Annotated in this window: 37 protein-coding genes (1 of these 37 cut by a window edge); 22 read left to right on the forward strand and 15 right to left on the reverse strand. The window is 46.3% G+C overall.

Going from position 1 to position 42,441, the window contains the following annotated elements:
- Together glpD and glpK are read right to left on the reverse strand one after the other, a co-directional pair.
- Window positions 1-406 carry the start of a glycerol-3-phosphate dehydrogenase gene (gene glpD / locus AK965_RS14275; RefSeq protein ID WP_099080236.1) on the reverse strand. Its footprint begins 1,139 nt before the window's first position, so 406 of the gene's 1,545 nt are visible here — the first part of the coding sequence; it begins with the start codon at window positions 404-406; its stop codon lies off the left edge, out of view.
- A 141-nt stretch (window positions 407-547) separates the two neighbouring features.
- Window positions 548-2,068 (reverse strand): glycerol kinase GlpK, encoded by a 1,521-nt coding sequence (glpK, locus tag AK965_RS14280; RefSeq protein ID WP_099080237.1) that lies wholly within the window; start codon window positions 2,066-2,068, stop codon window positions 548-550.
- Window positions 2,069-2,417: 349 nt separating this feature from the next.
- Between glpK and AK965_RS14285 the strand changes: the two genes are divergently transcribed.
- On the forward strand, window positions 2,418-3,551 hold the full coding sequence (locus tag AK965_RS14285) for a glycerate kinase (protein ID WP_099080270.1): 1,134 nt from the start codon (window positions 2,418-2,420) through the stop codon (window positions 3,549-3,551).
- Window positions 3,552-3,677: 126 nt separating this feature from the next.
- On the opposite strand, the gene dapD is transcribed toward AK965_RS14285, so the two are convergent.
- From dapD to AK965_RS14300, 3 genes are all read right to left on the reverse strand, one after another.
- Complete coding sequence (gene dapD / locus AK965_RS14290) at window positions 3,678-4,709, reverse strand: 2,3,4,5-tetrahydropyridine-2,6-dicarboxylate N-succinyltransferase (RefSeq protein ID WP_099080238.1); 1,032 nt, start codon at window positions 4,707-4,709, stop codon at window positions 3,678-3,680.
- A gap of 253 nt (window positions 4,710-4,962) precedes the next feature.
- Window positions 4,963-5,259 carry a YebG family protein gene (locus AK965_RS14295; protein WP_099080239.1) on the reverse strand — a complete coding sequence of 99 codons (297 nt, stop codon included), beginning with the start codon at window positions 5,257-5,259 and terminating at the stop codon, window positions 4,963-4,965.
- Window positions 5,260-5,376: 117 nt separating this feature from the next.
- Window positions 5,377-6,294, reverse strand: coding sequence for a LysR substrate-binding domain-containing protein (locus AK965_RS14300; RefSeq protein WP_099080271.1), 918 nt, complete (start codon window positions 6,292-6,294; stop codon window positions 5,377-5,379).
- A 110-nt stretch (window positions 6,295-6,404) separates the two neighbouring features.
- Here AK965_RS14300 and AK965_RS14305 point away from each other — a divergent pair, with 110 nt between their 5' ends.
- The 4 genes from AK965_RS14305 to recD all read left to right on the forward strand — a co-directional run bounded on the left by AK965_RS14305 (window position 6,405) and on the right by recD (window position 17,181).
- A complete protein-coding gene (locus AK965_RS14305) occupies window positions 6,405-7,364 on the forward strand; it encodes a TDT family transporter (RefSeq protein ID WP_099080240.1) in 960 nt (319 codons plus the stop codon).
- 204 nt (window positions 7,365-7,568) lie between these two features.
- The gene (gene recC / locus AK965_RS14310; RefSeq protein WP_099080272.1) at window positions 7,569-11,057 is read left to right on the forward strand and encodes an exodeoxyribonuclease V subunit gamma; all 3,489 of its coding nucleotides are present in this window, start codon (window positions 7,569-7,571) and stop codon (window positions 11,055-11,057) included.
- A gap of 338 nt (window positions 11,058-11,395) precedes the next feature.
- On the forward strand, window positions 11,396-15,034 hold the full coding sequence (gene recB / locus AK965_RS14315) for an exodeoxyribonuclease V subunit beta (RefSeq protein ID WP_099080241.1): 3,639 nt from the start codon (window positions 11,396-11,398) through the stop codon (window positions 15,032-15,034).
- Entirely contained in the window at window positions 15,034-17,181 is a 2,148-nt protein-coding gene (gene recD, locus AK965_RS14320; RefSeq protein WP_099080242.1) for an exodeoxyribonuclease V subunit alpha, read from the forward strand. The genes recB and recD overlap by 1 nt, the downstream gene beginning before the upstream one ends.
- A gap of 33 nt (window positions 17,182-17,214) precedes the next feature.
- Here recD and AK965_RS14325 read toward each other — a convergent pair whose 3' ends face one another.
- Complete coding sequence (locus AK965_RS14325) at window positions 17,215-17,403, reverse strand: hypothetical protein (protein WP_099080273.1); 189 nt, start codon at window positions 17,401-17,403, stop codon at window positions 17,215-17,217.
- A gap of 253 nt (window positions 17,404-17,656) precedes the next feature.
- The gene (argA, locus tag AK965_RS14330) at window positions 17,657-18,994 is read right to left on the reverse strand and encodes an amino-acid N-acetyltransferase (RefSeq protein ID WP_099080243.1); all 1,338 of its coding nucleotides are present in this window, start codon (window positions 18,992-18,994) and stop codon (window positions 17,657-17,659) included.
- A gap of 167 nt (window positions 18,995-19,161) precedes the next feature.
- Between argA and AK965_RS14335 the strand changes: the two genes are divergently transcribed.
- The 4 genes from AK965_RS14335 to csdE all read left to right on the forward strand — a co-directional run bounded on the left by AK965_RS14335 (window position 19,162) and on the right by csdE (window position 22,442).
- On the forward strand, window positions 19,162-19,608 hold the full coding sequence (locus AK965_RS14335; protein WP_253252701.1) for a DUF2850 domain-containing protein: 447 nt from the start codon (window positions 19,162-19,164) through the stop codon (window positions 19,606-19,608).
- Window positions 19,609-19,976: 368 nt separating this feature from the next.
- Window positions 19,977-21,080, forward strand: coding sequence for a murein transglycosylase A (gene mltA / locus AK965_RS14340; protein ID WP_099080244.1), 1,104 nt, complete (start codon window positions 19,977-19,979; stop codon window positions 21,078-21,080).
- A gap of 102 nt (window positions 21,081-21,182) precedes the next feature.
- On the forward strand, window positions 21,183-21,992 hold the full coding sequence (tcdA, locus tag AK965_RS14345; protein ID WP_099080245.1) for a tRNA cyclic N6-threonylcarbamoyladenosine(37) synthase TcdA: 810 nt from the start codon (window positions 21,183-21,185) through the stop codon (window positions 21,990-21,992).
- A gap of 21 nt (window positions 21,993-22,013) precedes the next feature.
- Window positions 22,014-22,442: a cysteine desulfurase sulfur acceptor subunit CsdE gene (csdE, locus tag AK965_RS14350; protein WP_099080246.1), complete on the forward strand. Its 429-nt coding sequence runs from the start codon at window positions 22,014-22,016 to the stop codon at window positions 22,440-22,442.
- A gap of 369 nt (window positions 22,443-22,811) precedes the next feature.
- On the opposite strand, the gene csdA is transcribed toward csdE, so the two are convergent.
- From csdA to AK965_RS14370, 4 genes are all read right to left on the reverse strand, one after another.
- Entirely contained in the window at window positions 22,812-24,023 is a 1,212-nt protein-coding gene (gene csdA, locus AK965_RS14355; protein ID WP_099080247.1) for a cysteine desulfurase CsdA, read from the reverse strand.
- Window positions 24,023-24,622, reverse strand: a complete 600-nt coding sequence (locus AK965_RS14360) for a DJ-1 family glyoxalase III (RefSeq protein ID WP_099080248.1) — start codon at window positions 24,620-24,622, stop codon at window positions 24,023-24,025. Before AK965_RS14360 ends, csdA begins: the two co-directional genes overlap by 1 nt.
- Complete coding sequence (gene panE / locus AK965_RS14365; RefSeq protein WP_099080249.1) at window positions 24,622-25,509, reverse strand: 2-dehydropantoate 2-reductase; 888 nt, start codon at window positions 25,507-25,509, stop codon at window positions 24,622-24,624. The genes AK965_RS14360 and panE overlap by 1 nt, the downstream gene beginning before the upstream one ends.
- A 108-nt stretch (window positions 25,510-25,617) precedes the next feature.
- Window positions 25,618-26,490 (reverse strand): outer membrane protein OmpK, encoded by an 873-nt coding sequence (locus AK965_RS14370; RefSeq protein WP_099080250.1) that lies wholly within the window; start codon window positions 26,488-26,490, stop codon window positions 25,618-25,620.
- 323 nt (window positions 26,491-26,813) lie between these two features.
- On the opposite strand from AK965_RS14370, the gene AK965_RS14380 reads away from it, so the two are divergent.
- From AK965_RS14380 to AK965_RS14395, 4 genes are read left to right on the forward strand one after another with little or no spacing between them, the layout of a single operon-like run.
- A complete protein-coding gene (locus tag AK965_RS14380) occupies window positions 26,814-27,410 on the forward strand; it encodes an LON peptidase substrate-binding domain-containing protein (RefSeq protein ID WP_099080252.1) in 597 nt (198 codons plus the stop codon).
- A complete protein-coding gene (locus AK965_RS14385) occupies window positions 27,407-28,768 on the forward strand; it encodes a DUF4397 domain-containing protein (RefSeq protein ID WP_099080253.1) in 1,362 nt (453 codons plus the stop codon). Before AK965_RS14380 ends, AK965_RS14385 begins: the two co-directional genes overlap by 4 nt.
- Window positions 28,769-28,813: 45 nt before the next feature.
- The gene (locus AK965_RS14390) at window positions 28,814-29,398 is read left to right on the forward strand and encodes an RNA polymerase sigma factor (RefSeq protein WP_099080254.1); all 585 of its coding nucleotides are present in this window, start codon (window positions 28,814-28,816) and stop codon (window positions 29,396-29,398) included.
- Window positions 29,395-30,057 carry a ChrR family anti-sigma-E factor gene (locus tag AK965_RS14395; RefSeq protein WP_099080255.1) on the forward strand — a complete coding sequence of 221 codons (663 nt, stop codon included), beginning with the start codon at window positions 29,395-29,397 and terminating at the stop codon, window positions 30,055-30,057. The genes AK965_RS14390 and AK965_RS14395 overlap by 4 nt, the downstream gene beginning before the upstream one ends.
- 62 nt (window positions 30,058-30,119) lie before the next feature.
- Here the strand turns inward: AK965_RS14395 and AK965_RS14400 are convergent, their stop codons facing one another.
- The 4 genes from AK965_RS14400 to AK965_RS14415 all read right to left on the reverse strand — a co-directional run bounded on the left by AK965_RS14400 (window position 30,120) and on the right by AK965_RS14415 (window position 33,850).
- Window positions 30,120-31,472 carry an MFS transporter gene (locus AK965_RS14400; RefSeq protein WP_099080256.1) on the reverse strand — a complete coding sequence of 451 codons (1,353 nt, stop codon included), beginning with the start codon at window positions 31,470-31,472 and terminating at the stop codon, window positions 30,120-30,122.
- Between the two features lie 70 nt (window positions 31,473-31,542).
- Window positions 31,543-32,088, reverse strand: a complete 546-nt coding sequence (locus AK965_RS14405) for a peptidylprolyl isomerase (RefSeq protein ID WP_099080257.1) — start codon at window positions 32,086-32,088, stop codon at window positions 31,543-31,545.
- Window positions 32,088-32,657 carry a YajG family lipoprotein gene (locus AK965_RS14410; RefSeq protein WP_099080258.1) on the reverse strand — a complete coding sequence of 190 codons (570 nt, stop codon included), beginning with the start codon at window positions 32,655-32,657 and terminating at the stop codon, window positions 32,088-32,090. The genes AK965_RS14405 and AK965_RS14410 overlap by 1 nt, the downstream gene beginning before the upstream one ends.
- 38 nt (window positions 32,658-32,695) lie before the next feature.
- The gene (locus AK965_RS14415) at window positions 32,696-33,850 is read right to left on the reverse strand and encodes a methyltransferase (protein ID WP_099080259.1); all 1,155 of its coding nucleotides are present in this window, start codon (window positions 33,848-33,850) and stop codon (window positions 32,696-32,698) included.
- Window positions 33,851-34,055: 205 nt separating this feature from the next.
- Here AK965_RS14415 and AK965_RS14420 point away from each other — a divergent pair, with 205 nt between their 5' ends.
- The 9 genes from AK965_RS14420 (at window position 34,056) to nqrM (ending at window position 42,274) form a co-directional block, all read left to right on the forward strand.
- Complete coding sequence (locus AK965_RS14420) at window positions 34,056-34,364, forward strand: BolA/IbaG family iron-sulfur metabolism protein (protein WP_099080260.1); 309 nt, start codon at window positions 34,056-34,058, stop codon at window positions 34,362-34,364.
- Window positions 34,365-34,835: 471 nt separating this feature from the next.
- Window positions 34,836-36,176, forward strand: a complete 1,341-nt coding sequence (locus tag AK965_RS14425; protein WP_099080261.1) for a Na(+)-translocating NADH-quinone reductase subunit A — start codon at window positions 34,836-34,838, stop codon at window positions 36,174-36,176.
- Window positions 36,177-36,181: 5 nt separating this feature from the next.
- Complete coding sequence (locus AK965_RS14430) at window positions 36,182-37,426, forward strand: NADH:ubiquinone reductase (Na(+)-transporting) subunit B (protein ID WP_099080262.1); 1,245 nt, start codon at window positions 36,182-36,184, stop codon at window positions 37,424-37,426.
- Window positions 37,416-38,189, forward strand: a complete 774-nt coding sequence (locus AK965_RS14435) for a Na(+)-translocating NADH-quinone reductase subunit C (RefSeq protein ID WP_099080263.1) — start codon at window positions 37,416-37,418, stop codon at window positions 38,187-38,189. The genes AK965_RS14430 and AK965_RS14435 overlap by 11 nt, the downstream gene beginning before the upstream one ends.
- A complete protein-coding gene (locus AK965_RS14440; protein WP_099080264.1) occupies window positions 38,189-38,821 on the forward strand; it encodes an NADH:ubiquinone reductase (Na(+)-transporting) subunit D in 633 nt (210 codons plus the stop codon). The genes AK965_RS14435 and AK965_RS14440 overlap by 1 nt, the downstream gene beginning before the upstream one ends.
- 7 nt (window positions 38,822-38,828) lie before the next feature.
- A complete protein-coding gene (gene nqrE, locus AK965_RS14445) occupies window positions 38,829-39,425 on the forward strand; it encodes an NADH:ubiquinone reductase (Na(+)-transporting) subunit E (protein WP_005427385.1) in 597 nt (198 codons plus the stop codon).
- A 33-nt stretch (window positions 39,426-39,458) separates the two neighbouring features.
- Window positions 39,459-40,682 carry an NADH:ubiquinone reductase (Na(+)-transporting) subunit F gene (gene nqrF / locus AK965_RS14450; RefSeq protein WP_099080265.1) on the forward strand — a complete coding sequence of 408 codons (1,224 nt, stop codon included), beginning with the start codon at window positions 39,459-39,461 and terminating at the stop codon, window positions 40,680-40,682.
- 331 nt (window positions 40,683-41,013) lie between these two features.
- Entirely contained in the window at window positions 41,014-42,018 is a 1,005-nt protein-coding gene (locus AK965_RS14455) for an FAD:protein FMN transferase (RefSeq protein WP_099080266.1), read from the forward strand.
- Window positions 42,019-42,040: 22 nt separating this feature from the next.
- Entirely contained in the window at window positions 42,041-42,274 is a 234-nt protein-coding gene (nqrM, locus tag AK965_RS14460; protein WP_005436655.1) for a (Na+)-NQR maturation NqrM, read from the forward strand.
- The last annotated feature ends 167 nt before the right edge of the window (window positions 42,275-42,441 follow it).

A 42,441-nucleotide genomic window follows, 5' to 3' on the forward strand; every position in this document is an offset into this window, starting at 1 on the left:
CTGATTTAGCCAAATTAATGGTCTTGCAGCCAGGCAATGTGGTACGTTTTCCTAAGTGGTCGTAAAGAAATAAGCCACAGCGGATCATCCAAGCCGGACGTAAGAAGGGCCGATGAGGTAAACGGAATCGCATTGGTAGTGTAAGGTGTGGGGCTTTATGTAAGATCACTTCACGCTCAGCAAGCGCTTCCGATACCAAGCGAAATTCGTAGTGTTCAAGGTAACGTAATCCGCCGTGAATGAGTTTAGAGCTGGCAGAAGAGGTGGCAGAGGCAAAGTCGTTGGCCTCATACAAACCGACGCTTAAACCGCGCCCTGCCGCGTCAGAAGCAATCCCTGCACCGTTGATGCCCCCTCCAACTACAATGAGGTCAAACACACTGTCTTTAGAATGTAATGCCATCATATGCCGCTACCTTTCCGTGGTTTATTGTGCTTAACCTTATCAAGCTTATACTAACTTTAAATGATAGGTGGTCACGAAATCGACGGATTTTTAAGACCACGGCCTTGTTACGGGAGAAGTGGTCTTTGCTATTTATGCTTTTTATAAGTCTTCGTCGTCGTGCATTTCTGCCCACACTTGAACGCATTTCACCGCACGTTTCCAACCTTTGTAGCGACGCTGACGTTTTGCATCGTCCTGATTCGGCTCAAATTGACGATCGAGTTCCGCTTTGTTTTTGACTTCGTCAATGCTTCCCCAATAACCAACAGCGAGGCCGGCAAGATAAGCCGCGCCTAGTGCGGTAACTTCCGTGACTTTTGGACGCAGTACATCAGTGTCCAATACATCTGCCTGAAATTGCATCAAGAAGTTGTTTGCCACCGCGCCACCATCGACTCGTAAGCTCGCTAGCTTAATACCGGAGTCGGCTTGCATGGCATCCAGTACATCGCGAGTTTGGTAGGCGATGCTTTCTAAGGTGGCACGCACAATATGATTTGAGTTAACGCCACGAGTCAGGCCCACAATGGTGCCACGTGCATACGCATCCCAATAGGGAGCCCCAAGACCGGTAAATGCAGGCACGACGTACACACCGTGTGACGATTCAACCTGTGTCGCGACGTGCTCAGACTCTTTTGCGCTGTGGATCAGTTTTAATTCATCGCGTAGCCATTGTATCGAGGCCCCGCCCATAAACACTGCACCCTCAAGTGCGTATGTCGGTTCTCCTTGAGGGCCACAAGCAAGTGTGGTTAACAACCCATTATGAGAGGTAACTTTCTCCTGCCCGGTGTTCATGAGTAAGAAACAACCTGTACCGTATGTGTTTTTTGCTTGGCCTGCTTCGACACACATTTGACCAAATAGAGCCGCTTGTTGATCACCCGCAATGCCCGCTATTGGTATGTGAATGCCGTTTTGGCCGCCAATTTTCGTGTCGGCGTAAATTTCAGAGGAGCGTTTCACCTCTGGCATCATTGAGCGAGGAATGTCGAGTTCATGCAGTAGCTTTTCGTCCCAATCAAGCGTATTGATATTGAACAGCATCGTGCGAGACGCATTAGTGTAATCCGTGACGTGGGCCTGGCCTTGGGTCATTTTCCATACCAACCAAGTATCTACAGTGCCGAACAAGAGGTTACCTGCTTCTGCTTCTTCTTTGGCTCCTGGTACATTGTCTAGAATCCATTTTACTTTGGTTCCTGAGAAGTAAGGGTCAAGCACTAAACCCGTATTGTCTTGGATATAGCCCTCTAAACCTTTTGCTTTGAGCTCTTCACAGATAGATGCGGTTCGACGGCATTGCCATACAATGGCGTTGTAAACAGGTATGCCGGTTTCTTTGTTCCAGACAATAGTGGTTTCACGTTGGTTCGTGATGCCGATTGCGGCGACTTGATCACTACGGATACCCGTTTTCCCTAACGCCTCAATCAACGTGGCGCTTTGAGTCGCAAATATCTCCATTGGGTCATGCTCTACCCAACCAGCTTGCGGATAAATTTGTGCGAACTCGCGTTGGGAGATATTCACGATGTTTGCATCATGATCAAGAATGACAGCGCGAGAACTGGTGGTGCCTTGATCGAGAGCAATGATGTATTTTTGCTCAGTCATAGTTGTACCTAGTTGTTTTTGTTGTTTCTCCTTAGTTTATATCGCGAACTCTTTCACTGCATGTTTCATATTGAATCATGGGATAAAAATGAAAATTTCTTCACAAACAAGAGCTGGAGGGGCGCAGTCAGTCGCTTGGAAACAGAAGAAATACAGGACTATAGATCGTTTACTCCCAGAAGTGATGCTCGATGAATGGTTTCATGTTGTTCCAAAATGAAAAACAATAATGCATGCTGTGGGAGCGTATGGCGAATCACTCGATCCGTGGTTAGTGGCGGTACCGTCAGCTTTGTTGATATTGGATGATAATGGGTCAGAGGTGTCTGACCCTTTTGAAGGTGAAACTATGAAAGTGATAATCGCCCCAGACTCTTTTAAAGAGTGTTTGTCTGCGAAAGAAGTCGCCAACGTGATTGCTGAAGGGATCATGGCCGAAATACCAGATGCGGAGTGCGTTTGTGTGCCGGTAGCCGATGGCGGTGAGGGGACGATGGAGGCATTGGTTGATGCAACCCATGGTCGAGTGATCCCCGTTACGGTGACAGGTCCGCTTGGTGAGCAAGTTAATGCGCAGTTTGGTCTCTTGGGCGATCAGCAAACCGCAGTGGTAGAAATGGCGTCAGCGTCAGGGATCGAGCTTGTTTCTCCTCAAGAGCGAGACCCATTGAAAGCAACAAGCTATGGAACGGGTGAGCTGATCAAGCGCGCGCTCGAAGAAAACATCAGCAAAATCATCGTTGCCATCGGTGGAAGTGCGACAAACGATGGTGGTGCCGGCATGCTTCAGGCGCTTGGTGTAAGGTTTACCCGAGAGGATGGTAGTGAGATTGGTTTCGGTGGCGGGGAACTTGGTGATATTGCACGCATCGATATTTCAAATCTCGATCCTCGATTGCAACACGTTGAAGTATTAACCGCTTGTGATGTTGATAATCCCTTGACTGGGGAGCGTGGCGCCTCGGTCGTATTTGGTCCGCAAAAAGGGGCGACGCCAGAAATGGTCAAGAGGCTAGATGCAAACCTGCACCACTATGCGAATTGTGTCAAAGCCGCGACGGATTGCGATATTGAGTTTGAAAAAGGCGCAGGTGCGGCAGGGGGAATGGGGGCGGCTTTGCTGGCGTTTCTTGATGCGACGCTGATGCCTGGGATTGATATTGTCTTGAATACCGTGGAGTTTGAGAAAACGCTAGTGGGTGCCGATCTTGTTATTACAGGGGAGGGGCGTATTGATAGTCAAACCATTCATGGTAAAACCCCAGTTGGCGTTTCTCGAGTAGCGCAAAAGTACGATATCAAAACGATTGCATTGGCAGGCAGCGTTGGCGATGGCGTTGAAGTTCTAAAGAGTGCCGGTATTATCGCTTGTTTTTCGGTGGTGTCTTCACCGTGTGAGTTGAAAGATGCGATCGCACAGGGACGAGAGAATCTATTGAAAACAGCCAAACAACTTGCGAGTGTGATTGCTCACTTTAACTGATCCCAGCGATAGTCGTGCGTACTTGTCGACTTTCTGGCTCATTGCGTGGTTGAGTGATATTGGAAAAACAAAAATCCCCTCGACTCATTGAGCCGAGGCGATTTTTAAAGAGAGATTAATTAGCGCTTAGTTGTTTTTGTGTAGCTCTGCATTCAGTTCAACCGCGCTCTTGTTTGCAAGACACTCGATTTGGCCAGTCACAGAGTTACGACGGAACAGTAGGTCAGAAACACCAGCAAGATCACGCGCCTTCGCGATTTCGACTTCTTTACCTTCAGAGTCTAGCATGCGTACTTTAGAGCCAGCGGTTACGTACAGTCCTGATTCGATGGTACAACGATCGCCCATTGGGAAGCCTAGACCTGCGTTTGCGCCTAGTAGTGAGTTTTCACCGATAGAAACCACCACTTTACCGCCGCCAGATAGCGTACCCATGATAGATGCGCCGCCACCGATGTCAGAACCGTTACCAACCACTACACCAGCAGAGATACGGCCTTCAACCATGCTCACGCCAGTGGTACCTGCGTTGAAGTTGATGAAACCTTCGTGCATTACCGTTGTGCCTTCGCCAACGTGTGCGCCAAGACGTACGCGAGAAGTGTCAGCGATACGAACGCCCGTTGGTACCACGTAGTCGACCATTTTAGGGAACTTGTCGACACAATCGACGCTTAGTGCACGACCCGCTAAGCGAGCTTCAATTTGACGCTCTGCCAGTTCAGGTAGGTCGATTGGGCCTTCGTTTGTCCATGCGATGTTGTGCAGTAGACCGAAGATGCCGTCTAGTACCGTGCCGTGTGGTTTAACGAGACGGTTAGAGATAAGTTGCAGTTTTAGGAAGCCTTCAGCAACGCTTTGTGGCTGCTCGTCAGTTGCAAGGATAACCAGTACAAGTGGTTGTGCTGATTCTGCTGCTTTTGCTGCGAAAGATGCGTTTGCAGTATCGCCGTTTGCTTCAAATGCTACTGCCAGTTCTGCGCTTTGTGCTGCAGAGATCTCGATAGCTTGGTTGCCTTGCTCGTAACCTGCAACTGTCGCTAGTGCGTTCACTAGCTCTTCGCTTGGGTTAAGAACTGGGTTTGGGAAAAACGCTTCGATAATTTTGCCGTCGCGGTTTTTAGTTGCCGTACCAAAGGCTAAAGAAAAGAAAGCCATAGTTGATCTCCATGTGTTGAGTCTTGTATCTCGTCTGTTCACTGACAAGAAATAATTAAGTTGTCACTCATCATAAAGAGAGTCCTGGAGAGTTTAAAGAGGGGAAATGGAGAAAGTCTGTAGATGAATACGTTTTGTCTTTTTGAAGATATATTTGTCTGATGAGAAATGTGTCGCAAAAGCCTATCGACTCAGCTTGTCCATACAAAAAACGCCACATTATGCGGCGTTTTTTTAAACAAGAGGAAAGTATTTATGCTGCGTCTTCTTGCTTCTCTTCTTCAACAGCAGCAAGCTTCTTCGCTTTTTTAGGGGCAGGTCTACGTTTTGCCCCTAGTGCATAAAGCACTTCTTCTTTGTTTTGCGCAAGGAACATCGCAAGATCTTCTTGCTTACCTTCGTCTTCTAGAAGGTCACTTTTACCGAGCAGTCCGAACAGTTCGTCTGCCATATCCAGCATTTTGTCATATGCATCAGCGTCCGCTTTAGAGGTAAAAGTCATTTTCTCTTCTCCATTGCGTTCTACCACGTACTTGACGATTACAGCCATGGTTGGTCCTCTAATTTAATGAGTTTATACTGGCTTTTTATACAGTTTTTAACCAATTAAGTCTAGCGGCAGGCCTAAGAATGAGAGCCGTGTACAACTAAGTGACCAGCATTTGAACTATTCACCTTTAAGGTGCGGATTCTCTCGGCGCTCCCAATCTTGGCAAAACTCAATAAACGAGCGTAGAAGTGGGTTTTGATACTTCTCTTTGTGGATCAAAAGCCAGAAACGGCGCTGCATATCCAATGGGATTTCCACCTGTTTCACTCGACCGTCTCGAATAGCTGGCTCAGCCGATAAGCGTGATAAACAGCCTAACCCTAGCCCTGCAGAAACTGAGTTGATCAGCGCTTCGGTTGTATTAAGCTGGAAAGCCTCATGCCAGTGCTCTATGCGTGGTGCAATCACGCGTGTGAAAAATTCACGAGAACCAGACCCCTCTTCACGCAAAATCCACTCGCTATTTTCTAGCTCACTCAGACGTGTTAATCCTTCGTGACCAAAAGAAGAATCGGGTGCACATATCACGCACATTTCATCTTGGCTGAATGACGTTGATTGGAGATCTGGATGCCGTGTTTTACCTTCAATTAGCGCGATGTCGAGTTCGTAGTCAATTAACATGTCACAGATTTGCGCAGAATTTGAAATGAATAGACTTTGTGATACATGCCCTGTGTGGCGACGGAAATCACTCAGCAGATAAGGGGCGACTTGATTGCCGAGGGTGTCACTGGCCCCGATGCGTAGTTGTCCAGATAACGTTGGGTCACCGTCAAAGATACTTTCGATATCATTGGCGCGGTTGAGCAACTCATCCGCCAGTGGTAGAAGCTTGAGCCCTTCTTGGTTGAGAATTAAGCGGTTGTTTACGCGATCAAAGAGATGATGACCAATCTGTTTTTCTAGTTCAGATAACGCCATACTTACTGCTGCTTTCGAAAGAAATAAGCTTTCGGACGCGGCGGTTAACGTTTTGTGTTGCGTGATGCTGGTGAAAACTTTTAACTGTTTAAGAGAAATATGATTAGCCATATTCGCGCGTTTAGTAAAATTGAACATCTGTTCTAAATAATTAGATATATTGGAACGAAGTGCAAGTGTAAGATGCGTTTCAGAGAAAGCTAGCCTGATTTGAGGTTGTCATGATTAAAAGAACAAAAGCAAAAGTAATGGGCGCACCAACCCCAATGGCGGGATTAGCGCTTGGCATTGCAAGCTTAGGCTGGAGTTGGGAAAACTTCGCTGAATTATATGGCTATGGACAGTGGATTAGCGCAGGCATTGCGAGTGTGCTTTTAATTATCTTAGCGGTTAAGTTTTTTTTCCATAATCATTTGCTAAGACAAGATCTTGCACACCCAGTGGTGGGCAGCGTCGTGCCAACCTTCGCGATGGCTACTATGGTGGTATCGAATTCACTTGGGCACTTTTTTCCTGTCGCAGGGAATGCCTTATGGTTATTCGCGGTTGGATTGCACGTTGTGTTCTTAGTGACATTTATTTATCACCGAGCGAAAGACTTTGAACTTCACCATATGGTGCCAAGTTGGTTTGTGCCACCTGTCGGTATTATCGTGGCAGATGTCTCGTTTTCTGGTAACCCAACGTTGGCGCCAATTGCCTATGGTGCCTTGATGTTCGGTATGGTGGCTTACGCGGTCATGCTCCCTATTATGATTTACCGTTTCATGTTTACCCATGAAATCCCAGATGCAGCAAAACCAACCATGGCGATTTTAGCCGCGCCAGCAAGCCTTTCGTTGGCTGGGTATCTCAACGTAACGAGCGATCCATCGCCGGTAATTATTGCTTTGCTTTTTGGTATTGCAGTATTAATGACATCCATCATCTATTTAGCATTCTTTAAATTACTAAGACTGCCATTTAGTCCAGGTTATGCTGCGTTTACTTTCCCAATGGTGATTGGCGCAACAGCACTATTTAAAGTCGCGCATTGGATGGAAGCGCAAGGTCTTGCGACACACTATGTCAATCAGGTACGTGGTTTAGCCACGGTTGAGTTAATTGTCGCTACCGTCGTAGTGGTGTATGTATCGATTCAGTATGCGCGTAACTTACTAATGCAACCAAAAGCAAATTAGTTTGTTGTCACATTGACATGAATGTTTCGGCCTCTTGATCCTTTGATCAAGAGGCTTTTTTATTTAGCTTAAAAGAGGAGACGAATATGGAGAGTTTGAGCGACTTCTAACCTTTTGTTATTTGGGCTATCGAGATCGCTGCGGTATAAAACGAGGCTGTGCTAAGCTAGCGGTTAGTTTCCATTGGCGTTCGGTGCTTCCATTTTGTTTACTGTTTATCATTCCAATCAGGTCGATGTTCTCAAATCACTTCTTGTTGAACTGATTCGCATCAATCCATTAGAAAATCCATTCGAAAAAGAGCAGATCTTGGTACAGAGCCCAGGTATGTCTCAATGGTTGAAAATGGCATTAGCGAAAGAGTTCGGTGTTGCCGCCAATTTGGAGTTTCCGCTGCCAGCGACCTTCATTTGGGAGATGTTTACTCAAGTTTTGCCAGACGTGCCGAAACGAAGTGCGTTTAACAAAGAGGCAATGACGTGGAAGTTGATGCATCTATTACCGGGTTTGCTAGGGGAGGAACCTTTTGCTCCGCTGGCGAGCTACTTACGAGACGACAGTGACCACTCCAAGTTGTATCAATTGGCAGAGAAAATCGCCGATATTTTCGATGGCTACTTGGTGTACCGACCAGAATGGATAGCGAGTTGGGAAGCTGGGCAAACGGTACCTGAATTAGAAAACGAACACCCGTGGCAGCCGATTTTATGGCAAGCGCTGTACGATCACACCGTCACTCTGGGGCAATCGCCTTATCATCGTGCTAACTTGTATGAACACTTCATTGATACGTTAGAAAACTTCAACGGTAGTTTTGACCACCTGCCGAAGCGTCTGTTTGTGTTTGGTATTTCTTCACTGCCACCGCGTTATATGGATGCGCTTAAAGCCATCGGCGAACATATTGATGTCCATTTGATGTTCACCAACCCATGCCGTTACTACTGGGGGGAAGTGCGTGACCGTAAATTCCTTGCACGTTTGGCGGCGAAGCACCGTCAGCACGTGGTGTGGCAGGAAGATCATTCTGAAGTGCAAGGTGAAAGTGAGCAACTCAAAGGTTCGCTTGAAGATAACGTGATAGATGAACTGCACACTGATGTGGTGGGGAACAGTTTATTAGCTTCGATGGGGAAACTGGGACGTGACAACATGTATCTGTTGTCGCAACTCGAATCCCATGAAATTGAGGCTTTTGTTGAGATCGAACGCGACAGTCTGCTCCATCAACTGCAAGCGGATATTCTTAATCTAGAAGAGCATCAAGACGACCAAAAAATCGATAGTAGCAGCCACAAACAAGTGGTGAGCTTGGGTGACAAGTCTCTGAGCTTGCACTCTTGCCACAGTCCGATGCGAGAAGTCGAAGTGCTACACGACCAGTTATTGGCGATGTTTGACGCTGATCCAAACCTAAAGCCGCGTGATATCATCGTGATGGTGGCGGACATCAATGCTTACAGCCCTGCGATTCAAGCCGTATTTGGCAATGCGCCGGGTGAGCGATTTATTCCGTATTCGATTTCTGACCGAACCGCTGACCAAGAGAGCCCAATCTTGGCGGCCTTCATGCAACTGGTTAATTTACCCAATACGCGCTGCTTGGCTTCCGAACTATTAGAGTTGCTAGAAACGCCGGCCATTTTGACGCGTTTTGGCTTAAGTGAAGACGACTTTCTACAAGCGAAGCAATGGGTGGAAGAATCGGGTATTCGCTGGGGACTCGATGCCAACACGGGCAGCGAATTTGAACTGCCTGAAACGCGTCAAAACACGTGGCAGTTTGGTATTCAACGCATGCTACTGGGTTATGCGATGCCGGAATCGGCGGGCTTATTTAAAGCGCAAGAAGGCAGTTTATCGCCATACAATGAAGTGCAAGGTATGGGGGCTGAACTCGCTGGCAAACTGGCGCACTTTATCCAACAAATCAGTCAATATCGCCGCAAACTGTCGCATGTTCAGTCGATTGATGCTTGGCGTGAAACCTTGATCGCAATGCTGGATGACTTCTTCTCAGTGGAGTTAGAAGGCGAAATGGCATTGAAGTCGATTCGCGATACCTTAAGCCAGCTAAAAGAACAGCTTGCTGATGCCGCCTTTAATGACGCTTTGTCACCATCCATCATTAACCAATACCTGAAAAATAAACTGTCTGGCACCCGTGTTAGCCAGCGTTTCCTCGCTGGCCAAGTGAACTTCTGTACCCTGATGCCAATGCGCTCGATTCCATTTCGAGCGGTGTGTTTATTAGGCATGAATGATGGCGTATACCCGCGTTCTATGCCGCCAGAAGGTTTTGACTTAATGACGGGGCGAACCAAGCCAGGCGATCGTTCACGCCGAGACGATGACCGTTATCTGTTCCTCGAAGCAATGCTTTCTGCTCAGCAAACACTGTACATCAGTTACGTAGGGCGTTCGATTCAAGACAACACGGAACGAGTGCCATCGGTACTGGTTTCTGAGTTAATGGAGTACTGTCAGCAGAATTACTGTTTGGCAGGCGATGAAAATCAGCCCGTTGATGAGTCCGGCGATAAGCTGTTAAAAGAGTTAGTGAATGTGCATGCCATGGTGCCATTCAGCCCAAGCGCATTTCAAGGTTCTCACTCAAGCTATGCCAAAGAGTGGATTCCTGCGGCATTGACCCAAAGCAGTCAATCGCAAGGTCATGCGCGCCGTGAGTTTAACCGTGCATTGGATGATTACTTGTTGGGCGCGACATTTCCCATCGAATTGGATTTGGTCGAGCTTCAACGTTTCTGGCGTTTGCCGGTTCAGTATTTCTTTAATCGTCGTTTGAAAGTGATGTTTGAGCCGCCTTTACCAGTGATGGAAGACGATGAGCCGTTTGTATTAGGCGGGTTAGAAAGTTATCAGATGCGCGGTGAACTGCTGACAACCCTGCTCGAAACCGCGCTTACTCAACCAGCGGCCAAAGCGGATGTGCTGAAGCATTTTATGAGTGAGCAACGTGCTCAGGGCAAATTGCCAGTAGGAGCGTTTGGTGATATCGAGTTTGAAACCAACCGCGTGCAAGCGGAAGAGCTGGTGGATAAGTTGGCGTTTCTCTCTGGCGCGCCACAAGACGATTTAGAGATCGACCTTATCTTTGATGCGCTTTTTGATGAAAGTAGGGGGGAGGGTAAGAATATCCGCCTAACAGGTTGGCTCACTCAATGCTATCAGTCCGGTTTGATTCGTTATCGAAGCGGGAAAATTCGTGCGCAAGATTACCTTGCGGCGTGGATTGATCACCTCGCGATGTCGGCTTCTGGCCATGTGAAGAAGACTCATATTATTGGTTACGACCGCAAGGAAGGTGCAGTTCATCTGATCTTCCCTGAAATGGCGGACGCTGCGCAAGCGAAACAACGTCTTGCCGAATTGGTGCGTTTGTTTTTTGAAGGCATGACCAAGCCATTACCATACTTCCCGAAAACAGCACTGGCGTGTGTTGAAGCGGGCTTTAGTCGTGGCCATTGGGCGGACGATGAAGAGAAGTCACTCAAGAAAATGGCGGACGCTTTCAATGACAGCTACCTGAGCCCAGGTGAAGGCAATAACGCGTACATCTCGCGTATTTGGCCTGCTTGGAACGATGAACTCGCAGCCGAAGTTCGCATGTTGACGGCGTTGGTTTTGCAAGGTGCAAGATTGGCGACAAAAGATGCTTCAGATGATAACTAAGTTGGAATGCTTGGGGATGGGAAAGAGTAGAGTGGCCGCCAGAAAATCATTATTTTGTGTAGGGCGTTCGCTGTACGGCCACAAGGTCAGAGGGACCATGATTCTTTTGAGTATCACCGCCAGAAAGGCTTGGCTTATCTCGTGAGGCGAATATTAACGGTACTCCATCATGATAACCGTGAGTGAGATCGCACAAAAGTCTAAATATTCCAAACTGTTAGACATATAAATAGAAAAATTAACGATAGATCACAATATAGGACGAGTTGATCTTTAGAGATGACTTAACCTCTGAAGCTCAAGACGTCCTTGTCAAAAATCCGGAGAGATTCAGCGTTATGGCGCAAATGTCAGTAGCAGCACCACTGCAAACCATGACTTTTCCATTGCATGGGGCAAGGTTAATCGAAGCATCCGCAGGTACAGGGAAAACCTTTACTATTGCGGGTTTGTACCTGCGTCTCTTATTGGGACATGGCAGTATAGAAACCAAGCACCGCGTTCCATTAACGGTGGACCAAATTCTGGTGGTGACCTTTACCGAAGCGGCGACAGCCGAGCTACGCGATCGTATTCGTGCTCGAATTCACGATGCGAGGATCGCATTCGCTCGAGGTCAAAGCAGTGATCCGGTGATCAAACCACTGCTAGAAGCCATTGATGATCACAAGCAAGCGACAGCGATCTTGTTGCAAGCGGAGCGTCAAATGGATGAAGCCGCGGTCTACACCATCCACGGTTTCTGCCAACGCATGCTAACGCAAAACGCTTTTGAATCGGGCAGCCGCTTTGAGAATGAATTTGTGACGGACGAGAGCCACCTAAAAGCTCAAGTGGTGGCGGACTACTGGCGTCGTAATTTTTACCCATTACCATTTGCTTTGGCTGGCGAAGTGCGTCAACTATGGGGTTCGCCATCGGAGTTGCTTTATGACATCGGTAACTACTTAACAGGCGCACCATTGAGCTTGTCTGTGCCTGCAATGCAGGGCAGTCTCGCAGATTTGCACGAGCAAAACTTAAAACAAATAGATGCATTGAAAACCCAATGGCGTGATAGCCAAGAGGATTTCTTAGCGTTGATCTCAGGTTCAGATGTCAATAAACGCAGTTACACCAAGAAATCGCTGCCAACTTGGTTAGAGGCCGTTAACGTTTGGGCGGCAACAGAAACGACGGGGTATGACTATCCAGACAAACTGGAAAAATTTGCGCAGAATGTGCTGCTTGAGAAAACCCCGAAAGGCACCGCGCCGCAGCATCCGGTGTTTGAGGACATTGAAGCCTTTCTAGCTACCCCAATTAGCCTTAAAGCACCACTATTAGCGCATGCGATTGAGCATTGTCGTGAGATGCTGGCGAAGGCAAAAAATCAGAAGCAATGGCTGTCGTTTGATGACTTGCTGACCCAGTTATCGGCGTCGATTGATACCGATGAAACCGCACTGCTGAAAGAGCGCATTCGTACGCTTTACCCTGTTGCGATGATCGATGAATTCCAAGATACCGACCCACTGCAATACAGTATTTTTAGCCGTATTTACCTAGATAACCCAGAGTGCGGTCTGTTTATGATCGGTGACCCGAAACAGGCGATTTATGGTTTCCGTGGTGCAGACATCTTTACCTACATCAAGGCGCGCAATCAAGTTAGTGCTCACTACACGTTAGGCACTAACTGGCGCTCGAGTGCGGAGATGGTGTCGGCGGTAAACCAGATTTTTGAGTTGCCAGATAGCCCGTTTATTTACGATTCGGACATTCCATTTCTACCAGTGAGTTACAGCCCTAGTGCGGATAAACGCATTTGGACCATGGGTGGGCAAAAGCAACCTGCGCTGACGTATTGGCTGCAAGAAGCCGAAGATAAACCACTGGCAAAAGGTGAATACCTGACTGCGATGGCAGAGGCGACAGCAAGCCAAATTCAAACCATTTTGACCTCGGCGCAACAAGGCCAAGCGTGTCTTGTTAATGGCGAGAAGCAAAAGCCTGTTAAAGCGGGTGACATTGCGGTTTTGGTGCGAACCGGTAGCGAAGGTCGCATGGTCAAACAAGCGTTGGCAGACCAAGGCATTGCCAGCGTTTACTTATCTAACCGAGATAGCGTATTTACCAGTACAGTCGCGCAAGATTTACAACGCTTGTTGCAAGCAGTGCTGGCGGCAGAAAACGATAGAGCATTGCGTGCCAGCTTAGCGTCAGAGTTGTTTGCGCTGGATGCAGCAAGTTTAGATGCCCTCAACAACGATGAAACCGTGTGGGAAAACGCGGTCAATGAGTTTAAAGAATACCGCAAGCTTTGGGTGCAACGCGGTGTATTGCCAATGCTGCGAGCGGTGATCAGCAAACGTCATATAGCAGAACGTTTGCTGGAAGAAGGTTCGAGTTCACAAGGTGAAAATGGTGAGCGAGTACTTACCGATTTGATGCACATCGGTGAACTACTACAGCAGGCGAGTAACGAACTAGACAGCGACCACGGCTTGCTGCGTTGGTTGGCACAATCCATCAGCGATGCACAGCATGGTCTTGGTGGCAGCGATGACCAAATTCAGCGCTTGGAATCGGAACGTAACTTGGTGCAAATCGTCACCATTCACAAATCCAAAGGCTTGGAATATGACTTGGTATTTCTGCCATTTGTGTTTGGCTACCGCGAGGCGAGCGAAGCTAAATACTACGATGCTGAGAACGATCGGACGGTCCTGGATATCACGAGCAATGATGCGTCGTTAAAACAGGCAGATAAAGAACGCCTTGCTGAAGATTTGCGTCTTATCTATGTCGCGTTAACGCGCGCCGTGTATGCCTGTTTCATTGGAGCTTCGCCACTGCGTAATGGTCGCTCAACCAAAGAACCAACCGGTGTGCATCAAAGTGCGATTGGTTACTTGGTGCAAAATGGCCAAGAGGGGGGCATCAACGACTTATTTCTTGGCCTTAAAAAGCAGCAAGAGAGCCTCGACAGCGTGGTGATTTGCGATCCTCCGAAACAGCATGACGAAATGTATGTGGCGGAACAAGCGGAGTTGGCAGAACTCACCGCCAAAGAGCTGCAAAATTCAATTGATAGAAATTGGCGTATCACCAGTTACTCGGGCTTGGTCAAGCAAGGCTCTCACCATGCTGAACATGACGCAATGATTGAAATCACCGGCTTTGATATCGATTCTTCAGAAGAGCAAGATGAAGCGGAATTGGTTGAGCCAGAACGTTCTATCTTCAACTTCCCTCGTGGCGCACGTCCGGGTACTTTCCTGCACAGCTTATTTGAGGAAATTGAGTTCACTCAGTCAGCGACGACGGAAGAGAACACCCAAATCATTCTCGGCTTGATGGAAAGCGAACAGCTTGATGAAGAATGGCTGCCAATCCTGCAACAGTTGATTGATACCGTGCTGGCGACGCCACTGGATAGCAAAACGCTGCTGCTCAATCAAAAAGGTCCGGCGCAACGTTTGGTCGAGATGGAGTTCTTACTGCCGATTGAAGTGCTGTCTGCGCCAGCATTGAACCGCGTGATTCAACGCCATGATCCGCTGTCTGCTAAAGCGGGCGATCTGGGTTTCCAAACTGTGCAAGGCATGCTGAAAGGCTTTATTGATTTGGTGTTCGAGCACCAAGGAAAATACTACGTTCTCGACTGGAAATCGAACCATTTGGGGGACGATGTGCTCAACTATCATGGTGATGCGTTAAAGTCGGCTATGGCGGATCATCGCTACGATCTGCAATACCAAATCTACGCCTTGGCGCTGCATCGTTTCTTACGCAGTAGGCTACCAAATTATGATTACCAACAGCACTTTGGCGGCGTTTATTACCTGTTCTTACGTGGTATGGATGGGCAAAGTGAACACGGCATTTTTTCTGCTAAACCAAGCTTCGAATTTTTACAAGAGATGGATCATTTGATTGATGGTCAAGTACTGGATACGCGATCGAGTGAATCGGGTCAGATGGAGTTAATTTGATGAAAACCAATGATCTTCTTTCTGAGCAAAACAGCGTAATGGCAACGTTAGAGCTAGTGGCAACCTTAGAGTCACTAGCAAGTAAGGGAGCGATTCGCCAATTGGACTACCAGTTCGCGCGCTTTATTTATTCGCAAGCAAACAGCCAAGAGTTGGCGTTTATTACTGGCGTGGTCAGCAGTGAGTTAGGCAAAGGACACATCTGTTTGCCCCTTTTTGATCATCAAGGCCAGCCGGTTGATCTTGCTAGCAAACTCGGTTTGTTTGGTGAATCGGCTTTAGTGCTAAATGCCCAGTTACAAGGCATTGATTGGGTTAAGCTTCTACAGAACTCACCATTGGTTGGTGCACATGGTGAGGCGCTGCCAATGATGTTTGATGGCGAACGTTTGTATCTACACCGTTACTGGCATTACGAAGTGACGCTAGCAGGCAAACTCCATCAATTAAGTGCGATAGTGAATCTGCAACCGCAAGAATTTGCACGTTTGTCTGAGCTGTTAAATCACTTGTTCGCTCGTCAGTATCATTTCCTGTTCAATGCATTAGCGAAAGCTGCGGAGACGGGAACCAGCAACCAAGTGCTACGTCAGCAGTTAGTGTGTGACCATTTGGATGTGGTCACCATGGATAGTTTAGATTGGGCTGCCATTGATGCGGCGGTCAGCCAAACGAAGCAAGTTCACGACCTGCAAGTGTTGGATGCGCTCGTACCATTATCGGCTTGTGTCAACTGGCAGAAGGTCGCTGCGGCTGTGGCACTCACGCGTCGCTTTGCGGTGATCTCGGGTGGTCCGGGCACGGGTAAAACTACCACAGTAACCAAACTGCTTGCTGCGTTGATTGAACAAGCAGGGCAGGAGAAGAACCTCACCATCAAGCTGGTGGCACCGACAGGTAAAGCCGCGGCACGTTTGACCGAATCCATCGGTAAAGCGATACAAGAACTACCGGTTGGGACTGAGCTCAAAGCAAAAATTCCAACCGAGTCGAGTACATTGCATCGTCTGTTAGGCGCAATCCCGAACAGCGTTGAGTTTCGTCACAACAAGCAAAATCCATTACATCTCGATATTTTAGTCGTGGACGAAGCCTCCATGGTCGACTTGCCGATGATGTATAAAGTCGTGGATGCGCTGCCAAAGCACGCTCGCTTGATTCTGCTCGGTGATAAAGATCAGTTGGCATCGGTAGAAGCCGGCGCGGTTCTGGGGGATATTTGCTCGTTCCATGCTTTCGGTTTTGGTAAAGAACAAGCGTCAGCGGTCTCCAAACTGACGGGGTTCGACACCTTAGCGTACAGCACCAACAACAATGCTTCGATTGCGGATAGCTTGTGTATGCTGCAAAAGAGTTACCGATTTGATGCCCGTTCTGGTATCGGTCAGTTAGCGAAAGCGGTTAACGCCGGCTCAGCGGCAAAAGTGGATGATGTTTGGAATCGCGATTTTGCTGATATCGAACATTTCGCGCTGAGTAGTCAAAACTACAACCAGATGTTGCAAACCTTGGTTGCAGAATACGGTCGTTATTTGAAGCGTATCGGGCAGCAAGAGGTGAACTCGCAAACGGGTGAGCCAGAAACCCAGACGCACAAAGCCAAAGCAGTACTAGATACCTTTAATCAATGCCGATTGCTGTGTGCGATTCGTGAAGGTGATTTTGGTGTGACAGGTTTAAATCAACGCATCGAAAAAGCACTAGCCGCGCGTAAGTTAATCCAAACTCAAGATGAGCTTTGGTATCACGGTAGGCCAGTTATGGTCACGCGTAACGACCACGGCTTAGGGTTGTATAACGGTGATATCGGCATTTGTATGCGAGATGACAGCGAAAGTGAACCACGCTTGAAAGTGTTCTTTGAGTTGCCCGATGGCAGCGTTAAGTCTGTGCTACCGAGCCGAGTCCCTGAACATGAAACTGCGTACGCGATGACCATCCACAAATCACAGGGCAGTGAGTTCGAGTATACGCTGATGATCTTACCGCCGGATTTCAGTCCAATCCTTACTCGTGAGCTGATCTACACAGGTATAACCCGTGCTAAGAAGCGTCTCGCGATGTATGCGGAGATGAATGTACTCAAGCGTGGCATCAAAGTGAAAACCACTCGAGCCAGTGGGTTAGTGTCACGCTTAACCAGTTAATCAAAAAGACCGAGCGCAATGCTCGGTCTTTCTTTAATCATTCTGAGTAAACGCGTTGGTAAAAGACACGCGATGAATTTTATATTGATGTTGGTAAGTGAGAATAAAATCTTTAATGGCATCGTTGACTGGAAATACACAGTGAACGTGCAGCCCTTCTAGAAAGTGGTTATCTGCCATATCCCAGAAGCTTTGCAGTGAATTGCAAACAATAGTTCTCATAACAGTGCTCATCATATTCATTGTAAGAGTAACAACTGTCCTTGATGTGTTATGCCGAGCAAGTTTCAGTGTTCGGCACTTTAGGGTGAGAGTTATTCACCTAGATCCATTTTTGGATTGATTAAAAGTCAACCGTTGAAGCGCGAAGTGTAGCCAATAGCATGCATATTGAAAAGGTTGGTTTGCGACCAATTTTAATGTAAAGCATTGCATAATTATTTCTAAGCTAAATGGCTAGGTTTTATGCATAACGTCAAAGGTCCAGTGCTAAGATTTTTGACTTACGTTGAAAGTTATATAGTCCTTGTTTCGCTCCAGGTAGGTAATCGACACTCACCTCATAAAAGCCTTGTTCTCTAAACCAGTGCAAACTACGTGTTGTCAAAACGAAGATTTGATGAATGTTGTCTGACTTGGTACGCTGCTTCATGTGATTAAGGAGCATTTGCCCTCGATTTCCATCACGATAATCGGGATGAATCGCCACACAGGCCATTTCTGCTTTGCGCTCTTCAACATATGGGTACAGCGCAGCACAGCCAATGATCAAACCATCTTTTTCAATAATGGTAAATTGACCAATCTCTTGTTCTAACTGTTCGCGAGAGCGTCTAACCAACACGCCTTGTTCTTCAAGTGGGCGGATCAAATCTAGAATGCCACCAATATCATTGATGCTTGCTTGGCGAACTTGCTCAGCACTGGCCATCACCACTTGCGTGCCGATACCGTCAAAAGAAAACAGTTCCTGAATCAATGCACCGTCGACTTTGTAGCTAATAAGATGGCTGCGTGGGACACCAGCACGACAAGCAGAGATAGAGCCTTTGAGAAAGCGTAATGTTCCGGAGTTATCGTCGGTGTCTGGTGAATGGGTTTCGGTAAGCCGTTTAATCACATGCTCAGCTTCGATTGGGAACAGTTCTGCGATGGCATTACCGCTATCATCAATGACCCCTTGCTCGGAGCAGAAACCAATCAACTTATCAGCGCCTAGTTTTATCGCAAGCTGAGTGGCAACCTCTTCAGAAAGCAGGTTAAAGCACTCTCCCGTAACAGAGCTGGCGATTGGACCGAGAAGAACAATCGAGCCTTGATCAAGAGTACGGTGAATGGCATCGGTATCGATTCGGCGAATGCGACCGCTGTGGCAGTAGTCGACACCATCATCCACCCCAAGTGGTTGCGCTATCACAAAGTTGCCGCTAACAACGTTGAGTTGTGTGCCAGCCATTGGTGTGTTGTTGAGGCTCATGGATAGACGAGCGGTAATCGCGAGTTGGAGTTGCCCTGCTGCTTGCATAACTATTGAAAGTGCGCTTTCATCAGTGATGCGTGTATTTTTGTGGTATGGTGTTGTCAGTGTATGTTTATCTAGTAACTGGTTAATTTGAGGACGTGCACCGTAAACCACGACAACCTTAATTCCAAGGCTATGCATTAATGCTATATCATTAATAATGTTACCAAAGTTTTTATCAGCAATGGCTTCGCCGCCTAACATTATTACCATGGTTTTGCCTCGGTGAGCGTTCACATATGGCGTTGATTGGCGGAATCCTTTAACGAGAGCGGTACTGCGAATTTTCACGACTGCCAGTCCTTATGGTTATTTATGTTTTATTATTGCCTATTTATTCATGAGTTCGCAAGAGTAATTTTGGAATGAAACACAAACATCCTTGATCCCCCCCTTCCTCCGATGAAGGGCGAAAGATTATAATGAGTTATCTATTATTACGTGGACACGTGGGCACTATGGTGTTATCCGCAAATAAGGGGGTTGAAAACTCAGCCCAAATCGACGCTGAAAAATCGATGCCTCGCAAATGGTTAGAGCGCTCGATAATGCTTATAGCCGTTGTGGGGACGATAGTTGCTTTTATGATGTATGGTGACGTGTTCATTCGTTACATCAACCCTCCGATTGCCAAGTCGAAGGTATATGGAAAGTGGGTAGAACAGGAGGTTGCCCCATACGTGCGTGAAGAGTTTGTCCTTAGTGAACGTGGTGTAACAGTGAATGGCGCTTTCGTGACGACAGGCTTTGAATTTGATGGCGATTCTCTACGTTACAAAGTGGGGTCAACCGTTCGCAGGTTTAACTTTGTCGATCAACAGCATACGGAAATGAAGCTTGATGCTAATGCACATTATTTGCCCGTATTTCATCTAGAAGGTCGTTCTGACTTAACTATCCGCTAGTCACCATACCGTATTGAGACACGGTTTACTGCGCCAATAAGGATAAACCGTGTGCTCACCATCCCTTAAAGCTAAGCACGTTTTCAAACATTGTCTGGACAATACCTTGATTGTTCTTTTGCTATTATGTCCGAATAACTTCTAGATCCTTGCTTAAGGGCGAGTTGCCTTGGTTTGCATACATTGTTAACGATTTTTAATTTAGAAACACTAGATCTTCAAATCGTTGCCTCGTCTACAAGTCAAAGTATTCTCGCTGAACCTAGCATCTCGAGGTTACTTGGGTATAAACTTTGTCGCAGCTTTTCAATTGCGTCGTATACATTTGTTTGTCATCCTTTCGCTATCTTCTATTACGGAAAAAAGACGTGTTAAAAAAACTTCTTCCAATTGTTTCTTTGGGTCTACTGTTTGGCTGTGCTCAGCAAAATGATCGTGCTCAGCAATACCTTGATGGTGAATTTCCTAGTATTTTGAATAAGGTTGATGTGGTTGAATCGAATAAACCGCGCGACTTTACGGAGTTCAATAAACAAGCTGAACAAGTTGTAACGAAATCAACTCGCATGGCAAAGATGTATCAGCCATTGTATGAAAAATTGAGTGAATGGGCTTTGCAAAGTGGGGAAACCAGCGACTTGAGCGCATATGGCATTCAAGCGGCGCAACTTGGCGGTGGTGATAAGAAGGGCAATGTGTTGTTCACGGGGTATTTCTCACCAGTGATGGAGCTGCGTCACGAACCGAACGAAACCTATAAATATCCGGTGTATGGTCTGCCTAACTGCAGTTCAGATTGCCCGACACGTGCTGAGATTTACAATGGTGCATTAGAGGGTAAAGGCTTGGAGCTTGGCTATGCGCCAAACATGATCGACCCGTTTATGATGGAAGTGCAGGGCAGCGGCTTTGTTCATTTTGAAGATGATGACACGTTGGAATATTTTGCTTATGCGGGTAAAAACAACAAAGCATACGTGAGTATTGGCCGTATTCTGATTGAGCGTGGTGAAGTGCCACGTGAAGAGATGTCACTCAAAGCGATCAAAGAGTGGGTAATGGCAAATGACGAAGCGACGGTTCGTGAGTTGCTAGAGCAAAACCCATCTTACGTTTTCTTTGCACCACAAGCTGACGCCCCAGTAACGGGCTCTGCAGGTATCCCACTATTACCAATGGCGTCAGTCGCTGGCGATCGTTCTATTTTGCCTATGGGGACACCAATCTTAGCAGAAGTGCCGTTACTTAATGCTGATGGCACATGGAGTGGTGCACACCAGCTTCGCCTGCTTATTGTGTTAGACACGGGCGGCGCGGTGAAACAAAACCACCTCGATCTTTATCACGGTATGGGCCCACGTGCGGGTACCGAGGCGGGTCATTACAAGCACTTTGGCCGTGTGTGGAAGCTTGGCTTGGAAAATACACCAACGCAAGCACCTTGGGCTTTACCGCCAGAGAAGTTACAATAACTGCCTAGCGAGACGAATCGCCTCTCATCATCTAGACATTTCCTCAAAGAGTGCGTATAAATCGCACTCTTTGTTTTTCTATCGATCATCTGGACTTTCAATATGCGTGAACTCGATACTCCGGCATCTGACAGCTACAACCAACGTTTTGGTGGTACTCGTCGTCTCTACGGCAACAGCGAAGTAGACATTCTGCGAGCTGCACACGTGTGTGTGATTGGTATTGGTGGCGTAGGTTCATGGGCGGTAGAAGCGCTGGCACGAACGGGTATTGGTGAGTTGACGCTTATTGATATGGATGACGTGTGCGTGACCAACATTAACCGCCAAATCCATGCGATGACAGGCACGGTTGGCCAAAGCAAAATCGAAGTGATGGCTGAACGCGTTAAACTGATTAATCCAGAATGTAAGGTGAATCTGATTGACGATTTTATTACGCCAGATAACCAACATGAGTATTTGAGCAAAGATTTCGATTACGTGTTGGATGCGATCGACAGTGTGAAAGCAAAAGCGTCGCTATTGGCTTATTGCCGCAGCAACAAGATCAAAGTAATCACCACTGGTGGTGCTGGAGGTCAAACCGATCCAACCCAAATTATGGTGGCGGATCTGACCAAGACTATCCAAGATCCACTGGCTAAGAAGATCAAAGACACCTTGCGTCGTCATCATAACTTCCCGAAAAATCCTGCACGTAAGTTTGGCATCGATTGTGTGTTCTCTACGGAGCAATTAAAGTACCCACAAGCAGATGGTTCTGTATGTGGTGTGAAATCGACAGCAGAAGGTCCAAAACGCATGGACTGTGCCAGTGGCTTTGGTGCTGCAACGGTAGTGACAGCAACGTTCGGCTTTGTTGCGGTTTCACGCATCGTTGAAAAGCTGATTCAAAAGCACAAGAAGTAACGCAAAGAAGAAGAGTGCATCATGACTGATTTTCCTGTTTCTCCATTTGGCACCGACATCACCAGTGAAGACATTGCTGCCACCATGCAGCAATTTAAAGGTTGGGAAGACCGTTATCGTCAGGTGATTCAATGGGGGAAAAAGCTGCCTCAAATGCCTGAAGAGCTCAAATCCGAGCAAGTAACGGTGTCGGGCTGCGAAAGCTTAGTGTGGTTGGTAAGCAAAGAGCAAAATGGCGTTTGGCATTTTTGTGCCGATTCTGACGCGCGTATTGTACGCGGCCTGATTGCCTTGGTGATGGCGGCTTACGACGGTAAAAGCGCAGAGCAAATCCAAGCGTTTGATATTGATGCTTACTTTGAACAACTTGGCTTAATCGCCCATCTAAGCCCATCGCGCGGCAATGGTTTGAAAGCGATTGTTGAGAAAATCAAAGAAACGGCTCAGTAAGAAAGGAAATAGGGCCTAGGATCCGAGCTCCTAGAGAAGTGCGTTGTTAGCTTTGTGCATTTCATCGAGTATTGAGAGATGTCTGGAATACGGAGCGCTTCGCTTCTCGATAATAAGAAAATTGCCTTACGCAATAACGTCATTCCAGCGAGCCTTAGCGAGACAAGGAATCTATTACTCACACGCGATTTAGCCTCGATTCATCACCTTTGCGCCCTCAAATTCGACCCGTAGATTCTGAATCATGTTCGTTCCTCACTGTTCAGAATGACCGCTGTTTTTTTCCAACTAAAAAGACGACGTAATCCGTAACTCAAAATGTTAGGCCCTAGGATCCTAGGCCCTTTCTTTATCCTAGAGCCTACCTTCCTAAAGCATATCAACCGCTTTCTCGACGGCGGCAATCAGCTTTTCAACGTCTTCTAACGTGTTGTAGATACCAAAAGAAACGCGCACCGTGCCTTTGACGTTAAGCGCATCCATCAGAGGATGAGCACAGTGATGCCCTGCACGAACCGCAATACCTTGCTGGTCTAGCAGCGTCGCAATATCTTGGTGGTGAACGCCATCCATAACAAAAGTCAGAACAGAAGCTTTCGGTTGGTAGCCAAGAATGCGAATGTCATCCAATTGGCTTAATGCTTGGTACGCTCTTTCTTGTAGAGTGTGCAGATGAGCCTCGACAGCTTGCCGATCGAAACCTTGATACCAGTCGATGGCTTTTGCCAACGCAATGGCACCCGCAACGTTTGGTGTACCCGCTTCAAATTTGCCTGGTAGCGCAGAAAACGTGGTTTTCTCAAACGAGACCTTATCTACCATTTTTCCGCCACCGTGCCATGGAGGCATCGCCTCTAACAGTTCTAGCTTGCCATAGAGTACACCGATACCTGCAGGGGCATAGAGTTTGTGACCTGAGAACACATAAAAATCGACATCTAACTCTGCCAAGTTCAACTGCTCATGCACGATACCTTGAGCACCATCTACTACGACAACAGCGCCTACCGCATGCGCCATGGCAATGATTCTTTCGATAGGTTGACGAGAACCTGTCACGTTAGTGATCTGTGCACAGGCGACGATTTTACAGCGCTCCGACAGTAGCGTTTCAAACGCATCGATATCGAACTGACAATCGGAGGTCATCGGAACCTTAACGATTTTCGCTCCTGTCTGCTCTGCGACTATTTGCCATGGAACGATATTGGCGTGATGCTCCATCTCGCTGATTAATATCTCATCGCCTGCGTTTAGTGTACTACGGGCATAAGTTTGCGCGATCAAGTTCAGCGCTTCGGTTGCACCACGTGTCCAAATGATCTCTTTTGAACTGGCTGCACCAATGAATTCCGCCACTGTGTCACGTGCCGCTTCAAATTGGCTGGTGGCATTGGCCGTTAAGCTGTGGCTACCACGATGTACATTGGCGTTCTGTGCGCTGTAATAATGGCTGATTACGTCAATGACGCATTGCGGCTTCTGTGTTGTCGCTGCACTATCTAGGTACACCAGAGGTGTTTGATTTACCGTCTGATTAAGGGCTGGGAACTGCTTACGTACTGCATTAACGTCAAACATTATTCGTCACCGAACTCGTGATAGTGGAGGGTAGGCAGTGTCACCATAGGCTCTGCAACAGTCCATGCATGCTCTTTGCCTGAAAGTTGGATGATAATCTCCATCGCAAACTCCAGCGCAGTACCAGGCCCCTGGCTAGTGATGAGATTGTGGTTCACATCCATGGTCACGCGTTTGACTCGCCATTTGTCGTCTGGGATATGAGATTGAAAGCTCGGGTGGCAAGTCATGAGCGCTTCTGGATACAAATTGTGGTGTTGAAGCACTAACGCTGGCGCGGCACAAATTGCAGCAACGAGTTTACCTTCGTACATATGCTGTTTCAGGATCTCAATCATGATAGTACTATCACGGAAGGTTTCCGCGCCGCCGACACCGCCAGAGAGTACAATCGCATCAAACTCGTCATCGGCAATATCGACCAATTTACAGTCCGCGGTCAGCGTGACGCCACGAGAGGCTTTCATCGTCAGTGCACCATCAAAGTCGGCACTTGCGACCGTCACTTCATAACCTGCACGAACCATGATATCGATGACGGTGACCGCTTCCATTTCTTCTGTGCCCGGTGCGATAGGTACTAAGATCTTTTTCTTCATTATTCAGTCCAGCTTTGTTCAATCTGTTTGATGCGTTGATAGAGCTTGGTGTTCTCTGGCGTACTGATTTGATGCTTTTCGGTGGTTTGCAGTAGATAACCAGTAATAAAGTCTATCTCGGTACGACGTCGGTGAAAAACATCTTGCCTCATAGAAGAGTAGTTTGCCGCAGTTGCGTTAACCACTTGCATTATGGTGGCGTGAAGTGCGTCAAAATCCACCTTTATCTCTTCTTTATTCATGACTTCTACCAACTCATGAGTGATGTTAGCCAACTCGATCGCAAACTCATTAGCGGCAAGCTCACCATTCTTACATTGATGGATAGCGGTCAGTGGGTTGATAGCGCAATTGATCGCAAGCTTGGTCCACAAGGCTCCGTTGATGTTAGGGTTCCAGTGCACCTCAGGCAGGGCGTGATTCATCACTTCGGCAAGGAAGTCACATTGAGCGCCTTTAGCATTAAAACCACCTAACTGTGTGTATCCATGACCAGTATGCAATACTTGCTGTTTGCTTGGCTTGTATGCGCCGTGCGTTGTCGTGGCAATCACGATAGGGTTATTGGCCAGCTTTGCCTCGATGAGTGGCGCGGTTCCCATCCCGTTGTGCATTAACATCACGATGGTGTCTTCGCTGATGTAGGGAAGAAGAGGTTCAATGGCGGATTCAACTTGCCAAGCTTTTACCGTGATTAAAATCAAATCAGCCTCTTGTACAGAGGTAATGCTTTGATTGGAATAAGTGGTAAGCGGAGCATCATCCAGTTGAAGCGACAACTCGCTCTCAGAGGTACGTCCCCACAATGAAACATGGTGTCCAACAAGTTTGAATTTAGTCGCCCAGAGTGAACCGACGGCTCCTGGACCAAGGATGAGAATATTCACCAAACGCGCTCATTAAAAAGATTTGCTGCAAGGATAATGAGGGAGAAAAGGAAAGCAAATAAAAATGGCGCCAGAGGCGCCATTTTTGGGGAAAACTTATTGGTTCAATTAGAACTTGTAAGTGACAGCTACGTAGTGAGCAAAACCAGTCGTTTTGAAGCCGTCAGAGTCTTTGATGCCGTAAACATCTTTATAACCTTTTAGGCCGTAACCAACAGCATAACGATCTGAGTGCCAGTAGATACCGTTGTACATTGCACCGCCGTTGCTAGCAGAAGAATATTCTTCTTTCATGCCGAATTGGTAATCAATGTAACCTTGGTAAGAGACGAATGAACCGTTCTCGAAGAAGTAGAAAGGTTTGAACCAGTTAGTCGAGAATTGGTAACCGTTCCAGTCTTTTAGGTTTGAATCGTAAGTAGCGTATAGGTTCATGCCTACTTTACCAAACCATGGTAGTTCTACATTTGAACCTAGACCAACTTTCTGCTGGTTTACACCGAAAGTGCCCGAATCAACACATGCTTTTACGCTACCATCAGGGTTTTTGCCACAGTTTGAATCTTTAATTTTTTTGTCAGGTGTCGTGTTTACGCCATCCCAAGTAATTTCAGATGCAACGAATAGTTCTTGAACTGGACCGAAAGATAGGTCTTGACCAGTTAGAGCATCAATAGACATGCGAGGCGCAAATTTCATGAACATTTTTGCTTGGCTGTCTGCTTTGTCGCTACTTGGGTTAGATAGTAGGTTGAACACATCAACATAGCCGTAAAGTTCAAAAATACCAGAGCGACCGCCAAATTCCATCTCTAGGTAATCGTGTGAAGACTCGCCAGGAAGTTCGTCAAATGCACCCATTAGGTTGAATTGCATCCACTTGTAATCGTTCTTGTGGATATCGCCGTCAGAGTAATCTGCCGCCATAACAGGAGCTGATGTAGCTGCTAGTAGGCTAAGAGCTAAAAGTGATTTACGCATAAGTGGACTCTCTATGTTTGTAATGATTCAGAACACGCAATCTTCGCTGCGCTTTCCAATTGGCGGGAATAATAGCGATAAAAATCTCAAATGAAAGTGATAAACGGTGCAAAAGTAAATATTTTTAGTGATGATCGTCACGTAATTGGTCAATGCCATGGAACTTTTTATTTGTTGCATCGATTTGCAGTGTTTGTGTGACTTGGATCGTTTGCGCAAGCGGTTTTATGAATTTTTAAGCCAGTCGATTAACCAACAAAAATCGTTAGTGATCCTATTTGTGTCCTCTTCGTAACACTTTATGAATCAAAGAGGACGCTTGAATGAAAGAAGTCATGTTATTCCCACTGACCTCCGTCGTATTACCTGAAGGCAAGATGAATCTGCGTATTTTTGAACCAAGATACAAACGCATGGTGAAAGAATGCTGCCTCCAAAACGTAGGGTTTGGGGTCTGTCTTGTGGGCAATGGAACCGACGCCAAGGCGGTTGGGAATGTTTCATCGATCGGAACTTTGGTCACCATCGTTGATTTTGAAACACTCAGTGATGGGCTTCTTGGTATTACTGTTGTTGGTGAGAAACGATTCATCGTTAAACGCGTTAGAGCGGACTCAGATGGCCTTCGCCATGCGGAAGTTGAGTGGATGGGCAACTGGCAAGCGCCAGAGCCCGCCCCGGCGTTTGTTTATTTGAGTCAACAGTTGAATCATGTTTATAAACAGTTTCCCCAACTCGGAAATCTCTATCAACACCGTTTCTATGATGATCCATCATGGGTTGCTCAACGTTGGTTAGAGCTGTTACCTCTCGATAGTACGTTGTTTGAAAAGTTGGTAGGAGCAGAGGATTGTTTACCTGCACTGCAATTTCTTAATGATGCCATTGAAGCCCCTCCCAAAAAAGAGACTAAGATATGAATGGATTTTCAAAACTAGCAGTGACCGTTGTCGCTGTGCTCGGTATCAGTGCTTGTGGTTCTGACAGCGACAGCAAAGACTACACGTATTTGCAGGCTGTTCATGCGTCCCCGGATGCGCCTCGTGCCAATGTTCTGCTTAACGGCAATGAGGCGTTGTCAGACCTTGATTATGGCTCTGGATCTGGTTATGTACGACTTGAAGAAGGGACGTATGATGTTGCTGTCGACGTTCAGTTGCCTGGTGGCCAAACGGCGGAAGTCATCAACGCGCCGCTCTACCTTGATGATGATATTCTTTACACCGCATTTGTTGTCGGTAGTGCGGCTGATGGGTCGGTAGAACCTCTTATTGTGACACGTTCAGAAGATTCGATGGCCAATAACCAGAGTCTGGATGTGCAAGTTGTCCACGCCGCGACTGGTGTTACCCAAGTCAATGTATTTGTTACGACTCCTGATGCAGACCTTACCAATGAGAACCCTGTCGCGACCCTTGCCTATACCCAATTTACTAACGTTCTCAATATCCCAGATGGCGAATACCAGATTCGTTTGACCGATTCTTCTGATGCGGCGAACACGCCGGTCTTTGATTCAGGCCCATTGACTCTAGCGCCAAACAGCAATTTAACCGTCGCTGCGATAAATAAAGGCGGCTCGGTATCTGAGTCACCCGTAAAATTGCTTGTTCTCGATGGCGAGGGTTCGACTATAGTTCAAAATGTGTCTAATGACTCTATGCGTGATTTCCCGTCCGCAGAATCAGACGTTCGGGTCGGACACCTAGTTAATGGCGCCCCGAACGTTGATGTGTCTCTAGATGGTACAACAGTGCTTTCAGACGTAGCCTTTAAAACCATCTCAACTTATCAAACATTGGCTTCAGACTCTTACCAAGTTCAGGTTGATGCGCAAGGTATAGCAACCCCAATTATTAGCGCAGATTTAGCCTTTGCTCCAGGCAACTCATATAGCGTATATGCGATTGGCTTAGTGTCTGATATTGAAGCGCTAGTCGTTGAAGACAACAGAAGATCGATTGCAACGAGTGCCGTCCTGAATGTGACACATGCGGCTGCAAACCCAGCCGCTGCAACTGTTGATGTTTACCTCACGCAGTCACAGGATATTTCGAGCATTGATCCAGCGATAGCCAATTTTGCGTATAAAGATAGTGTTCAAAATATTTATGTAGCAGCGGGCGATTATTATGTGACGGTTACCGCACCTGGTGACAAAACGCCTGTTATAGGTCCAGCACCTTTACCTACGCTAGAAAATGGTATGGTATATCAAGCTATTGCCATTGACGATAATGGTGGCTTTAACCTTTTGGTTAATGACATCACGAATTAGGATGAAGAGGGAGGAGGCGACTCCTCCCGACTATTAAGGTTGATTATGATGAGTGATAACTCTCAGAAACTAGGGCGAAGCGAGTGGAACGCATACATGGACAGGGTAAAAGCGAGAGACACCGACGCGTTTGCCTTTGTATTTCGTTTCTATGCACCGAAACTGAAGCAGTTCGCTTATAAGCATGTTGGTAACGATCAAGTGGCGATGGAGATGGTGCAAGAGGCCATGGCGACGGTGTGGCAAAAAGCCCATTTATATGACGGGTCGAAAAGCGCGTTATCAACCTGGATCTACACGATTATTCGAAATCAGTGCTTTGACTTACTGAGAAAACAGAAAGGCAAAGATCTGCATATTCATTCTGATGACATCTGGCCATCGGAATACTACCCCCCTGATTTGGTTGACCATTATTCGCCGGAGCAGGACATGCTCAAAGAGCAGGTGGTTAAGTTTTTAGACATACTGCCCAAAAATCAGAGAGATGTTCTGCGGGCAGTGTATTTAGAGGAAATGCCCCATCAACAAGTTGCGGAGCTTTTCGATATTCCTCTTGGCACCGTTAAATCGCGCTTAAGATTGGCGGTAGAAAAATTAAGGCATTCGATGCATACGGAGCAACTATGAACAAACACCCAGATAACAACTTGTTAGAGGCCTATGCTTCAGGAAGTATCGATGCGGTTTCTGGTTTAGTGGTCGCAACCCATTTGGAAACATGTTCCTATTGCCGTGCATGTGTCAATCAAATGGAAGCGGCCCAAGCCTGTGATGTCGCCAATGATATTCCGGCTGACTATGACCCTACTTTTGACCTCATGTTTCGTGACATTATTAATTCAAAGCCAACCTGTGATGATATTATTATCAGAGAAGTCGCTTCGGTAAGCGTTGCGGGTAAAACTTTTCAGCTTCCAAAAACGTTGAGTCGGTACACTGACTTAGTCGGAGATTGGAAGAGTTATGGCGGTAAGGTCTTTAGTGCTCAAATCGATTTTGGGGAAGACGCAAGAGTAAACCTGATGTACATCAGTGAAGATGTAAGGATTCCACAGCATACCCATAAGGGGTTGGAGTCAACTTTAGTTTTACATGGTGGATTCAGTGATGAAGATGGCCACTATGAGCAAGGCGATCTGCTGGTAAGAGATGCATCGAATAAGCACAGTCCATTTACCAAAACCGGGGAAGACTGTTTGTGTTTGACGGTGCTGACAGAACCGATGATTTTCACTCAAGGTGTCGCCCGAATCTTTAATCTATTTGGTAACGGCATGTACCCTTAACATCACGAATTCAAAGTAAAAACCACCGTTTTTCGGTGGTTTTTTTTATTAATCTCACGTGGTTAGTGTCGTTGCTTCGCTTTCTCTAGCAAATCTGTAAAGTAGTGTCTTAACGAATAAAGCATGATTAAGCTTGGAATTACCATGACTGCGGTAAGGATAAAGAAAGCCGTCCAATTGTCTAGGTAGTCGACCAATTCCCCACTAAAAGAAGCGAGTGTTGTTCGCCCAAAATTACCTAAAGAGGCGAGCAAAGCGTATTGTGTCGCGGAAAATGCCTGTCCTGTCAATATTGTTAAGAAAGACACGAAAGCAACCGTTGAGAAGGCGGTTGTAAAGTTATCAACGATGATGGTCGCTAAGTACAAATGCTCACTCGGGCCGACTTTCGCAATCCATGCGAACATCAGGTTGCTGGCTGCCATGGCAATACCACCAATCATCAGGCCGCGGACGATACCAAACTTCACATTGAACATACTGCCAACAAACGTAAACAGCATGGTTGCACCCCAGCCAATTAATTTGGAGTAGTAACCGATTTGCTCGTTGCTAAAGCCAATATCTTTATAGAACGCGATCGACATTCTACCTAAGAACGCTTCACCAATCTTAAACAAGAAAACGAAGAGCAGCAAAGTAATAGCAACACGCACTCCGTTTCGGTTAAAGAAATCAAGGAACGGTTCTACAACGGTCACGGTAAACCAAGCAACCAGCTTAGAACCAACCACTTCTTTATGACGTTGTTCGGCTTGATGTTGCAGTTGTTCACGCTGAGTTTGCGGTTCACCAACTAACAACGTGAATATCATCAATAACACCACAATGATAGCCATACCATAATAAACGCCATTCCAGCCCACGCTGTCTGCATTGATGAAAGCGAGGTAACCCGGAAGTGAGTATCCTGTCCACCAGCCGATCACCGCCATCGCCGAAGCTTGTGGTAACTTGGATGATTCTGATTTAGGAAACGTATCAATACGGAAAGCATCGATAGCAATATCTTGGGTAGCAGAAGCGGTTGCAATACAGAGTGCGAGCATAGAGGTGAAAATCAAATTTTCTGCCGGGTTTACTTCTGCAATATAAAGCGTCGCGACTAAGATGATAGACTGGCAAAGGAGAATCCAACTACGGCGTTGTCCCAATAATCGATGTAGCACGGGTAATTTGACGCGATCGACCAGTGGAGCCCACATAAAGTTGATTGCGTATACGGCAAACACACTACCGAAATAACCGATAGCAGACAGCGTCAAACCGGCGTCTTTGAGCCAGCCAGACATGTTTGAACCAATAAGTACCCAAGGGAAACCGCTCGAACAACCGAGCATGAAGACCCACATTAGGCGTTTGTCGAGGTAACTTTTTACTGTTTCCAGCCAAGTAATGGAAGGCAGTGAAGACATAAATGGATCCGTTAATATCGAGCGACGAAAAGAGAAAGCCCTTCGACTATTCAAAGGGCTTATTGGCTTGCTACTTAATGAGAGTGGCCTTGGTTATGACAATTTGCGTCTCAGGGACATCTTGCATTCGACCGACGGATTTGGTTGGCTGTTTCGCCATTTTTTGAATCACATCGAAACCTTCGGTCACTTCTCCAAATACCGCATAGCCTGGTGGACGAGAGCCGTAGTTTAAGAAGTCATTATCAGTTAGGTTAATAAAAAACTGGCGCGTCGCAGAGTCAGGAAGATTGGTTCGAGCCATAGCAATGGTTGCACGGTCGTTGTTTAAACCGTTGTTTCCTTCGTTTTTAATTGGCGCGTACGTTTTTACCATTTGCATGTCTTGGTTGAACCCTCCCCCCTGAGCCATAAAACCCGGGATCACGCGATGAAAAATAGTGCCTTCATAGCTGCCGTCTTCCACATATTTAAGAAAGTTCGCGACTGTGATTGGTGCTTTTTCTTGATTCAATTCAACGGTGAAGTTACCTAACGTTGTTTCAAACGCAACTTTTGGACCAGCAAAAACACTGCAGCTAAGCAAGGCAAGAGAAAGAATAGCTTTACGCAACATTAGAATCGCTCCTGCATGTATTGACGCAACTCTGCATCATTGGCCATTTCTTTTAGGGTAAGTGCGATAACATCATTAAGCGCTTGTTCTATATCTGCGTCAGACGCGCTTAGTGTACCAGAACGTTTCGCTGTGCCTGTAAAGGTTTTTACGAGCTTACCTTGAGGTGTTTCAGCGGTGATCTCAAGCACTGCCTTGGCATCCATTTCGTTTTCCATAACAGAGTGCTTCACATTGACTAATACTTCTTGTATTTCTAATTCAATCGCGTTGTTGCTATTTAGATCAGAGTGAAACCCCTGAGAAGATAATTGCTGTTCGAGCGCCCCTTCCAGTGAGATACGCAGGCTTTGCTTGGCATGAAGAGGAAGAATGTTCGAACGTCCGTTATCGACCAATGCGACATACTGTGCAGCGCGAAGATCTTTACTGGTTAGACTGTATGTTTTGCCCTGAACGATAGGGTTAGTGCTTAGGGTCGTCTCCGGCATTAGATTAAGTTGTGGTTGTTGAGGTGCTGAACATGCGGCCAGCAAAGCAACCGAAGCCGCGAGTACCAGTTTTTTCATTATATTATTCCTTTTAACCATTTTTCTGAATTCAGACCCTAGTTTGCGCCTAATTTAGCAGGATCTTTTGTTGCCTGTAAAATGACAAACTTATTGTTAGAGGCGACCAATTTTACATTACTGTCGCCAAAAAGACGCTTTAGTTTGGCGTCATAACCGAGATGGCGATTGCCGATGACCAGCAGCTTGCCACCTTTGTTTAAGATTCGTTTTGCATCACAGAACATTTGCCAAGCGATATGGTCTGTAATGGCCTGCTGTTGGTGAAACGGTGGATTACACATGATCAGGTCGCTACTACCAGGTTTAAAGCCGTCCAAGCAGTTATTTGCGATACATTGGTAATCTCTTCCTTCACCTAAATTATCAATTAAATTTTGTTTCGCTGACTCGACAGCCATAAAACTTTCATCGACACAGGTAAGGCGCGTTTGGGGATTCAATTGACCCGCTTTCACGGAGAGTACACCGTTACCGCAGCCTAGGTCGACAATATGCTTAAGGGTTGGATCTTGTGGGATATGCTGTAGCATAAAGCGAGCGCCCAAATCTAAGCTTTCACCTGAATACACGTTGGGCCAATTTTTCAGTTGAATGTCTTCGCCTTCCACATCCCAAATCGTCATTGGATCGACTTCAATAGCGGGCTCTACATTCGCGCGAGAAAACACTAAGCGATGTTTTTTCCAAGCAAGAGATGTTTTTGTTTCGCCCAAGTATTTCTCAAACAGCTTGAGGGTCGACGTGTGGATTTCTTTTGCTTTGTTGACGGCAATAATCGGGCAAGCAGCAGGTAGCGCTTTGCGTAGTTGGCTCAATAACCAAATAAGGTGGCGATTACTCTTTGGTAGTTGGATCAAAACCATGTCGGCATTGGCAGGGATATCATCCATCGTGGTGAGAAACGCGACCTTATTACAATGATTCTGCTCTAAGTTTTGCTGAACGCCTTTATGAGAAATAAAAGAGTCACTCATCAACGTGACGTTATGCTTCTTAGAAAACCAGCAAGCCAATGCACCGAAGTTATCGTTAATAACAACGATGTTTTGATGGTCAGGCAATGCTAGGTCTTCCACGTGATTGATGAGGTATTCATCACCCGCATCCCAAGCTTGAAGTGTTTCATTGGATCGCTTTGGGAAACGATGAAGCGTCAGGCTTCGATCGTGAAGATTCAATTCGGTTTTCATAGGTAAACATAGATTAAGTTGGAAACTAGAGATTATTGTCGCAAATGATGGCGGGCCAAGATACAAAAAGCTGTCAAATTTGCAGTTTTTCACCGCGCATTTTACAAACTCTAATGCGAAAAAGGGACCGAGAATGCGAGGCGGAGCATTTAATTTACGAAGCGAAAGTATATACTTGTCAAGTTGGCATCAATGAGGGCTGAATATGATCCAAGAAATCATAGAAAAAAAATTGCATATTAACTTGCAACCTGACTACCTAAAAGTGATTAATGAAAGCTATATGCACAATGTTCCCCCTGGTTCGGAGAGTCATTTTAAGGTGATTGTGGTAAGTGGTGCATTTGCCGGGCAGCGTCTTATCGGCCGTCACCGTCAAGTGCATTTGGTGCTTGCAGATGAGTTAGATAACCACATTCACGCGCTTGCCATCCACACTTATACACCAGAAGAATGGAAGTTCGAGCAAGACGGTGCACCTGACAGCCCTATGTGCTTGGGTGGTGGTCGATAAACTAAACATAACATGCTGATTTTTTAAAAGATGGCTTTGGCCATCTTTTTTATATTTTGCCCATTTTTGAAGGGGGAGATAGACGCTCTGTGAGTAAACGAGTATTAACAGTATTTCAACAAATGAATGGAAGTTAATGCTTATTTCAAAGCGTGAATGCATTATTAATACACCCAATAAAAGTGAGTTGGCGTTTGTGCGATGGTTCAAACTTATGACTAATATTTAGCCTTTTAGCGTTATTTCGTACGAAATAAAACCACTATTGCTGTGATTGGTCATGGCATCAAGTTCCTAAAAAATGCTAAACTACTGCACCTGATAAATCCATCCCAAAAACAGTGATGAGATTTTTAATAGGATGTTGCGATTTTGGTGCTTTAAACAGCATCAGAACCGGACACTGATGTCGTGTCTAAAAGTTACGCAATCAAAAGAATCTTTTTCCCGATAAAAGTAGTGCAAGTGCGTATGATTACAATAAAGAAGGGCTTGGATCTTCCTATCGCAGGAACTCCATCCCAGGTGATTAATGATGGTAAGACCATCAAAAAAGTCGCCTTGCTTGGCGAAGAGTACGTTGGCATGCGTCCTACCATGCATGTCCGCGTTGGTGATGAAGTGAAAAAAGCGCAAGTTCTTTTTGAAGACAAAAAGAACCCTGGCGTGAAGTTCACTGCTCCAGCAGCTGGTAAAGTGATCGAAGTGAACCGTGGCGCGAAGCGTGTTCTTCAATCTGTAGTGATTGAAGTGGCAGGTGAAGAGCAGGTGACATTCGACAAGTTTGAAGCAGCTCAACTAGTTGGTTTAGATCGTGAAGTGATCAAGACTCAACTAATTGAATCTGGCCTTTGGACCGCTTTACGTACTCGTCCGTTCAGCAAGGTTCCAGCAATTGAGTCTTCTACTAAGGCTATCTTCGTAACTGCAATGGATACTAATCCACTTGCGGCTCAGCCTGAGTTGATCATCAATGAACAAAAAGAAGCATTCGTTGCAGGTCTAGACATTCTTTCAGCTCTGACAGAAGACAAGGTTTACGTTTGTAAATCTGGCACGAGTTTGCCACGCTCTTCTCAGTCTAACGTAGAAGAACATGTCTTCGATGGCCCTCACCCAGCAGGTCTTGCTGGCACCCACATGCATTTCCTATACCCAGTAAATGCACAAAACGTGGCTTGGAGCATCAACTACCAAGACGTTATCGCGTTCGGTAAGTTATTCCTAACAGGTGAGCTATACACGGATCGTGTAGTGTCTTTAGCTGGCCCAGTAGTGAATAACCCTCGTCTAGTTCGCACTGTAGTCGGCGCTAGCCTAGATGACTTAACAGATAATGAATTGATGCCTGGCGAAGTTCGTGTGATCTCTGGTTCTGTACTTTCAGGTACACAAGCTGTTGGTCCACACGCGTACCTTGGCCGTTACCATCAACAGGTTTCTGTATTACGCGAAGGCCGTGACAAAGAGCTATTTGGCTGGGCAATGCCTGGTAAAAACAAGTTCTCTGTAACGAAATCTTTCCTTGGTCACTTATTTAAAGGTCAGTTGTTCAACATGACGACGTCGACTAACGGTAGTGATCGTTCAATGGTTCCAATCGGCAACTACGAACGCGTAATGCCTCTAGACATGGAGCCTACTCTGCTACTTCGTGATCTATGTGCTGGCGATACAGACAGTGCTCAAGCACTAGGTGCGCTTGAACTGGATGAAGAAGATCTAGCATTGTGTACCTTTGTATGTCCTGGTAAGTACGAGTACGGTTTGTTACTTCGTGAATGCCTAGATACGATCGAGAAGGAAGGGTAATTTTCATGGCTCTTAAAAAGTTTCTTGAAGACATCGAGCATCATTTTGAACCGGGCGGCAAACACGAAAAGTGGTTTGCTCTGTACGAAGCTGCAGCAACTGTTTTCTACACGCCTGGTCTAGTGACTAAAAAAAGCTCACACGTTCGTGATAGCGTTGACCTAAAACGTATCATGATCATGGTTTGGTTCGCGGTATTCCCAGCAATGTTTTGGGGTATGTACAACGCAGGTGGCCAAGCTATCGCAGCTCTAAACCACATGTACGCTGGTGAACAACTAGCGACAATCATCGGTGGTAACTGGCACTACTGGCTAACCGAAATGCTTGGCGGCACTCTTGGCGCTGATGCAGGGGTTGGCAGTAAAATGCTACTAGGTGCGACTTACTTCCTACCTATCTACGCAACGGTATTTATCGTTGGTGGTTTCTGGGAAGTGCTGTTTTGTATGGTGCGTAAGCACGAAGTTAACGAAGGTTTCTTTGTTACTTCTATTCTGTTCGCACTTATCGTTCCACCAACGCTACCTTTGTGGCAAGCGGCACTAGGTATTACCTTTGGTGTTGTTGTTGCTAAAGAGATTTTCGGTGGTACAGGTCGTAACTTCCTTAACCCTGCACTTGCAGGCCGTGCGTTCCTATTTTTCGCTTACCCTGCTCAAATCTCGGGTGACGTCGTTTGGACTGCAGCTGACGGCTTCTCTGGTGCAACGGCGCTTAGCCAATGGGCTAACGGCGGTAGCGGCGCGTTGATCAACAACATCACTGGCGCTCCTGTGACTTGGATGGATGCTTTCATTGGTAACATCCCAGGCTCAATCGGTGAAGTATCGACGCTAGCACTAATGATTGGCGCAGCGATGATCGTTTACATGCGAATCGCTTCATGGCGCATCATTGCGGGTGTAATGATCGGTATGATTGCAGTAGCGACACTATTTAACGTGATCGGTTCTGACACCAACCCAATGTTCAACATGCCATGGCACTGGCACCTAGTTCTAGGTGGTTTTGCGTTCGGTATGTTCTTCATGGCAACAGACCCAGTATCCGCTTCATTTACCAATGGCGGTAAGTGGTGGTACGGCATCCTTATCGGTGCAATGTGTGTGATGATCCGTGTAGTTAACCCAGCGTACCCAGAAGGTATGATGCTGGCGATTCTATTCGCGAACCTATTTGCACCTCTGTTCGACCATGTAGTGATTGAGAAGAACATCAAGCGGAGACTAGCACGCTATGGCAAGTAATAACGACAGCATTAAAAAGACGCTGGGTGTTGTTGTCGGGTTGAGCCTCGTTTGTTCAATCATCGTATCAACAGCCGCAGTAGGTTTACGCAGCAAACAGCAAGAAAATGCTGTGCTAGATAAGCAAACTAAAATCCTTGAAGTCGCTGGCATTGAAGCGTCAAATTCAGCACAAGTGAAAGAGCTGTACGGTGAGTACATTGAGCCACGTTTGGTGGATTTCAAAACAGGTAACTTTGTTGAAGGCAATGCTGGTGCTTATGATCAGCGCTCGGCAGCAAAAGATCCTGCACAATCTATCAAACTAACCGCTGAACAAGACAAAGCGAAAATCATCCGTCGTGCAAACGTGGGTACGGTTTACCTTGTTAAGCAAGATGGCAAAGTTGACCAAGTGATTCTGCCGGTTCACGGTAACGGTCTATGGTCAATGATGTATGCGTTCGTGGCAGTACAAACTGATGGTAACACCGTTAACGGTATTACTTACTACGAACAAGGTGAAACTCCGGGATTGGGTGGTGAAGTTGAGAACCCAACTTGGCGTGCACAATTCGTAGGCAAAGAGCTGTTTGACGAAAACCACAAACCAGCGATCAAGATCGTGAAGGGTGGTGCGCCACAAGGTTCTAAGCATGCAGTAGATGGTCTATCAGGTGCAACGCTTACTGCAGTAGGTGTACAGCACACGTTTGACTTTTGGCTAGGCAACAACGGTTTTGGACCGTTCCTAGAGAAAGTGCGTGACGGAGGTCTAAACTAATGTCCAGTACCCAAAATGTTAAAAAGAGCATCCTAGCGCCAGTATTGGATAACAACCCAATCGCGCTTCAGGTTCTTGGTGTATGTTCTGCGCTTGCAGTAACAACAAAACTAGAGACAGCGTTTGTTATGACTCTAGCGGTTATTTTCGTAACGGCTCTGTCTAACTTCTGTGTATCTCTTATCCGTAACCACATTCCTAACAGCGTACGTATCATCGTTCAGATGGCGATCATCGCATCGTTAGTTATCGTGGTAGACCAAGTGCTAAAAGCCTACCTATACGATATCTCTAAGCAGCTATCGGTATTCGTAGGTCTTATCATCACGAACTGTATCGTAATGGGTCGTGCTGAAGCATTCGCAATGAAGTCTGCGCCAATTCCATCTCTAATCGACGGTATTGGTAACGGTCTTGGTTACGGTTTCGTTCTTATCACTGTCGGTTTCTTCCGTGAGCTATTTGGCTCAGGTAAACTGTTCGGTATGGAAGTGCTTCCGCTAGTGAGCAATGGTGGTTGGTACCAACCAAACGGCCTGATGCTACTAGCACCATCTGCATTCTTCCTAATCGGCTTCCTGATCTGGGTAATCCGTATTCTGAAACCAGAACAAGTAGAAGCGAAGGAGTAAGGGCGTCATGGAACATTACATCAGTCTGCTAGTTAAATCGATTTTCATCGAAAACATGGCACTGTCTTTCTTCCTAGGTATGTGTACTTTCCTTGCCGTATCTAAGAAAGTTAAGACCTCTTTCGGCCTAGGCGTTGCAGTAGTGGTAGTACTTACTATCGCGGTTCCTGTGAACAACCTAGTATACAACCTAGTTCTGAAAGAGAACGCGTTAGTTGAGGGCGTAGACCTTAGCTTCCTAAACTTCATCACCTTCATCGGTGTAATTGCAGCACTTGTACAGATCTTAGAGATGGTTCTTGACCGTTTCTTCCCACCTTTGTACAACGCGCTAGGCATCTTCCTACCGCTGATCACTGTAAACTGTGCGATCTTCGGTGGTGTATCTTTCATGGTACAACGTGACTACAACTTTGCTGAATCTATTGTTTATGGTTTCGGTTCAGGTGTGGGCTGGATGCTAGCCATCGTCGCTCTTGCAGGTATCCGTGAGAAAATGAAGTACTCAGACGTACCTCCTGGTCTACGTGGTCTAGGTATCACGTTCATCACTGTAGGTTTGATGGCGTTAGGCTTTATGTCTTTCTCTGGTGTTCAACTGTAAGTCGGGTAAACCGCAACAATTAAGGAATAGTCAATGGACATTATTCTTGGTGTAGTGATGTTTACTCTGATCGTACTTGCGCTAGTACTAGTGATTCTTTTCGCTAAGTCTAAGCTTGTACCAACAGGTGACATTACAATTTCTGTGAACGATAACCCTGAGTTGGCGATCGTTACACAGCCAGGTGGTAAGCTACTAACTGCGTTAGCGGGTGCTGGCGTATTCGTATCTTCTGCTTGTGGTGGCGGTGGCTCATGTGGCCAGTGTCGCGTAAAAGTTAAATCAGGTGGTGGCGACATCCTACCGACCGAGCTTGACCATATTACGAAAGGTGAAGCGCGTGAAGGTGAGCGTCTAGCGTGTCAGGTTGCAATGAAAACTGACATGGACATCGAACTTCCTGAAGAAATCTTCGGCGTTAAGAAGTGGGAATGTACGGTTATCTCTAACGATAACAAAGCAACATTCATCAAAGAGCTTAAGCTACAAATTCCAGATGGCGAATCAGTACCTTTCCGTGCTGGTGGTTACATCCAGATCGAAGCGCCAGCTCACCACGTGAAATACGCAGATTACGACATTCCTGAGGAATATCGTGAAGATTGGGATAAGTTCAACCTGTTCCGTTACGAGTCGAAAGTAACAGAAGAGACGATTCGTGCGTACTCAATGGCGAACTACCCAGAAGAGCACGGCATCATCATGTTGAACGTTCGTATCGCGACTCCGCCGCCGAACAATCCAGACGTACCACCTGGCATCATGTCATCGTTCATTTGGTCTCTAAAAGAAGGCGACAAGTGTACGATCTCTGGTCCATTCGGTGAGTTCTTCGCAAAAGACACTGACGCAGAAATGGTATTCGTTGGTGGTGGCGCAGGTATGGCTCCAATGCGTTCTCATATCTTCGACCAGCTAAAACGTCTGCACTCTAAGCGTAAGATGTCATTCTGGTACGGTGCACGTTCTAAGCGTGAAATGTTCTACGTAGAAGACTTCGACGGCCTAGCTGCTGAGAACGACAACTTCGTATGGCACTGCGCACTGTCTGATCCACTTCCAGAAGATAACTGGGATGGTTACACTGGCTTCATTCACAACGTTCTTTACGAGAACTACCTACGTGATCATGAAGCGCCAGAAGACTGTGAATACTACATGTGTGGTCCACCTATGATGAACGCGGCTGTTATCGGCATGCTGAAAGATCTAGGTGTAGAGGATGAGAACATCCTACTAGATGACTTCGGTGGTTAAATTTCAGCGTATTTGAAGCTGTAGCGTTGTTGGTTTCATAAACCCACCGGTTCGCCGGCCGTCCTAATCACATAGTTGAACTATGCTCATAGGCTTGGGTTTATTTACCGCCTAGCTACAACTCCAACTCCTTGAAATTATATATGTTATGGCTGACTACCTTTAGTCAGCCATTATTTTTTGTAGAAATAAAAACAATATTCAACAGTTGATATAGGAAATCGGTTTAGTTGCAAAGAACCCATTTTCCATATCAATTTATGCCAATACAGCCAATACTGCCAATCAGATGATTAGGGGAATTGGTATTAACAACACTAGGAGTAAACAAGTGAAAAAGTGGCTTGTTGCATTCGCTTCTCTATTGGTTTTGGCGGGCTGTGAGCAGCCTGCAGATCAAATCCATTTAAGTGGCCCAACAATGGGTACCACTTACAATATCAAATACATCGAGCAAGGTAGCCTACCATCGCCTGAAGTGCTTCAGACAGAAATCGATCGACTACTTGAAGAAGTAAACGATCAAATGTCGACTTACCGTGAAGATTCAGAGCTTAGCCGTTTCAACCAACATCAAACCAGTGAGCAATTTGAAGTATCACCACAAACCGCTACGGTAGTGAAAGAAGCGATTCGTTTAAACGGTCTTACTCTAGGCGCATTGGACGTGACGGTTGGCCCTCTAGTGAATCTTTGGGGGTTTGGCCCAGAAGCGCGTCCAGAAGAGGTTCCAACGGATGAAGAGTTGGCGGCTCGAAAAGCAAATACGGGCATTCACCACCTTTCGGTTGAAGGTAATAAAATATCAAAAGACATTCCAAACCTATATGTCGATCTATCGACTATCGCGAAAGGCTGGGGCGTAGATGTGGTCGCTGATTACCTACAGTCAGAAGGTATTCATAATTACATGGTGGAAATCGGTGGCGAAATGCGTTTGAAAGGCATTAACCGTGAAGGCGTGCCATGGCGCATTGCGATCGAAAAACCAACCGTAGATGAACGCTCAATTCAGGACATTATTGAGCCGGGTGATATGGCAATTGCAACAAGTGGTGACTATCGTAATTACTTTGAGAGCAATGGTGTGCGATACTCTCATATTATTAACCCGCAAACAGGCAAACCGATCCATCATAAAGTGGTGTCTGTAACGGTATTGGATAAATCGTCGATGACGGCTGACGGTCTTGCAACTGGCATCATGGTGCTAGGTGAAGATAAAGGCATGGCTATCGCGAATGAAAATAACATTCCGGTTTTCATGATTGTGAAAACGGATGATGGTTTTAAAGAGCTGGCTTCGGAAGCATACAAGCCGTTCATGAAGAAATAACAACAGAAGTGAGTATGTCCTTATGAGTACATTTCTAATTACTTTTGCTGTCTTTGTTGCGGTAATTGCAGCGATGGCGGTAGGTTACATCTTCCAAAAGAAGGTGGTAAAAGGCAGCTGTGGCGGTCTTGGTGCGGTTGGTATCGAGAAAGTATGTAACTGTCCCGAACCATGTGATGCACGTAAGAAGCGTGAAGCTCGTGAAGCGGCAAGAGCTGAAAAGCTCGCTGCTTGGGAAAAAGATCGCATCGCATAACGTGATTTAAGTTAAAGAAACCCGGTTTTTGCCGGGTTTTTATTTATCTGTCGTCAACACTGAAAAAGAGGGCAATACGATTAATGGTAATATTTTTAGTCGGTTCATAGCGCGCCCTCCATTAGTGTTTTTGCATCAAACGAACACGACTTGTAGAACTCACTATA

Origin of the sequence: Vibrio sp. PID17_43 (assembly GCF_002608565.1) — a bacterium.
Classification (GTDB): domain Bacteria; phylum Pseudomonadota; class Gammaproteobacteria; order Enterobacterales; family Vibrionaceae; genus Vibrio.

Bases quoted from the DNA above. Each gene is read 5' to 3' on its own strand.
- nqrF (WP_099080265.1), top strand. From the start codon at position 39,459: ATGGACATTATTCTTGGTGTAGTGATGTTTACTCTGATCGTACTTGCG.
- AK965_RS14440 (WP_099080264.1), top strand. From the start codon at position 38,189: ATGTCCAGTACCCAAAATGTTAAAAAGAGCATCCTAGCGCCAGTATTG.
- AK965_RS14360 (WP_099080248.1), bottom strand. From the start codon at position 24,622: ATGAAGAAAAAGATCTTAGTACCTATCGCACCGGGCACAGAAGAAATG.
- AK965_RS14295 (WP_099080239.1), bottom strand. From the start codon at position 5,259: ATGGCTGTAATCGTCAAGTACGTGGTAGAACGCAATGGAGAAGAGAAA.
- glpK (WP_099080237.1), bottom strand. From the start codon at position 2,068: ATGACTGAGCAAAAATACATCATTGCTCTCGATCAAGGCACCACCAGT.
- AK965_RS14380 (WP_099080252.1), top strand. From the start codon at position 26,814: ATGAAAGAAGTCATGTTATTCCCACTGACCTCCGTCGTATTACCTGAA.
- AK965_RS14395 (WP_099080255.1), top strand. From the start codon at position 29,395: ATGAACAAACACCCAGATAACAACTTGTTAGAGGCCTATGCTTCAGGA.
- AK965_RS14370 (WP_099080250.1), bottom strand. From the start codon at position 26,490: ATGCGTAAATCACTTTTAGCTCTTAGCCTACTAGCAGCTACATCAGCT.
- AK965_RS14305 (WP_099080240.1), top strand. From the start codon at position 6,405: ATGATTAAAAGAACAAAAGCAAAAGTAATGGGCGCACCAACCCCAATG.
- nqrM (WP_005436655.1), top strand. From the start codon at position 42,041: ATGAGTACATTTCTAATTACTTTTGCTGTCTTTGTTGCGGTAATTGCA.
- recD (WP_099080242.1), top strand. From the start codon at position 15,034: ATGAAAACCAATGATCTTCTTTCTGAGCAAAACAGCGTAATGGCAACG.
- AK965_RS14410 (WP_099080258.1), bottom strand. From the start codon at position 32,657: ATGAAAAAACTGGTACTCGCGGCTTCGGTTGCTTTGCTGGCCGCATGT.
- dapD (WP_099080238.1), bottom strand. From the start codon at position 4,709: ATGGCTTTCTTTTCTTTAGCCTTTGGTACGGCAACTAAAAACCGCGAC.
- AK965_RS14300 (WP_099080271.1), bottom strand. From the start codon at position 6,294: ATGGCTAATCATATTTCTCTTAAACAGTTAAAAGTTTTCACCAGCATC.
- AK965_RS14425 (WP_099080261.1), top strand. From the start codon at position 34,836: ATGATTACAATAAAGAAGGGCTTGGATCTTCCTATCGCAGGAACTCCA.
- AK965_RS14430 (WP_099080262.1), top strand. From the start codon at position 36,182: ATGGCTCTTAAAAAGTTTCTTGAAGACATCGAGCATCATTTTGAACCG.
- AK965_RS14435 (WP_099080263.1), top strand. From the start codon at position 37,416: ATGGCAAGTAATAACGACAGCATTAAAAAGACGCTGGGTGTTGTTGTC.
- nqrE (WP_005427385.1), top strand. From the start codon at position 38,829: ATGGAACATTACATCAGTCTGCTAGTTAAATCGATTTTCATCGAAAAC.
- AK965_RS14400 (WP_099080256.1), bottom strand. From the start codon at position 31,472: ATGTCTTCACTGCCTTCCATTACTTGGCTGGAAACAGTAAAAAGTTAC.
- AK965_RS14335 (WP_253252701.1), top strand. From the start codon at position 19,162: ATGGTGTTATCCGCAAATAAGGGGGTTGAAAACTCAGCCCAAATCGAC.
- AK965_RS14285 (WP_099080270.1), top strand. From the start codon at position 2,418: ATGAAAGTGATAATCGCCCCAGACTCTTTTAAAGAGTGTTTGTCTGCG.
- AK965_RS14420 (WP_099080260.1), top strand. From the start codon at position 34,056: ATGATCCAAGAAATCATAGAAAAAAAATTGCATATTAACTTGCAACCT.
- AK965_RS14415 (WP_099080259.1), bottom strand. From the start codon at position 33,850: ATGAAAACCGAATTGAATCTTCACGATCGAAGCCTGACGCTTCATCGT.
- AK965_RS14325 (WP_099080273.1), bottom strand. From the start codon at position 17,403: ATGAGAACTATTGTTTGCAATTCACTGCAAAGCTTCTGGGATATGGCA.
- csdE (WP_099080246.1), top strand. From the start codon at position 22,014: ATGACTGATTTTCCTGTTTCTCCATTTGGCACCGACATCACCAGTGAA.
- tcdA (WP_099080245.1), top strand. From the start codon at position 21,183: ATGCGTGAACTCGATACTCCGGCATCTGACAGCTACAACCAACGTTTT.
- recB (WP_099080241.1), top strand. From the start codon at position 11,396: ATGGCGCAAATGTCAGTAGCAGCACCACTGCAAACCATGACTTTTCCA.
- csdA (WP_099080247.1), bottom strand. From the start codon at position 24,023: ATGTTTGACGTTAATGCAGTACGTAAGCAGTTCCCAGCCCTTAATCAG.
- AK965_RS14385 (WP_099080253.1), top strand. From the start codon at position 27,407: ATGAATGGATTTTCAAAACTAGCAGTGACCGTTGTCGCTGTGCTCGGT.
- AK965_RS14405 (WP_099080257.1), bottom strand. From the start codon at position 32,088: ATGTTGCGTAAAGCTATTCTTTCTCTTGCCTTGCTTAGCTGCAGTGTT.
- AK965_RS14390 (WP_099080254.1), top strand. From the start codon at position 28,814: ATGATGAGTGATAACTCTCAGAAACTAGGGCGAAGCGAGTGGAACGCA.